At 36.7% G+C, this 57,671-nt stretch carries 60 protein-coding genes (1 of these 60 cut by a window edge); 25 read left to right on the forward strand and 35 right to left on the reverse strand.

Annotation, left to right across the window (positions count from 1 at the left end):
• The 6 genes in view from terL to OK18_RS15275 are tightly spaced (at most 57 nt apart) and all read left to right on the forward strand, a layout consistent with a single transcriptional unit that may run on beyond the window.
• Positions 1-1,087: the 3' portion of a phage terminase large subunit gene (gene terL, locus OK18_RS15250; RefSeq protein WP_053328546.1), read on the forward strand. 509 nt of this gene lie to the left of the window's left edge; 1,087 of the gene's 1,596 nt are visible here — the last part of the coding sequence; the start codon falls outside the window, past its left edge; the stop codon is at positions 1,085-1,087.
• 3 nt (positions 1,088-1,090) lie between these two features.
• Positions 1,091-1,510 (forward strand): phage protein Gp36 family protein, encoded by a 420-nt coding sequence (locus tag OK18_RS15255; RefSeq protein ID WP_053328547.1) that lies wholly within the window; start codon positions 1,091-1,093, stop codon positions 1,508-1,510.
• Positions 1,511-1,567: 57 nt separating this feature from the next.
• Positions 1,568-4,084, forward strand: a complete 2,517-nt coding sequence (locus OK18_RS15260) for a phage portal protein family protein (RefSeq protein ID WP_053328548.1) — start codon at positions 1,568-1,570, stop codon at positions 4,082-4,084.
• Positions 4,085-4,088: 4 nt separating this feature from the next.
• Positions 4,089-6,083 (forward strand): phage tail tape measure protein, encoded by a 1,995-nt coding sequence (locus OK18_RS15265; RefSeq protein WP_082129206.1) that lies wholly within the window; start codon positions 4,089-4,091, stop codon positions 6,081-6,083.
• A 2-nt stretch (positions 6,084-6,085) separates the two neighbouring features.
• Complete coding sequence (locus OK18_RS15270; protein ID WP_053328550.1) at positions 6,086-6,610, forward strand: phage virion morphogenesis protein; 525 nt, start codon at positions 6,086-6,088, stop codon at positions 6,608-6,610.
• Positions 6,607-7,113, forward strand: a complete 507-nt coding sequence (locus OK18_RS15275; protein WP_053328551.1) for a hypothetical protein — start codon at positions 6,607-6,609, stop codon at positions 7,111-7,113. The genes OK18_RS15270 and OK18_RS15275 overlap by 4 nt, the downstream gene beginning before the upstream one ends.
• On the opposite strand, the gene OK18_RS15280 is transcribed toward OK18_RS15275, so the two are convergent.
• The 17 genes from OK18_RS15280 to OK18_RS21725 form a co-directional block, all read right to left on the reverse strand.
• Positions 7,110-7,409, reverse strand: a complete 300-nt coding sequence (locus tag OK18_RS15280) for a hypothetical protein (protein WP_167336367.1) — start codon at positions 7,407-7,409, stop codon at positions 7,110-7,112. The genes OK18_RS15275 and OK18_RS15280 overlap by 4 nt on opposite strands.
• Before the next feature lie 16 nt (positions 7,410-7,425).
• Complete coding sequence (locus tag OK18_RS15285; RefSeq protein ID WP_053328553.1) at positions 7,426-7,866, reverse strand: hypothetical protein; 441 nt, start codon at positions 7,864-7,866, stop codon at positions 7,426-7,428.
• A 69-nt stretch (positions 7,867-7,935) separates the two neighbouring features.
• Positions 7,936-8,265, reverse strand: coding sequence for a hypothetical protein (locus tag OK18_RS15290; protein WP_053328554.1), 330 nt, complete (start codon positions 8,263-8,265; stop codon positions 7,936-7,938).
• Entirely contained in the window at positions 8,262-8,735 is a 474-nt protein-coding gene (locus tag OK18_RS15295) for a M15 family metallopeptidase (protein WP_053328555.1), read from the reverse strand. Before OK18_RS15295 ends, OK18_RS15290 begins: the two co-directional genes overlap by 4 nt.
• A gap of 310 nt (positions 8,736-9,045) precedes the next feature.
• Positions 9,046-9,513, reverse strand: a complete 468-nt coding sequence (locus OK18_RS15305) for a hypothetical protein (protein ID WP_053328557.1) — start codon at positions 9,511-9,513, stop codon at positions 9,046-9,048.
• Positions 9,514-9,690: 177 nt separating this feature from the next.
• On the reverse strand, positions 9,691-10,143 hold the full coding sequence (locus OK18_RS15310; protein ID WP_156173303.1) for a hypothetical protein: 453 nt from the start codon (positions 10,141-10,143) through the stop codon (positions 9,691-9,693).
• Positions 10,144-10,200: 57 nt separating this feature from the next.
• A complete protein-coding gene (locus OK18_RS21305; protein ID WP_156173304.1) occupies positions 10,201-10,362 on the reverse strand; it encodes a hypothetical protein in 162 nt (53 codons plus the stop codon).
• A 23-nt stretch (positions 10,363-10,385) separates the two neighbouring features.
• Positions 10,386-10,601: a hypothetical protein gene (locus OK18_RS15315; RefSeq protein ID WP_053328559.1), complete on the reverse strand. Its 216-nt coding sequence runs from the start codon at positions 10,599-10,601 to the stop codon at positions 10,386-10,388.
• Positions 10,602-10,611: 10 nt separating this feature from the next.
• Positions 10,612-10,860 carry a hypothetical protein gene (locus tag OK18_RS15320; RefSeq protein ID WP_053328560.1) on the reverse strand — a complete coding sequence of 83 codons (249 nt, stop codon included), beginning with the start codon at positions 10,858-10,860 and terminating at the stop codon, positions 10,612-10,614.
• Positions 10,861-10,917: 57 nt separating this feature from the next.
• A complete protein-coding gene (locus OK18_RS15325) occupies positions 10,918-11,298 on the reverse strand; it encodes a hypothetical protein (protein ID WP_174441963.1) in 381 nt (126 codons plus the stop codon).
• Between the two features lie 175 nt (positions 11,299-11,473).
• Positions 11,474-12,190: a DUF3164 family protein gene (locus tag OK18_RS15330; protein WP_053328561.1), complete on the reverse strand. Its 717-nt coding sequence runs from the start codon at positions 12,188-12,190 to the stop codon at positions 11,474-11,476.
• A 15-nt stretch (positions 12,191-12,205) separates the two neighbouring features.
• Positions 12,206-12,364, reverse strand: a complete 159-nt coding sequence (locus tag OK18_RS21310; RefSeq protein WP_156173305.1) for a hypothetical protein — start codon at positions 12,362-12,364, stop codon at positions 12,206-12,208.
• Entirely contained in the window at positions 12,361-12,540 is a 180-nt protein-coding gene (locus OK18_RS15335; protein WP_053328562.1) for a hypothetical protein, read from the reverse strand. The genes OK18_RS21310 and OK18_RS15335 overlap by 4 nt, the downstream gene beginning before the upstream one ends.
• Positions 12,515-12,886, reverse strand: a complete 372-nt coding sequence (locus tag OK18_RS15340) for a hypothetical protein (RefSeq protein WP_053328563.1) — start codon at positions 12,884-12,886, stop codon at positions 12,515-12,517. The genes OK18_RS15335 and OK18_RS15340 overlap by 26 nt, the downstream gene beginning before the upstream one ends.
• Positions 12,883-13,812 carry an AAA family ATPase gene (locus tag OK18_RS15345; RefSeq protein WP_053328564.1) on the reverse strand — a complete coding sequence of 310 codons (930 nt, stop codon included), beginning with the start codon at positions 13,810-13,812 and terminating at the stop codon, positions 12,883-12,885. Before OK18_RS15345 ends, OK18_RS15340 begins: the two co-directional genes overlap by 4 nt.
• A gap of 3 nt (positions 13,813-13,815) precedes the next feature.
• Positions 13,816-15,945 (reverse strand): DDE-type integrase/transposase/recombinase, encoded by a 2,130-nt coding sequence (locus OK18_RS15350; RefSeq protein WP_156173306.1) that lies wholly within the window; start codon positions 15,943-15,945, stop codon positions 13,816-13,818.
• 388 nt (positions 15,946-16,333) lie between these two features.
• Complete coding sequence (locus OK18_RS21725) at positions 16,334-16,618, reverse strand: hypothetical protein (protein WP_228377623.1); 285 nt, start codon at positions 16,616-16,618, stop codon at positions 16,334-16,336.
• A 14-nt stretch (positions 16,619-16,632) separates the two neighbouring features.
• Between OK18_RS21725 and OK18_RS15360 the strand changes: the two genes are divergently transcribed.
• The 7 genes from OK18_RS15360 to guaA all read left to right on the forward strand — a co-directional run bounded on the left by OK18_RS15360 (position 16,633) and on the right by guaA (position 24,790).
• Complete coding sequence (locus tag OK18_RS15360; RefSeq protein ID WP_053328566.1) at positions 16,633-17,385, forward strand: XRE family transcriptional regulator; 753 nt, start codon at positions 16,633-16,635, stop codon at positions 17,383-17,385.
• A gap of 218 nt (positions 17,386-17,603) precedes the next feature.
• Entirely contained in the window at positions 17,604-18,155 is a 552-nt protein-coding gene (locus OK18_RS15365) for an NADPH-dependent FMN reductase (protein WP_050021361.1), read from the forward strand.
• Positions 18,156-18,437: 282 nt separating this feature from the next.
• Positions 18,438-19,430, forward strand: a complete 993-nt coding sequence (purM, locus tag OK18_RS15375; RefSeq protein ID WP_050021359.1) for a phosphoribosylformylglycinamidine cyclo-ligase — start codon at positions 18,438-18,440, stop codon at positions 19,428-19,430.
• A gap of 75 nt (positions 19,431-19,505) precedes the next feature.
• Positions 19,506-20,069 carry a phosphoribosylglycinamide formyltransferase gene (gene purN / locus OK18_RS15380; RefSeq protein WP_050021358.1) on the forward strand — a complete coding sequence of 188 codons (564 nt, stop codon included), beginning with the start codon at positions 19,506-19,508 and terminating at the stop codon, positions 20,067-20,069.
• Positions 20,070-20,242: 173 nt separating this feature from the next.
• Positions 20,243-21,760, forward strand: a complete 1,518-nt coding sequence (gene purH, locus OK18_RS15385; RefSeq protein ID WP_053328568.1) for a bifunctional phosphoribosylaminoimidazolecarboxamide formyltransferase/IMP cyclohydrolase — start codon at positions 20,243-20,245, stop codon at positions 21,758-21,760.
• 89 nt (positions 21,761-21,849) lie between these two features.
• A complete protein-coding gene (gene purD / locus OK18_RS15390; RefSeq protein ID WP_053328569.1) occupies positions 21,850-23,088 on the forward strand; it encodes a phosphoribosylamine--glycine ligase in 1,239 nt (412 codons plus the stop codon).
• A 172-nt stretch (positions 23,089-23,260) separates the two neighbouring features.
• Positions 23,261-24,790: a glutamine-hydrolyzing GMP synthase gene (gene guaA, locus OK18_RS15395; protein WP_053328570.1), complete on the forward strand. Its 1,530-nt coding sequence runs from the start codon at positions 23,261-23,263 to the stop codon at positions 24,788-24,790.
• A gap of 150 nt (positions 24,791-24,940) precedes the next feature.
• On the opposite strand, the gene OK18_RS15400 is transcribed toward guaA, so the two are convergent.
• Positions 24,941-25,294, reverse strand: a complete 354-nt coding sequence (locus tag OK18_RS15400; RefSeq protein WP_050021355.1) for a nuclear transport factor 2 family protein — start codon at positions 25,292-25,294, stop codon at positions 24,941-24,943.
• A gap of 255 nt (positions 25,295-25,549) precedes the next feature.
• Between OK18_RS15400 and OK18_RS15405 the strand changes: the two genes are divergently transcribed.
• Positions 25,550-27,052 carry a carbon-nitrogen hydrolase family protein gene (locus tag OK18_RS15405; protein WP_050021354.1) on the forward strand — a complete coding sequence of 501 codons (1,503 nt, stop codon included), beginning with the start codon at positions 25,550-25,552 and terminating at the stop codon, positions 27,050-27,052.
• 41 nt (positions 27,053-27,093) lie between these two features.
• Here the strand turns inward: OK18_RS15405 and OK18_RS21495 are convergent, their stop codons facing one another.
• Positions 27,094-27,249 (reverse strand): hypothetical protein, encoded by a 156-nt coding sequence (locus OK18_RS21495; protein WP_167336368.1) that lies wholly within the window; start codon positions 27,247-27,249, stop codon positions 27,094-27,096.
• Between the two features lie 212 nt (positions 27,250-27,461).
• Positions 27,462-27,629, reverse strand: a complete 168-nt coding sequence (locus tag OK18_RS21500; protein WP_167336369.1) for a hypothetical protein — start codon at positions 27,627-27,629, stop codon at positions 27,462-27,464.
• Between the two features lie 231 nt (positions 27,630-27,860).
• On the opposite strand from OK18_RS21500, the gene OK18_RS15415 reads away from it, so the two are divergent.
• Complete coding sequence (locus OK18_RS15415) at positions 27,861-29,510, forward strand: ABC1 kinase family protein (protein WP_053328572.1); 1,650 nt, start codon at positions 27,861-27,863, stop codon at positions 29,508-29,510.
• 158 nt (positions 29,511-29,668) lie between these two features.
• On the forward strand, positions 29,669-31,021 hold the full coding sequence (locus OK18_RS15420) for a DEAD/DEAH box helicase (RefSeq protein WP_050021352.1): 1,353 nt from the start codon (positions 29,669-29,671) through the stop codon (positions 31,019-31,021).
• A 45-nt stretch (positions 31,022-31,066) separates the two neighbouring features.
• On the opposite strand, the gene OK18_RS15425 is transcribed toward OK18_RS15420, so the two are convergent.
• The 8 genes from OK18_RS15425 to OK18_RS15460 all read right to left on the reverse strand — a co-directional run bounded on the left by OK18_RS15425 (position 31,067) and on the right by OK18_RS15460 (position 36,576).
• Positions 31,067-31,723: a GDSL-type esterase/lipase family protein gene (locus tag OK18_RS15425; RefSeq protein ID WP_050021351.1), complete on the reverse strand. Its 657-nt coding sequence runs from the start codon at positions 31,721-31,723 to the stop codon at positions 31,067-31,069.
• A 62-nt stretch (positions 31,724-31,785) separates the two neighbouring features.
• Positions 31,786-32,247, reverse strand: coding sequence for a lipocalin-like domain-containing protein (locus tag OK18_RS15430; RefSeq protein WP_053328573.1), 462 nt, complete (start codon positions 32,245-32,247; stop codon positions 31,786-31,788).
• A gap of 214 nt (positions 32,248-32,461) precedes the next feature.
• A complete protein-coding gene (locus OK18_RS15435) occupies positions 32,462-33,625 on the reverse strand; it encodes an iron-containing alcohol dehydrogenase (RefSeq protein WP_053328574.1) in 1,164 nt (387 codons plus the stop codon).
• A gap of 176 nt (positions 33,626-33,801) precedes the next feature.
• Complete coding sequence (locus tag OK18_RS15440; protein ID WP_053328575.1) at positions 33,802-34,407, reverse strand: hypothetical protein; 606 nt, start codon at positions 34,405-34,407, stop codon at positions 33,802-33,804.
• 37 nt (positions 34,408-34,444) lie between these two features.
• On the reverse strand, positions 34,445-34,849 hold the full coding sequence (locus OK18_RS15445; RefSeq protein WP_053328576.1) for a hypothetical protein: 405 nt from the start codon (positions 34,847-34,849) through the stop codon (positions 34,445-34,447).
• A gap of 53 nt (positions 34,850-34,902) precedes the next feature.
• Positions 34,903-35,259, reverse strand: a complete 357-nt coding sequence (locus tag OK18_RS15450; RefSeq protein ID WP_053328577.1) for a hypothetical protein — start codon at positions 35,257-35,259, stop codon at positions 34,903-34,905.
• A gap of 116 nt (positions 35,260-35,375) precedes the next feature.
• Positions 35,376-35,954 carry a peptide deformylase gene (gene def, locus OK18_RS15455; RefSeq protein WP_053328578.1) on the reverse strand — a complete coding sequence of 193 codons (579 nt, stop codon included), beginning with the start codon at positions 35,952-35,954 and terminating at the stop codon, positions 35,376-35,378.
• Between the two features lie 55 nt (positions 35,955-36,009).
• Positions 36,010-36,576 carry a Crp/Fnr family transcriptional regulator gene (locus OK18_RS15460; RefSeq protein WP_053328579.1) on the reverse strand — a complete coding sequence of 189 codons (567 nt, stop codon included), beginning with the start codon at positions 36,574-36,576 and terminating at the stop codon, positions 36,010-36,012.
• Positions 36,577-36,748: 172 nt separating this feature from the next.
• Between OK18_RS15460 and OK18_RS15465 the strand changes: the two genes are divergently transcribed.
• Entirely contained in the window at positions 36,749-39,283 is a 2,535-nt protein-coding gene (locus OK18_RS15465; protein ID WP_053328580.1) for a phosphoenolpyruvate carboxylase, read from the forward strand.
• Between the two features lie 101 nt (positions 39,284-39,384).
• On the opposite strand, the gene OK18_RS15470 is transcribed toward OK18_RS15465, so the two are convergent.
• Positions 39,385-40,989: a S8/S53 family peptidase gene (locus OK18_RS15470; protein ID WP_053328581.1), complete on the reverse strand. Its 1,605-nt coding sequence runs from the start codon at positions 40,987-40,989 to the stop codon at positions 39,385-39,387.
• A gap of 88 nt (positions 40,990-41,077) precedes the next feature.
• Between OK18_RS15470 and OK18_RS15475 the strand changes: the two genes are divergently transcribed.
• The 4 genes from OK18_RS15475 to OK18_RS15490 all read left to right on the forward strand — a co-directional run bounded on the left by OK18_RS15475 (position 41,078) and on the right by OK18_RS15490 (position 44,643).
• Complete coding sequence (locus OK18_RS15475) at positions 41,078-42,202, forward strand: DegT/DnrJ/EryC1/StrS family aminotransferase (protein WP_053328582.1); 1,125 nt, start codon at positions 41,078-41,080, stop codon at positions 42,200-42,202.
• Positions 42,203-42,376: 174 nt separating this feature from the next.
• Positions 42,377-43,399, forward strand: coding sequence for a UDP-glucose 4-epimerase GalE (gene galE, locus OK18_RS15480; RefSeq protein WP_053328583.1), 1,023 nt, complete (start codon positions 42,377-42,379; stop codon positions 43,397-43,399).
• 12 nt (positions 43,400-43,411) lie between these two features.
• Positions 43,412-44,176 carry a methyltransferase domain-containing protein gene (locus OK18_RS15485; RefSeq protein ID WP_053328584.1) on the forward strand — a complete coding sequence of 255 codons (765 nt, stop codon included), beginning with the start codon at positions 43,412-43,414 and terminating at the stop codon, positions 44,174-44,176.
• Between the two features lie 14 nt (positions 44,177-44,190).
• Complete coding sequence (locus tag OK18_RS15490) at positions 44,191-44,643, forward strand: adenylyltransferase/cytidyltransferase family protein (protein WP_050021340.1); 453 nt, start codon at positions 44,191-44,193, stop codon at positions 44,641-44,643.
• A 41-nt stretch (positions 44,644-44,684) separates the two neighbouring features.
• On the opposite strand, the gene OK18_RS15495 is transcribed toward OK18_RS15490, so the two are convergent.
• The 5 genes from OK18_RS15495 to pnuC all read right to left on the reverse strand — a co-directional run bounded on the left by OK18_RS15495 (position 44,685) and on the right by pnuC (position 50,651).
• Complete coding sequence (locus tag OK18_RS15495) at positions 44,685-47,264, reverse strand: TonB-dependent receptor domain-containing protein (RefSeq protein WP_053328585.1); 2,580 nt, start codon at positions 47,262-47,264, stop codon at positions 44,685-44,687.
• Positions 47,265-47,386: 122 nt separating this feature from the next.
• Positions 47,387-48,412, reverse strand: coding sequence for an endolytic transglycosylase MltG (mltG, locus tag OK18_RS15500; protein WP_050021338.1), 1,026 nt, complete (start codon positions 48,410-48,412; stop codon positions 47,387-47,389).
• Between the two features lie 30 nt (positions 48,413-48,442).
• Entirely contained in the window at positions 48,443-49,210 is a 768-nt protein-coding gene (gene dapF / locus OK18_RS15505) for a diaminopimelate epimerase (RefSeq protein ID WP_053328586.1), read from the reverse strand.
• A 96-nt stretch (positions 49,211-49,306) separates the two neighbouring features.
• On the reverse strand, positions 49,307-49,984 hold the full coding sequence (locus OK18_RS15510; protein ID WP_053328587.1) for a hypothetical protein: 678 nt from the start codon (positions 49,982-49,984) through the stop codon (positions 49,307-49,309).
• 4 nt (positions 49,985-49,988) lie between these two features.
• Positions 49,989-50,651 carry a nicotinamide riboside transporter PnuC gene (gene pnuC / locus OK18_RS15515; protein WP_053328588.1) on the reverse strand — a complete coding sequence of 221 codons (663 nt, stop codon included), beginning with the start codon at positions 50,649-50,651 and terminating at the stop codon, positions 49,989-49,991.
• Between the two features lie 164 nt (positions 50,652-50,815).
• Here pnuC and OK18_RS15525 point away from each other — a divergent pair, with 164 nt between their 5' ends.
• The 4 genes from OK18_RS15525 to OK18_RS15540 all read left to right on the forward strand — a co-directional run bounded on the left by OK18_RS15525 (position 50,816) and on the right by OK18_RS15540 (position 56,115).
• On the forward strand, positions 50,816-52,333 hold the full coding sequence (locus OK18_RS15525; protein WP_050021335.1) for an amino acid permease: 1,518 nt from the start codon (positions 50,816-50,818) through the stop codon (positions 52,331-52,333).
• Between the two features lie 52 nt (positions 52,334-52,385).
• Complete coding sequence (locus OK18_RS15530) at positions 52,386-53,399, forward strand: WD40/YVTN/BNR-like repeat-containing protein (RefSeq protein ID WP_053328589.1); 1,014 nt, start codon at positions 52,386-52,388, stop codon at positions 53,397-53,399.
• A gap of 172 nt (positions 53,400-53,571) precedes the next feature.
• Positions 53,572-54,930, forward strand: coding sequence for an oxygen-independent coproporphyrinogen III oxidase (gene hemN / locus OK18_RS15535; protein WP_053328590.1), 1,359 nt, complete (start codon positions 53,572-53,574; stop codon positions 54,928-54,930).
• A 6-nt stretch (positions 54,931-54,936) separates the two neighbouring features.
• Positions 54,937-56,115: a hypothetical protein gene (locus OK18_RS15540; protein ID WP_053328591.1), complete on the forward strand. Its 1,179-nt coding sequence runs from the start codon at positions 54,937-54,939 to the stop codon at positions 56,113-56,115.
• A 38-nt stretch (positions 56,116-56,153) separates the two neighbouring features.
• Here OK18_RS15540 and OK18_RS15545 read toward each other — a convergent pair whose 3' ends face one another.
• Complete coding sequence (locus OK18_RS15545; protein WP_053328592.1) at positions 56,154-57,524, reverse strand: PQQ-dependent sugar dehydrogenase; 1,371 nt, start codon at positions 57,522-57,524, stop codon at positions 56,154-56,156.
• Positions 57,525-57,671 lie beyond the last annotated feature (147 nt).

Here is a 57,671-nt window from a genome sequence, read left to right on the forward strand (position 1 = left end):
GGCGAAGTTTATGACCTCAACGCCGGGTCAGTCTCCCAGAGGATTACGTGAAGGAACCTCCCGTCCGGACTATATTGTTTTTGATGACGTTGATACCAGACAGAGGGTGAACAATGATGATCTTTCCAAAAAATTATTTGATTTTGCCTGGGAAGATGCAAGAGGTACGTTTGATGAGGGATCTCAATACCGCCGTTTTGTAGTAGCTAATAATAACTTTCATAAAAATACGCTGATCAATCAGCTTAAAGAGGAGTTTAAATTGATCACCCTAAGATTAAAACAGGCTGGAATAAAATCTACTTTCTTTCATCTACATGTCCCTGCTGTTAAAGATCTTACAACCTTTGAGCCCAATTGGCCGGAAAAAACAACGGCTGCATACTGGAAAGAAAAATATCTGTCCACGCCGTACAGGTCATTTATGCGTGAGTATATGCATGTACATATTGTTGAGGGTACAATCTTTAAGAATGAATGGATTCAATACAAACCACGATTACAGTTTCGATCTTATGATGCCCTGGTATTCTATGGAGATTTATCATACAAAGATGCCGGAGATTATAAAGCAATGATTTTTGCCGGAAAGACCGGACGCGAATTTCATGTGCTAAATTCCTTTGTGCGACAAACCTCAAAATATAATGTAGCAAGATGGTTATATGAATATGTTCAGGATAACAATCTTTTGAACTACAATATTTCTTACTTCATTGAGGGGCTTTTTGCGCAAGATGAATTCGTAAGTGATTTTGATGCTGTAGGTGATGAAATGGGCTGGCATATTCCGGTTGTTGCCGATGAAAAAACAAAATCCGGTAAGTTTGACCGTATTGAAAGTATGCAGGGATATTTCCAACGTGGGAATATCTGGTTTAATGAAAAAAACAAAGATTCAACAGACAATCAGGAGCTTATTAATCAACTACTAGCCTTCTCAAAAGGCAGCGGAGCTCATGACGACGGTCCCGATGCCTTACAAAGCGCCATAAGCAAATTAAATGTTGCAGCGACTCACAATAAAATACCTCCCCGGACAACAAGTCGGAAGGAACTCCAAAATCGTAACCCTAACAGATTTTAAATTATGTTTATAACAGATGACGATTACAGCGTACTGGTACGCAGAGAAATAAAAGATATACTCCTGGAAAATTATTCTGAAACCAAAATAAGGGCCGCCGAACAGATGGCCATACACCAGGTTAAAAATTATCTTTCCGGCAAATATGATGTTGGAAAGATCTTTTCTAAAACAGGAGTCGAAAGAAACAGCCACATTGTAATGATTACACTTGACTGTGCACTTTACCACCTTTATACCCCATTCCCCCGAAAGATGCCGGAAATAAGGGCTCAAAGATATCAAGATGCTATTGATTGGCTCAAATTGGCGGCAAAAGGTGAAAATACTGCCGATTTGCCACCTATTACAGATGATAACGGAAATAATCTGGTAGGAATAAAAATCAGTTCAAAATACACTCCCGAAAACAATCGCTGGTAAAAACAATGTTTAAACGCCCTTTAAGCTCTCTTTAAATCCATTTTTAAATTAATTCTAATGAGAATATTAGGTTTTGATATAACACGTAAAAAAAGCCCCGTTTCTGCCGTTCCTGAAAAAAAGACTCAGGCAAGAAAAAACCCTAAAATAACACAGGTTGTTGAAAGCTTCAAAGACAACAGCCGGAAAGATATCCAAAAATGGCGGCAGGCGTTAACTGCTGCCACCAACCTGGAAGATCCAAAATTTAGCCTTTATTATGATTTGATTGATGACCTGATGAATGACGGGCATCTCCAGTCACAAATTGAGATGAGAAAGTCATCAACACTAAATACAGATCACCAGGTTATCAACAGGAAAACAAAAAAAGTAAATGAAGAAATTACTTTTATTTTACAGCAACAATGGTTTTATAAATTTCTGGATGGGACAATTGATGAGACAATAAAGGGAACAAATTTAGCTGAGTTCCTTTCTTTTCAGGCTGAAAAAATAGAACTTAATTTTATCCCCCGCCGGAATGTGGTTCCTACCAGAAAGAAAATTTTCCCAGACATTACAAAGCCGCAGTTTATTGACTACAGTAATCCGGCGTTTGATCCGTGGCTGCTTCAGATTGGGGATGATTTCAATCTGGGTATCATTAATAATATCATTCCTAACCTAATCTGGAAAAGAAACGTAATGCAGGCGTGGGCTGAATTCTGCGAGAAATTTGGAATGCCTTTAATTACAGCTACAACCAATACAACAGATTCAAAAGTGGTTGACGCTGTACACGAAATGCTGTTGAATCTAGGCCAAGCATCTGTTGGTACTTTTCCATTAGGTACAGACATTAAGTTCCAGGAAGCCAACCGACAAGATGCGTATCGGGTGTACATGGAGTTTATGCAGGCGAATTCAAACGAAATATCAAAAGTACTTGTAGGATCTACCATGTTGAGTGATCAGGGAACCAATAGATCTCAAACTGAAGTACACGAAAGGTCATTAGACAACAGAATTGCTCAGGCTGATAAAAGAAAGATACAGTTTATAGTTAATGATCAGTTATTTCCACTTTTGAGATTACAAGGTTACAATATAGGTGAAGATGATATTTTTGAATGGAAGACAGCTGAGCAGGAAACTTCTTTAACTGAGCTATGGACTATTACCAACGGCTTAATTACTAACGGCTATGAAGTAAAGCAGGAATGGATCTCACAAACTTTCAATATTCCAATTGAAGGAAAAAAAACACAGCCAGGACAGCAGGTAAATATTGCAGCTCGCTACTTTCCGTCAGGTCCTGTAAATAGCATCGCTGCGAACAGATATGATTTTCATTGTACTTGTGGCAATCATCTTGAGCCCATTGATGCAGTTTCAGGCGATACCATAAAAAAGCTCGTTAAAAAGCTAATTCGTGCAGTATACGACAAAAAGGAAATTTTGGGAGCTAAAGGACAATTGATTGCTTCTGAAGCCTTACTCATGATCAAAGGACTGAGAGACAATTTCAAAACTTACAATCCGTACACCGGACCGGATCAACTTGTTTTACAAATGATGGAATACAATGTCTTTGAATTTTCAGCAAGCAAAACAGAGGCCCGGTATGCAGCAATGATGGATCTTATCACTGATGGTGAGGCAGGGATCAGATCATATAATGATTTTGAAAAATTATGTCTTGAAAAAACGAATGATCTTGATACCAGGTATTTAGAAACTGAATATAATTTAGCAGTAGCAGTAGGCCAGAATTCTGCGGCTTATGTCCGTTTTATGGCTGAAAAAGACACCGTCACAAATTTAGTACAATATCAAACCGGAGGAGATGAAAACGTAAGAGAAGCACATCAGATCTTAGACGGTAAAATATTTTCCCTGGAGGACAAAGAAGCAATGAAACTTTGGCCACCTAACGGGTACGGATGCAGGTGTGAAATGCTTCAGTACATCGGCCCAGGGAAACCGATATCAGGAAGAGCCGGAACAGAGCTGATTTATTCGCGTGATGTAAAATATAAAAACTCCCAGTTTGAAATCAACCGCGGAGATCTCAAACAAGTATTTACACAAAAACAGTTCTACAGTGACAATAAGGGGCTGCCTGCTCAGCTCAATAAAATGACTTATGATAAGTACGGACTAAATAAATGGGCTGATTTTAAAGATGATTTAAAGCCCATTAGCCTGGATAACAGTATTACATCTGATAATGTCAAAGAGTTATTCAAAAAAGAGAAAAAAACCAACTATATGGGCTTTTCTGATTACATGGGTAGAAAAATGGTCCTTCCTGAAAAAACCTTTAACATCAATACATCAGGAAATGCACTCAAAGATGATAAACACAAGGTATTTACTCATGTACAGGACATATTAAAAAATCCTGATGAGGTTTGGCTCAATGAATATGACAAAAATAAGTTTGGATCTCACTATGTGAAATTCTACGGCGACAGGTCCGTAATTGTCAAAGTTCATCTTAACAACAAAATGGAAGGGCTTGAGATCCTTGACTGGTATAACCTAAATAATGATGATGCCAAGCAAAGAACCGGCATCAGGATAAAATAAGTATATGGCAACTTCAAAATTACAAATGCTTGTCTCGTTATCAACGAGATTGTTTAATAATGGTTTGCAGAGGTTACAAAATCGATGGAATCAGGGCGTTGATAAGATGAAACAAAAATATCAATCTTTGATTGATATGGTTCCGGGGCTTGATGGGGCCCTGGATAAATTAAAAAATCCCTCTTTGATTTTTGGAGCTGCTTTTATGGCTGCCGTTGGATTCCTCGGAAAAGCTACCAAAATGGCGAATGATTGGGAGGTCAAAATGGCAGAAATCAATGTCACCGCCGGTCTCTCCAAAAAGGAGCTCCGGGGATTGTCAGATCAGCTCCTGGATATCGGGGCCCGGAACTCTTCCAATCTTGACGAAGTTCCTAAAGCTTTCACCCGGATCATTAGTGCCGGGTTAGATGTGGACCAATCCCTGAAAGCGTTGGAGCCAACCATGCGAGCAGCAAAAGCAGGATTCACAGATGTTGAAACGGTAGCGGGTGCGGGAATTGCTACAATGATGTCATCAGGAAAAGACATCAATAAGGTTTATGATGTGCTCTTTGAAACTGTAAAAGAAGGTAATGCAGAATTCAAAGATATTGCGCGTTACTTGCCAAAAGTAATACCATTGGCCCGCAGTATCGGTTATGAGCTGGAATCAACCGCCGGGGCCTACGCTTCGTTAACAACAAAATTAAGCGCCGAGCAGTCTACAACTGCCTTGGAAGGTATTATGAGAACGCTTTCAAATGCAGATGTGGCATTCGGTAAGGTTGACAGCAAAACAGGAAAATATATCAGTGGTTTCCGAGCCTTGGGAATTAATATTTTTACCTCTGCCGGCAAAATCAGACCTCTTATTGATATCGTTCAGGAAATCAATAAGCAGATGGATGGGCTTACTGACGCCCAGAAAATTAGAAAATTAAGTGCTCTTGGATTTGATCAATCTACTGCATTAGGATTCCAAACACTTGCTCAGGATGTCGAAGGATTAAAAAAAGCCACTATTGCTACTTCTAACGCTCAGGGGTCATTAAACCAGGCTTACATTGACTCAATGACGCCAACTGAAAAATATGAGATGATTCAGAATAATATCAAAGCATCAATGATTAAGCTGGGGCAGGAAGCACTTCCTTATGTTACTGCTGCACTTGAAAAAATAGCACCTTTATTTCAATGGATGTATAGAAATGTAGATACTTTAATTCCTCTTTTTGGAACCTTTACAGCAGTATTAGGTATTCTTACTGTAGCGACATGGGCCTGGAATTCCGCTTTACTGGCAAATCCGGTGACATGGATCGTTATAGGGATTTCAGCGCTGATCGCCATTATTGTGCTGGCTATCGCAAAATATAACGAATGGGGCGCAACCTTGTTGTTATTCCTGGGACCTATTGGACGTGTAATTTCTGCTTTTAAATTAATTTATGACCATTGGGATAGTATTAAGGCAGCTTTTAAAGATGAGGGCATTATTGGGGGGCTTAAAAGAATAGGAATCGTTTTACTGGATGTTATTATACAGCCTATTGAACAACTTCTGAAATTGTTAAGCTATCTGCCAGGTTCTCTGGGAGCGGCCGCCAAAGAAATGCAGGGATCAGTCAGAAAGTTCCGGGAAGATTTGAACCTTGTTGATACTCCCGAAGAAGCATTAGTAAAAAAGAGACCGGAATACATGGAGGCTATGAAAGCCCACAGCGAAAAGCTTATAAAGAAACCATTTGATCCCAGCTCACTCTATGGAACTAAACCCGGAGATTTTAATACTCAGCCGGGTGAAGATAAAGAGAAAAAGAAAAAGCTTAAAGATGGTGTAAACAAAGTAACCGGCGAGGCTAAACAGGTTAGAAACATTACAATCAATATTGGATCGTTAAACAATGGCGGTATTAATGCTAAAGCGGATGAGTTCAAAGGTATGACAAAACAGGATATTGAAGACTGGTTTAATGAAGCAATGATGAGAATTATGAGAAACGTAGAAACATCGTAATTATGAGCATAGAATTTAATACAGACTTCTTTGAAAGGCTTGAAAAGGTTAATAAATCAGCCTTTCTCAATAGATGTATAGGCCGGGTCGGAGTTATTGCCGTTAATTTTTCAAAAGAGAGGTTTGTTCAAAAAAATTGGATAGATCAAAGCCGGGAAGCCTGGAAGCCCCGCAAACGTCCTGCCCGCGGTTCCATATTGGTGAGATCCGCTAGGCTAAAGCGTAGCATTAGAAAACTATCCCAGGGAAGCTATTATGTTTATATAGGGACTGACGTTCCTTACGCCAGAATCCATAATGAAGGAGGGCAGATCAATAAAACTGCCAATGTCAAAGCTCATACCAGGAGAGCAAGAGCAGGTCGAAGAGGCGGAGTGACACAAAATGTAAAAGCCCATACCAGGCGAATGAATGTGCGAATCCCAAAACGACAGTTTTTAGGTGAATCAGCATTATTAAATCGTAGAATCGAAAGATTTTTATCACGTGAATTAGATAATGAAATAAGCAGAAACGGAAACTCATGAAAGCATTTTACAGTGAACTTATTAAAACATTTCAAAAAGAGGAGATAAAGAACGAATACACATCAAAAGGCGTGTTATATCCCCAATTCATTGATTTATACGGAGGTCAGGATCTTGAGCCGGAAAGCTTCGATATTTATCCGCAACCTGCAATTTTTGTGAGTTGGAGTATTGACCACAGGCAAAAACCTGCTTTAGTGACAATTACTTTTCGCCTTTGCTTTGAGCAGTATCGCGATACCAGTAATCTGGGTAGAAATACCGAAGAAGCATTAAAATTTATTGATTATAAAGAGATCACAGATAATATCCTGCGAAAATTTGAAAGTCCTGATACTGGAAAATTAACCCCGGCAACTGAAGAATTAAATATTGAACCTGTTATAACAGATCAGTATATATTAGTGTACAACTGTAGCTATAAAAACAATATTACCCCCGAATCCAGGGGGGAATATAATGAGATCAATATTAAAAGTGATTTATTCACAAAAATGTTTTAAATTTCGGTATTATCAACGTACCATTTACCGTGTTTTCTATAAACCTTTAATTGGTACGTTTTTAAATCGGTATAACCATTTAAACGGTGTTTAAAGAACTTTTCAACACGGGTTTTTACTTCCGATGAAAGCTGTTTGTCTGCAAATACTAATCCATACATTGTTTTTTTAACAATAATCATCCCTGAATAATCGAGATTTTCTGTAGGTTTCTCAGGACGATGCTTGAAAACTTCGCCTTTACTTCGTGCCGGATTGACCTGAGCAAAAATAAAGCAACTAAAGAGTAACATCATCAATGAAATTCTTTTTTTAAAATCCAAGTCTCCAAAAACCTTCATCGTTAAATCGATCAAAATATCCTTTTTTTAGTATTACAAACCCTTTTTTATTTACAGCTTCAATATTAGCCGCTGGATCAACATATTTTTTATAAATTGGAAATAAGGCAAGATATTTACCATATATGGTGGAAATCGCCCATTTCTTAATCCCCTTAACTTCAAAATCTTTATTTTCTCCATCCATATAAGTGCCATATTTTATTAAAAGTATGTCCGATTTATCATCTACATTAACAAACTTGATATTATCCTTATCATCATCCTGGCGGTTAATAACTAACTGATAATTTCTTCCTGTATCCTTCACTAATTGGTCAACAGTTTGTTTGAATTGTAAGGAATCCAGTGTTTTAAAATCAGTCTGGGAAAAGGCTATTATTGGGAATAACAGGAATAATAATTTTTTCATATTAAATATTTAGATTTCACAAAGGTAGAAATTAATCATAAAAAAAATTGCGGTTTCCCGCAATTCTTATTATTGTAATTGTTGATGTAACTGATTTTTGACTATCATCAACGTATTTCCTTCATAACTTCCTGCTGCTGCATCAAAAAAAATATCAAATTCAATCAGGTAATTTAACAGAGCTTCAGCCATATAAAATTTTAGCTTCAATTTAAACTCCTTTTTATTGGTCCTTGTGGATATCGCTTTTTTGAGAAGCTTTTCCCGTAATTCAATACAGATAGATACAATTGTCTTTAAATTCCTTTTTAAGCCCGAAAATTCAATTGTATCGAGTGCAGACATTACATTATTGATAACACATAAACCGGCATAGTCAATATTTACAGTTACATTCATAGTATTACATAGTTGTTTTTGTCCCGTTTTTTAGAGAGTAAAGTCCGCCATTTGTAGCCTTTTTTCTCAAAGTGCGGCAAATCCTTGAAGGTTTTCCAGTTTCCGCCCCAATCCCATCCATGACGGGCAAAAATTTTCACGCACTCATACCAGTCTGCAACGCCGTCATTGTCCCAATCCTTTGCTGTATCCCAGCTTGCTGTTTTTCCGTCTATGATCAGTACAATATCAACCGCAAAGCCGTAATTATGGATGCTTTGCCCGGCTTTGGCATTGGTTACTTTTTTACCGGCTATTGTCCTTCCTTGTGCATAGAGCTGGTTTTGCTCCTCAAAAGTTCTCAGGCCCTGGGAAATCCTGACTTGAGCACGGCCGGTTAAACTTGCGTTACACTCGTTAATGATTTTTGTTACTTCTTCTCTTACACTTGGGTGTAGTTTTGAGATTCTTTCCTGTGTTACTTTGTCCATTGTATTTAAAAATTAAAGGTTAATTGATTTCCATTGCTTGTCTCTTTTTCCTGTAATTTTTTCAGTTCCCTTTTTGCCGGAATACCTAAGTATGTGCCGTATGTACGTATTGAAATGTGAAACTGTGGCTCTATGAACTTGTGGAAAATCTCTTTATAAGTCAATCGCCCGCCAGACTTATGCTCTTGCGTGATTTCCTGAATTTTTACAATTTTCTTGTAGTAATTAGTTTTATTATAAGCCATACAGAATTATGAGTATATTTGCAGTGTTCAGATGCAAGCTCGTGGTCTATATGGCTATGAGCTTTTTAATTCTTAGAAGGAAACGGCAGTTTATTTTTGTGATGCCATTCTTTTGTTCCTGGTATTTTTGCTGATTTGTTGTATTTTGATCTGAGGCTTTTAAACTGTTTGATAAGCGGCTCAAATTCTTCAGCGGTATAATCTTTCAAAGCTTTTTTTAAAGGGCTCAATTCAAGCATAAAGCGATTAAATGGAGTCCAGTCACCCGGATCATACAATCCGATATACTGAGCATCTTTTAAAACAATGGATCTAAGGCTTTTTAAATGCTTTTCAGCGTACTGATTGTTTAATTCTTCATACACAGTCAAATGCTTTGGAAAGAAGGCATAATACAGACTTTCCAGTTCTTCCGGTGTAAGCTCATCAAGATTCCCGGTTCTTGAGTTGGTGTGCAGCCAGATGGCCGGTTCCAGTTCAGATCTTGAAAACTTCTTTTCAAGGTGGGTCCTCATTACGGCATTTGTGATCATTTTGGTTCAATTTTTTGTGTTTAAATATTCTTTAGTTTTTAACCTTGTTTTTCTTTCCGCATTCTGAGCATTCATAATCCAGACTTCCTCGCAGATCAAAAAAGCATCCGCAAAAGCTGCATTTTCGCCATATTTCGTGGTTGAAAAATTTAATTATTGTGTATGTTTTCATAATTTTTAAAATTCTAAAGAACTTTGATAAGGGACCTCTAAATCATAATATTTTCTGAAGGCATGCCCCAATTTTTCTTTTATTATTAACCTTTCTTTCTCACTGATATGATTGGCATCTGCTAAATAGTTGTTATGTAAAACAGCCTTCCAATTTCCTTTCCAAGGTTTTTCATCAATAAAGCTCTGATAGATAGTAAACATTTTATGCCTATATATAGCATCCTCTTTTTCTTCAAGCGTCTGATACCTGGTGTAAACTATAAACATCCATCTTGATGCTTTTCTCTCATTGTCTTCAGGTAATCCGCAGGTATCATTTTCAAACATCACTGTTAAGGCTCTTTTTTTTAATATCTTATTAATCTTAGAAACCCCATAAAAAACACGAAGAGGCTTTTTTTTTAAATAATTCCACCGTTCTTCAATTTCTTCGGGTGTTAATGGATCATTTAACATTACTTTAATTTTGTTCCCAGGAGTGGAATCGAACCACTCCATAAAACCGTTTGGGATCTAATCTTGCATTTCTAATACAAAATCTTCAGCCATATGGAAAGGATCTTGACCATCTTCCCAATCCTGCCTAAATGATTCTTTATCAACAGTTCCTTTATATCCTAAACCTCTGACAAATTCTAGAAATGAATCAATCCACTCTTCAAATGTTTTTTCCATTGTTACTTTTTAATGATTAATTTTTAGATTTTTGATACTAGTTTTGTTAGTGCTTTTTTATATGCTTTATTGAATTCTATTTCTGTTGTTTCCTGCATTTTTTCTTCTATTTTATATTGTTTATATTTATACCATATTTCAATATTTGTATAGAAAGTATATGTTTTTACATAAGTGATATTCTTTTCTTTATCTACTCTTACGAAGCTGTTATCATCTTTTTTGTAATACTTATTCATAATCTTGATTTTAAAATAATTCCGTTTGATTGAAGGATAGTAAAAGTTCTAATGAGCTTTTGGTGCAGCTTTTTTCCTTTAATTTTTGATGTATCTTTAATCTTTCAAGCTTACATACTTCTTCAAATGCTTTATCGTGGTATTGAGATACCCAACCACCATCACCAGCAAACACCATAGAAGCAATTCTACCATTTTCAAACTCTGATATATCTATTGATGTAGAGTCATTAAATTCTTTTTTTAAAAGGGTTTTCATACAATAAATTTTGTTCCCAGGAACGGAATCGAACCACTCCAAAAAAACCGTTTGGGATTATTCCAGATCATCATAGACAACTATATCAGGTCTATTTCTGAAATCTCTTGGACTTATGCACTTTTGATGATTTAATTCTTCACTTTCATTATTTTGAAGATTTTCAACTTCAACATTTTCATTGAAAATTTTATTGATGTATCTGATTTCTTCCTCAAAGACAAAAGGAGACCGAAGTTTTATAAATCGATGCCATTTTTTATCTACAAATGCATATCTATGCAGGTCTAAATACATGAAATCCTTTTGTCTACTATGAAATTGCTCCATAGCTTTGTAAGACGTAAATTCTTTTTCTTTTAAATCTTTTCCATCCAAATACTCAAGCTTAAAAGCAGTTGCATTTTCAAAAATTATTCTCTTTTTAAACTTTTTCATAAATTTTGTTTTGTTCCCAGGAGTGGAATCGAACCACTCCAAAAAACCGTTTGGGATTAGAATTTTTTATTTCCGTAGCATTCTATAACTGCGTAGATTAGCATTCCTAGTAAAAAACCTACCATAAAGCAGACAGAACCTACATAAGCTATTAAAAGTTCACTATCTGTCATTATTATGCGTTTTCAATTGGGAATATTTCTTCTATGATAGTGCCTTCAGGAAAGTCTACGGAGGTAATTGATAGCGGAATAGATTCCTTTTTCCCCTGAGCATTCGTTGTATAAGCTTCAATAAAGAAGGCTGAACGTACAGGCTTATAGGATGCCTGTATAATATCAACTGCATCAGAGAACTTAGCATCATTGAATTCATCTGCGAGTTGCCTAAGTTCCAGAACTCTTGAAGATTTTAAATTGCCTTTAGCATCCTTTTTTAACAGTTTATTGATGGTACTAACAAGCTTTGCGCTATTCTCATCCTTCGCCATACTGTCAATAACTTCTTTGATCTTATCAATTCCGGCGTTTACAGTATCATCCCAACCGTCAACAACCCGAAAGCCATAAGTGATACCATTTCCCTTGTCATCGCTGAAAGAGTGCCCCTGTTGGCCCTGTTTTATATCAAAAACCTCAGATTTCATTTCCAAAAGAATGTTTAAGCCCTGGAAGAGATCAAGTTTAGCTTTTGACAGCATTCCAGAAATGTTTAACAGAGTATTGATAAAGCCCGGAACTGCATCTTTTACAGTTTCTTTATAGGCTGCTCTTGCTTCAATTTTGCTGGCTTCTGCCGCTTTTGCAGCAGCTTTTAACTCTTCCGGAGAAACACTCTGTAATAGAGCAAGTCTTTCCTCTGGTGATAATGTATTAATGTCTATTGTGCTCATTTTAAATTAATTTTATTAATATTTTTTGTTGTTTGCGATTTCTAAATGATGTAGTACAAAGAATACTATAAGAAAGCCCATTATAAGCTGATTAAAGGACCAATATCCAGTTTTTCCATATTGAGCAAACATTACTACAATGGATACAACTGCTGATAAAATATATTTTTTCATACTTTAATATTTTGTAATTCTTTTATTTGATGTTCTAATTCTTTTATTCTATTCTGTTTTTTTTGAATGATATCCTTATCTATTGCGATACTCAGCTGCCACATAGCCATTTCTTTCCTTCTTTCCCACTCCTTTAATGCTGTAGTTACATCAGGAAACTTTTCTAAAGGCTTCATGTTTTGGCTTTTTAAAATGTTTTTTGAATGAATTTCCGTTAATTTCCCAGACTGTACCATTTTCATTACTCATTACCTTTGTGAAATACTCATCCTTTAAGATTCTAAACTCCTTAATTTCAGCTAGGTTGAGAGTATAAGAAATGATCCCTTTTGGATTTTTTTGATTTTCCGGAATATAAGCTCCTGCATTGGTTGTAAATCTGCGTTTCAAATTCTTGCTATCCTTATGTGAGGCTATGATTTCCCATTCCTGGTTAAGCATAATTTTATGTTTGGTCAAATAACAATAGCTCTGGACCACTGCAAAGCAGATTTTGTCGTTTAATAATTCTTCTATAATCATATGTATATATTTTGAAGTTTGATTTTTTCTCTGATAACCATTCGTTTTAATCTTCGCAGATCTTCAACGACTTTGACGTTCTGAACCTGTTGTTTATCAATTGGGATTTCTTTAAAAATTGGTTTTAATTCGTCAAAAATCATTTTTTGTGTAGCAGGATCGTTGACACCATTAGCAGCACATATTTTTTTCACGCAATTGAATGTTGCTCCTATCAGATTGATGTATGCGCGGCCAAAACGGCTGTCTAATTCATCAAAGCCTAATTTTTTAAGCCTTACACCTCTTTTGATTCTTTCTTCCAGGTGTGGAGTTCCGGCCATGATAAGTGCCATTTCGTCCTCACTCTCATTATAAAGGTGAATGAACCATCTTAAGGCTGAATCTTTCAATTTATCAGCTTCATCCACTATCAAAAGAGGTTTTACAGAGCCTCTTTTTCGGAAAAAATCACAGACTTTCATTCCTAATTTATCAATGTGCATATAAGATTTTCCAGTGTCTATACCTAACATTGCAGCTAATTCAGTTAAAAATTCTCTTTTTGCCCATTCACGGCACCTGATATAGAACACCCCGGATTCTGCATTGCTTTGAGAGTATGATTTTAGTGGAGCACTTTTTCCAATTCCGGCCTTATCACTGACAACCATAAATAAAGAGTATGATTTTGCATCGTTACAGATAGTAGAAACTTTTCTATAGTTAATTGTTTCAGCAATCTGCCATTCCGAATCATCCCAGCCACAAGCTTTACCAACTTTTAGCCATAATTCATCTTTTATCAGCTCCCATTTACCGTTTACCATCTGGGAAATTGTAGCTGTTGAAACATCGGCTTTTGTAGCTACTTGGCCGTAGCTACCAAGCCGCTCTTTTTCTGTATTAATTGCAATAACTATTGCGGATTTTTGTAAGTTTGTCATATCTTAATAATTTAGAGACGTATTTTTTAAAATTGCGTCCTCGATATCTTCAGGAGAGTAGTCATCTCCTGAAGCTTTTTTAAGAGGAATTGTGTAACCTTCATTCAGGTAGTTATCCTCAAACGCATTTGAAATTTGCTTTTCAGTGTACTGGCCCATCAGTTGAGAATCTTCACCAATCATAGACGCTAATTCCTGATCTCTCAATTCAGCAATCTGTTGAGCTCTTGCTTTTGCTTTTCCAACTGCTGAAAGGTCTTTGTTCGGTCCTTTTGTAATCGGTTTTTCAAATAATTCGGCTTCACACAGTGATACTAATAGGTTATTAGTTTCGGCCCATAAGAAAACAATTGAAAGATCATTAATATCATAAGTCATTACGATCCTTTTACCATGGTAATTCTTAATAATATCATAATATGCAGGGCTGATCATATAGGTAAATTCAACTCCCACAATTTCAGTGGTGATCTGCCCATTGTTGCCTAATGTTATTTTTTTACGAGCATCGAATAATTTTGATATAGTAGCACCTGAAAGGAATGTAACATGTGGTTTTTCACTATGATCATGCAGTTCAGAAGGTGACTGATGTACTTTTGAGTGTTTTCTTGAATACTGAGAATAAGGTGTAACCCTGTATTTTTCTATATGTACAGAGGCTTCTTCAATGCTTTTTTCTAAATTCCACCCTTGTTTTTTAGCCTCTTTTTTAATTCTTTTAAGATACTCAGCAGATCTGTGAGCATATTTTGCTCTTGATTGGATTCCTTCACCATAGAAGTATTTAGAATCCATAAAGAATACAGATTGCAGGGTTCTGAACCATCTTTCCATTTTTGCTTTATCATTCGCTTTTGAGGTAAATGATATTTTTACTCCCTGTCCCTTCATTCTTTCAAAAAGATCTGTCATTTGTGGAGTGTTATGTCCTGGAAAACGGTCAGTTATCCATTCAAAAGGTAGATAACCTGCATTTTGAACAGCCATTTTCATAGCTTCAGTATATACAAAATGATTTTCTTCGTAATCAAAGGAGTATCCCAGGATATCGCCTGAATGTACATCCCGGACAGCAACAACTATAATGTACTTTTCAACTTTTTTAGTTTTTGAGTTCCCGTTTTTGTCAATCACGGTGATCTCACCTTCATGAGAAATCATATTTACTCTTGTAGCATCCATTTCCCAACAATCCCCAGCATATAGAGCGTTTTGAGTAGGGATGTATGAGCGGTGTATGTATGATTTTCTGCTGCTTGCTCCGAACCTTTTTAAACCTGTTAAAAACTGTGTTTTGGACTGTTCAAATATTGTTTGTCCATACCAACGACGTGAAGGAGCTTTTTTAAGCGTTAATTCACACATTTGAGTAACTTTTCTGATGATATGTTCCTGTGAGAACGTACTATCATCAGCATACATCTGCATAACCCAGCTGAATACTTCAGGATCATTGTAAATTTCAGCATTATTATTACCTGCACGAGGTAAGCGAATAATATCTACAATGGCCTGATCTGTTGTTTCAAGAATGGTTATTTTTTCCTTTAACTTTAAATAGTTATGTGGAATATATTGAAGGTCCATTTCCGACAGAACCGGGCTTAAATCCTTATATAATTTGTTAGCAGTTCCCGGATAGTCATCTTTTTCGTCCAGAATGAAATCTAAAACAGCACATGCCTTTGATAAAGCAGCTCTCTGAATATCATTAACATCTTTGTAAAACTCAGAATATTGGGGAGAAACAAGCTTTAAATGCTTTTTAAACCTTCGTTCTAAGGTTGTTTCCTCTTTTGACTGACAAACTGTTTTATAGGCATCAAGTAATGCCTCACCGTCACCAAACATATTTCTGTAATGTTTGGGGGCTTTGTTTGGAATATTATTAAGACAGTAATAGAAATGCCCGGAAACCTTTGCCCAACGCCATGACTTGCCAGAATCCGGCATGAAGTCTTTAGCTTTAGCAAGGTCACAAGGCCGAACCGTTTTTTTATAGCGGATTCTTGCAACTTTCAAATAACTGTCCTCCAACCCGCAAATTTCAGCAATCAAGCGTTCTGAAAGCCAAATGCTTTCATTACTGCCTGATTGTCGTATTAATATGTCTGTAGGTTGAAGGTTCATTTTTTTATTAAAGTGTCCGACTCTCCGGATCTGTTTTGTTCCCGCCGTGGTGTCGAAACCACGCAAGGCCGTGGCGGGATTTTAAAAAATTTCTGAAATGTCAATTTTTACGATGACTCTATACAATGAAAGCATCTCATCATAAAAATTTTCTTGTACAGCAATTTTAGACTCTCCTGAACGGAAATATACTTGCTTGCCATATCCAACTAATTCACAAATAATTTTATAGGATCTCATATTGTTTTAAATGTTTTGCGAATCCTATATTTACCAAATAGTAACCACTCGTAACCGATTACCTTTCTGCAAAAATTGTCGTTACTGATACTTGACGACATTTAATAATCGATTGTACTAACTTTTTAAATGTTTTCATATTCTATTATTATTTATTGTTAGTTAATTTCTTTAATTCGTTCAAAATCTTAAGTCCCTTTCCTCTGGTTGGAATTCGCTCAGCTCTTGCGATTTTCCCCACATATTCAGCATTAGTATTATGTTTTTTTGCAATAGACTGATATGGGGTTTCACTTCTAAGTTTAATTTTTTTGGCTAACGTCTCCATTTTTTCTTTAGATTTGTACCGTTTATTGAGTACAAATATATAACAAAGTTGCGAATTACCGCAATAAAAAATGCAAAAAATTGCAATTTTATTACGGTTTCCCATTTTTATTAATTATCATGCTGAAAATCAAAGAGATACGAGAGAGCAAAAATATTACACAAGACGAAATGGTTTTACGGACAGGAATTCCAAAGCGTTCTTATGTAGATTATGAGAATGGGAAAAGTGATATCCAACTCAGTAAGTTGCAAAAAATCGCAACAGCATTAAACGTAACTGTAGGTTATTTAATAGGAGAAACTAAAAGTGAAAATTTAGTTATCATTGAAAACGATAACAATAATGATAACCTTTTTGATAATAAACCAAAAGTAAAAAGTAAGTTATCAATCGATGGAGAAGTTATCGGAATTAATGAATACAATAGCGAATATATTGAGGTGATGCGAAAGCTCAAATTTGCAGACAGTATTAGTATTACAGATCACGGAGCTCCATTCTATGAACTTCCTGTAAGTGCGGGCCGTGTACATGAACTTATCGACATGCAGGAACGACCTACAGGGTATATAAATTTACCTGGAATTAATTGTGATGCATTTTTCCCAATTACAGGAGCTTCTTTTGAACCATTTATAAGGGCTGGAGATATAATTGGAATAAACTTTATAGATAAATGGGAGAATTTAGATCCTGATTGTATCTATCTAATTATTACATATGATCAAAGAATGATCAAAAGATTAATGAATCACCCTACAGATAGTACATTATTGATATGCGTATCACCAAACTATAAAGAATTCAATATAGATAAGTTTACAATACGATACATCCATAAGGTCACATTCTGTGGACGTTCTATTTAATTTAGTTAATAAAATAATATTAAAAAGCGTTTGAAATTAACATGCAAAGTATTTACCCACTTCTAAAATGAACATTTAATTAATATGAAACTATTGCAAATTAAACTGTTTCAGCTGTTGAGGCCTTTACTTTTGGTTTTACCGTCTAAGCTTAAAATAGTATGAAATAGCTATCAACCACCGGTAGCTATTCATATAACTTTAAAAAAAAATTATATATGAAAATCTTAGCAATAGCAGGAAGTAACTCAGAAGTTTCCATGAACAAACAATTGGTAACCTATGCATCAACATTGTTTGAAAATGCAGAAGTGGAAGTAATCGATCTAAATCCTTTCGAAATGCCAATCTATAAGCATGAAAGAGAATTGGCAAACGGTGTTCCGCAGGAAGCTTATAATTTTGCAGCAAAAATCGATGGAGCAGAGGTGTTATTGGTAGCTTTAGGAGAGCATAACGGAACCTATTCCACGGCGTTTAAAAATGTGTTCGACTGGGTGTCAAGAATCAAAGACAGAACCGTATGGAACGAAGTGCCAATGCTACTGATGTCTACATCTCCCGGAGGAAGAGGTGGAGCAGGAGTTTTGGAAGCTGCATCGAAGCGTTTCCCTTTCCATGGAGGAAATGTGGTGGAAACTTTCTCCCTTCCATTCTTCAATGATAACTTTGATAAAGCAGCTCAAAAGATTTCTAACGAAGAGAAAGACAATGAGTTAAAGGAGAAAATAAAAAAGATTGCAGCCATTGAATCTATTCTTGAAAAATAGAATTTGAATATTCATTTAAAATTACTATTTTTGCAAAAAGAAAAAGAGATGAAAATTCAGACCTCCTATAAACAATGTTTTTCTCATAAAGGGAAAATTGTGGGCTCTGAAATTCTGAGATAAAATAACGGCCGATAATCTGAAAAGATTGTCGGCTTTTTTGTTTTCTAAATTTGAATATAAAAGTAATTGAAATATTAAAGATACAAGACTCCAGAAGCCAGATACCAATAGTCTGAAATCTGAAATCTGAAATCTGAAAATCTAAAAATCTAAGCAGACATGAGCAACACTTACAAATCAGCAGGAGTAGACAAAGAAGAAGGATACAAAACGGTTGACAAGATCAAAAAAGCGGTCGGTGAAACCCACAATTCCAATGTATTGAATCATTTGGGAAGTTTTGGTGCTTTCTATGAAATCGGAGGATACAGGAATCCGGTTCTTGTTTCAGGAACAGATGGAGTAGGGACCAAGCTGAAAGTGGCTTTAGATACTAAGAAATACGATTCTATCGGAGTAGATTGCTTCGCAATGTGTGCCAATGATATTCTGTGCCACGGTGCAAAACCTTTATTCTTTTTAGATTATCTGGCTTGTGGGAAGCTGGATTCTGAAATTGCAGCAGAAATCGTTTTAGGAATGGTGGAAGCCTGTAAGGATAACAACTGTGCATTAATCGGTGGAGAAACTGCTGAAATGCCGGGAATGTACCAGCCGGGAGATTACGATGTGGCAGGATTTTGTGTAGGAATCGTAGAAAAAGACCAGATCATTGACGGTTCCAAAATTAAAGCAGGTAATAAAATTATTGCATTGCCAAGCTCAGGGTTCCACTCAAATGGATTCTCTTTAGTAAGAAAAGTATTCCCGGATTTTGAAGAAGAATTTGAAGGAAAACCTTTATACGAAACCCTTTTAGTGCCTACAAGATTATACTATAAAGATATTCATAAAGTATTGGAAGAAATCGAAGTAAGCGGGATTGCTCACATTACAGGCGGAGGCCTTTATGAAAACGTTCCGAGAATTATTCCTGAAGGACTTTGTGCATCTATTGACGGTTCAAAAATCAGAATACCAAGTGTAATGCTTGAACTGGAAAAAAGAGGTGGAGTAGCCCGCGAAGAAATGTTCGGAACATTCAATATGGGTGTAGGGATGGTGATCGTAGTAGATGCGGAACATGCAGAAAAAATATTACACCTTTTAGATGATGCTTACGAAATCGGGGAAATCACTGAAGGAGCAGAAAAAATCAATTTGAAATTTTAAATGACATCAGATTTCAGACACCAGACATCAGACTTTAAGTCTGTAATCTGATATCTGATATCTAGCATCTGAATAATGAAGAACATTGTAGTACTCGTATCCGGTTCAGGAACCAATCTGCAGAGAATCATTGATACTATTGACTCGGGAGAGATCCAGAATGCAAAAGTGGCTTTAGTGGTAGCAGACAGAGAATGTTTCGGATTGGAAAGAGCAAAGAATCATAATATAGAAAACATACTGATTCCAAGAGGAAAGAATTTCAGCAGCGAATTGGCTAAAGTAATTCCACAAGATACAGACCTTATTGTACTGGCAGGATTTTTATCCATTTTGAAACCTGAATTCTGTGAAAACTGGAACGGTAAAATAATTAATATTCATCCGGCATTGCTTCCGAAATTCGGAGGAAAAGGAATGTGGGGAATGAATGTACACAACGCCGTTATTGAAGCCAGGGAAGCAGAAAGTGGGGCAACGGTACATTTTGTGACTCCGGGTATTGATGAGGGAGAAGCTATTCTTCAGAAATCTTTTGAAGTAACTGCTGACGATACTCCTGAAACATTAGCCCAGAAAGTTCATCAGATCGAATATGAAATATTTCCCTTAGCGATCAATAAGGTACTGGGAAACTAATAAATATAACAATGTACCAGTGTACCAATTTACCAATGTTGAAGGTATTGTTACATTGCTAGACTGATACATTGCTACATTATCAAAAAAATCTAAGTAAAATAAAAAGTAATCCGGAGGTGAAAGAACCGGGTACAGTTTGAAATAACTGTGAAAAGTAAAAATTGAAAGTAATGAGTAAAAAGAGAGTTTTAATCAGTGTTTCTGACAAAAGTGGCTTAATAGAATTCGCACAGTTTTTGGAAGCTCAGAATTATGAGTTGATTTCTACAGGAGGAACGTTCAAACATTTGAAAGACGCTGGTTTAAATCCTGTTCAGATCGATGAAATTACCAATTTCCCTGAAATGTTGGACGGAAGAGTGAAAACCTTGCATCCAAAAGTTCATGGCGGACTTTTAGCAGTCCGTACCAACGAAGAGCACATGAAAACCGTTCAGGAACACGGAATTGGTCTGATTGACATGGTTATCGTAAACCTTTACCCTTTCTTTGAAAATGTGAACAAAGACATTTCTTTACACGAAAAAGTAGAGTTTATTGATATCGGAGGGCCATCAATGCTTCGTTCTGCAGCAAAAAACTTTGATTCTGTAACCGTAATTACTGATGTGGAAGACTATACAACAGTAAAGCTGGAAATGGAGCAAAATGGAGACACTTACATTGAAACCCGTAAAAAGCTTGCAGGAAAAGTATTCAACCTTACTTCTGCTTATGATGCTGCTATTTCAAGAATGCTTTTAGGTGAAGAATATCCAACGTATTTAAATGCTTCATACAAAAAAGTATCTGATCTGAGATACGGTGAAAATCCTCATCAGACTGCAGCTTACTATGTTTCTACTTTCGAGAACGGAGCTATGAAAGACTTTGAACAGCTTGGAGGTAAAGAACTTTCTTTCAACAACCTTCGTGATATGGACCTTTGCTGGAAAGTAGTCAACGAGTTCAAAGAAGAAATGGCCTGTTGCGCTGTAAAACACTCTACACCTTGTGGTGTGGCGATCGGAACTTCCGCATTGGAAACATACCAGAAAACTTTCGAATGCGATCCGGTTTCTATTTTTGGCGGAATTGTTGCTATGAACTATAAGATTGATGCGGCAACAGCTGAAGAACTGAACAAAACTTTCCTTGAAATCGTAATGGCCCCTGAGTTTGATGAAGAGGCCCTGGAAATCTTAAGAAAAAAGAAAAACCTTAGAATTATCAAAATCGTAAACCCTGTTTCAGATAAACAAACCTGGGTAAAGGTTGATGGCGGTATTTTAGTTCAGGACAATGATCTTCATTTCTCTGATGACATTAAGGTAGTTACTGAAGTACAGCCTACAGAAGCACAGAAAAAAGCATTGCTTTTCTCTCAGAGAGTGGTAAAATATGTAAAGTCAAACGCTATTGTTGTTTCCAACGGAATCCAGGCATTCGGAATCGGAGGAGGACAGGTTAACAGAATCTGGGCAACACAACAGGCTATCGAAAGAGCAAAGGAAAAATTCTCCGGAGATCTGGTATTGGCTTCAGATGCGTTTTTCCCTTTCCGTGATGTAGTGGACTTCTGCGCCCAGGAAGGTATCAAGGCAATTATTCAGCCGGGTGGAAGTGTAAAAGATCAGGATAGCATAGAAGCTGCTAATGAGCATGGTATCCCGATGATGTTTACAGGTGTCAGACACTTTTTCCACTAATTAAAATAGAATTAAAAAATAATCAGGGATTGTATTTATAGCATTCAAAATTATATATTTGTAAATTAAGACTAGATAATAAATAAAGTATGAGAATATTAATCATAGGTGAAGGCGGTAGAGAATCTGCTTTAGCGGCAAAGCTTCAGAATGACCCGAGAATTTCTAAAATGTTTTTTGCCAACGGGAATGCTACTACCGATGTAATAGGGAAAAATGTTCATTTATCAGAAATCAAAGAACTTAGAGATTTCGCTATTAAAGAAAAGATTGATCTTACGATTGTAGGTCCTGAAGCTCCATTGGTAGCTGGTTTAAAGGATGAGTTTAAAAAACACGATCTTAAAGTTTTTGGTCCTACCCAGAAGGTGGCAAGCCTGGAAGGAAGTAAAGCATTCTCTAAGAAATTTATGCAGACCTATGATATCAAAACAGCCAGGGCTGTAGTATTTGATTCATATAATGAAGCGGTAGAATATGTAAAAACACAGGAGTATCCTTTAGTAATCAAGGCAAGTGGTTTAGCAGGCGGAAAAGGAGTTGTTATCTGTGACAACCTTGAAGAAGCTGAAGCAACGATCCATGATTTCATGATCAGAAGAATCTATGGTGATGCCGGAATCCGTTTAGTTATCGAAGAATATTTACAAGGTTTTGAAGCTTCTATCATCGCTTTCTCTAATGGTGAAAAACTTTTCCCTTGTGTAGCTGCAAAAGATTATAAAAAAGCCGGAAACGGAGATACAGGACCTAATACAGGAGGTATGGGTTCCGTAGCACCAAGCCCGGAATTTACTCAGGAGCACTATGCAGATTTCGAGAAAAACATCCTGGAACCTACCATTAAAGGTCTTAAGGCTGAAGGTTTCGGATTTAAAGGAATCATCTTCTTCGGATTGATGGTAACGAAAAACGGTGCTTACCTTCTTGAATATAACATGAGATTCGGAGATCCTGAAACTCAGGTATTGATGGCACTGATGGAAAACAACCTTCTGGATGTGATCCAGGATTGTATGGAAGGAAAGGATATCGAACTTAAGTTCAAAGACGAAAAAGCAGTGTGCCTGGTAATGTGCTCAGGAGGTTATCCGAGAAACATTGAAACAGGTTTCGAAATTACAGGAGAAGACAAATTAAAGCACAGTAAATTATTATATGCCGGTGCGATCAGAAAAGGAGATAAAGTAGTTTCCAATGGCGGTAGAGTACTGAACATTGTGGCTACAGGAGCTACCTATGAAGATGCCCGCAAAAAGGTTTACGAAGACGCAGGGCACGTACATTTCGATTACGGCTTCTACAGAGAAGACATCGGAAAGTTTTAATAAAAATCACGAAAAAGATTTGGAACCATTCCAAGTCTTTTTTTGTAAAACAGTTAAGTAAGCAATAGGCTTTAGGCTGCAGGCAGTAAGCTTATTGTATTATAAAAAAGCTTACTGCCTAAAGCTTATTGCTTGAAGCTTTTAAATTAATATTATTTATCAATTATCAAAAATGAACAACGGTATTATTATTTTAGATTTCGGATCCCAGTACAACCAGCTTATCGGAAGAAGAATCCGTGAGATGGGCGTATACTCTGAAATCTTGCCTTACAATACACCATTACAAGATATTTTAGCAAAACAACCCAAAGGAATCATCCTTTCCGGTGGACCAAGTTCTGTAAATGCAGAAAATGCCCACCTGGTTGAAAAAGAATTATATGAGCAGGAAGTTCCTGTGTTGGGAATCTGCTATGGAATGCAGATGACGGCTCATCTTTTAGGAGGAAAAGTAAATAAAGGAGAAAAAGGAGAATACGGTAAAGCCAATCTTGAAATTGTTAAAGAAAGCTCTTTGTTAAAAGGAGTAACTCAGAACTCCGTCGTTTGGATGAGCCATTTTGACGAAGTAGGAGCGTTGCCTGCAGGTTTTGAATTAAATGCAAAATCAGGTGTAATAGCTTCCATCTCTAACGAAGACAAAAAAATCTTCTGTGTTCAGTTCCATCCGGAAGTTTCTCATACAGAAGAAGGAGGGAAAATGCTTGAAAATTTCGTTTTCGGAATCTGTAATGCAGAGAAAAACTGGAAACTGACCAACTATATTGACAGAACGGTTGAAGAGATCCGTGAGAAAGTAGGGAATAATAAAGTAATCCTTGGACTTTCCGGAGGTGTGGATTCTTCTGTAGCGGCTGTTTTGATCCATAAAGCTATCGGTGATCAGTTGACTTGTATCTTCGTAGATACGGGATTATTAAGAAAAGATGAAGGCAAGAAAGTAATGGATCAATATGGAGAACATTTCCACATGAACATTAAAATGGTAGACGCCAAAGAAAGGTTCCTTTCCAAATTAGCCGGAGTAGATGATCCTGAAGCGAAAAGAAAAATCATCGGAAACGAGTTTATCCATGTGTTTGATGAAGAATCCCACAAAATTGAAGGCGCTAAATTCTTAGCTCAGGGAACCATTTATCCTGACGTGATTGAAAGTCAGTCTGTAAACGGACCATCTGCAGTGATCAAGTCCCATCACAACGTTGGAGGGCTTCCTGAAGATATGGAATTCGAATTACTGGAGCCATTAAGAGAGCTTTTCAAGGATGAAGTAAGAAAAGTAGGAGAAGAATTGGGAATCCCTCATCACCTGGTATACAGACACCCTTTCCCTGGCCCTGGATTAGGAATCAGAGTATTGGGTGCTGTAGATGCGGAAAAAGTGAGAATCCTGCAGGAAGCTGATGATATCTTCATCGAAGAGTTATACAAAAACGATCTTTATGAGAAAGTATCACAGGCATTCGTAGTATTACTTCCGGTAAAATCTGTAGGAGTAATGGGAGATGAAAGAACTTACGAGTATACAGCTGTAGTGCGTTCTGCTAATACAATCGACTTTATGACGGCAACGTGGAGCAGACTTCCTTACGAGTTCTTAGATACTGTTTCCAGCAGAATCATCAACGAAGTAAGAGGAATCAACAGAGTAGCTTACGATATTTCAAGCAAACCGCCTGCAACCATTGAGTGGGAATAGTTTTTTGACCTGAATTTAAAATATAAATCCTGCCCGTTTTCTGGGCAGGATTTTTTTTGTTAAATGTTTTATCTTCCAATATCCTATTTTCCATATTCCCTTATATTCAACATCTTTCAAAAGTATTTTTTGTAAATGGTAATTTCTTTATTATTCAATAGGGAGATTATGTAGCTTTAAAAATGAGAGTTTATCCCAGTATCCTCTCTGGAATATGATTTTATCGTTTTTTACATGAAAAAATCCACATCCGCGAAGTCCAAGAGGGTCCTTCCATTCCATTATAGCCCATTCCCCATCTTCAAAAATATTTTCTACGATGCAAACCATTTTAGCTGTTGCAAATTCATTTGCAAACATTTCGTAAATAGCAGTTTTACCCACTACTGGCTCATTTGAAACTTGATGGTTTACTGCATCTTCTGCATATAATTCTGCAATACAAGCCGCGTCAGCCGCATTAAAGCTATCTATCCATTTTTTCAAAACTTCTTTAGGTGTCATAGTCATTTGAGAACAAAATATTAATTTAACATAAAGGTAGGTAAAAATGTTGTTTTAATACTGATAATTAGAAACTTTTATTTATTTACTGACCGGGATAAAAAATAAAACGAATACAGGGCTTACTTGCATCAATGCATATTGTTTCATATAGAAATGGAAACATGTAATAAGTTGATAGAATCACAACCCCGTTTAATACGGAAGTTTATTAGTTGCAGAATTTTCACTAAATTTAAGTAAAAATTACATCAAATGCAAATAGAAACAAGACCCCTGAGCGTTCAGGATTATGATGAATTGGCACAAACAATGAAAAGGGCTTATCCGCAAATGTCGGAATCAATATGGTCTAAGAAAAGCATAGAAAAGCTCACCAGAATATTTCCGGATGGCCAAATTTGTATTACAGTAGATGGAAAACTGGCTGCAGTGGCGCTGTCTATTATTGTGAATTATGACGAATTCGGGGATGATCATACCTATAGTGATATTACAGGTAATTATACCTTCAATACACACACTTCAAAAGGAAATGTTTTATATGGGATAGAAGTTTTTGTTGATCCCGAATTCAGAGAATTGCGTCTCGGAAGAAGATTGTATGATGCCAGAAAAGAATTATGCGAATTATTAAATTTAAAATCAATAATTCTGGGCGGCAGAATCCCGAATTACCACAAGCACAGCCATGAGCTTTCTCCAAGAGAATATATACGAAGGGTGAGAGATAAAGAAATTTATGATCCCGTGTTATCTTTTCAGCTTTCAAATAATTTCCTGCCGATCAGGGTATTGAAAAAATACCTTCCCGAAGATGAAGCGTCCAGAGAAAATGCCGTTCTCTTGCAGTGGAATAATATCTACTACAGCAAAAACCCGAATACGATGCAGGACAGCATCATCCGCCTGGGATTGGTACAATGGCAGATGAGGCATTTCAAAGATATAGACGCTTTTTATGAGCAGGTGGAGTTTTTTGTAAATGTAATGGGAGATTACAAATCAGACTTTGTACTCTTCCCTGAACTTTTCAATACTCCTTTACTGGCCCCCTTCAATAATCTTTCGGAAAGAGACAGTATGATAGAACTGGCAAAACTTACCGAAGAGATTAAAGAAAGAATTTCAGAGCTGGCCATCAGTTATAATGTGAATATTATTTCCGGAAGCATGCCTGTTTTTGAAAACAATGAACTCTACAATGTAAGCTATCTTCTTCATCGTGATGGGCGTATGGATGAATACAGAAAGATTCACATTACCCCAAATGAAAAAAGATATTACGGAATGAAAGGTGGCAATGAAATCAAAGTTTTCGATACCGATTGTGGTAAAGTAGGCCTTGTCATCTGTTATGATGTGGAATTCCCGGAATTGCCCAGAATTCTGGCAGATCAGGGAATGAAAATACTATTTGTCCCATACCTTACAGATACCCAGAATGCTTATATGAGAGTTCGGCACTGTGCGGCAGCAAGAGCCATAGAGAATGAATGCTATGTCGCAATTGCCGGTTGCGTAGGAAATCTTCCAAAGGTTAATAATATGGATATCCAGTTCGGACAGGCTGCTGTATTTACACCTTCAGACTTTGCCTTTCCGTCTAATGCTGTAAAAGGAGAAGCCACTCCGAATACCGAGATGACCCTGATTGTGGATGTAGATCTGAATTTATTGAAAGACCTGCACCATAATGGCTCCGTCCAGGTGATGAAAGACCGTAGAAAAGACCTTTATGACACTTATCTTAAATAACAAAAAAAGAATGCAGCTGCATTCTTTTTTGTTACTGTCAGTTAATTTGGACATATGACATCCGGGCAATAAAATCCCGGACATAATGGTCTTCCGTCTTCAGGACAGCATTTATAGGTGCAGTTGAAAACAGGACCGTTTCCGGAAATACTTTTTAATTGTTCCCTTGAAAGTTTTTTGTTACGTAAATTTTTCATGTTGAATATTTTTTGATAAGTTTTAATAGTACAATATAAAAACGTTTTTTTATTCTTTTTATTGCTATATGTACGGAATAATATATTGATATACTGTGTGTTGTGTTCCTTGCTGGATAAGAGAACAAGCATAGTGCTATTGAGCCGCTTATATAACAAAACAGAAGGCCATTGGCCTTCTGTTTTTATTTACCTAAAATTTTTTGAAAGAATTACATATACTGAGGGCAAACGACCGCAGGACAAATTAATTTCGGACATCTCGGTCTTCCGTCAGTAGGGCAGCATTCATTTGAACAGGTACCACCGATGATGATACCATTCCCTGAAATACCTTTCAATTGCTCTCTTGATAGTTTGTTGTTGTGTAATTTTTTCATGTTCTAATACTTTTATTGGTTTGTTTTAATGTTTGTACGATGTAAATATAGAAAAATATATTATACGTCCGTGTTTTTGTTGAAATTTTATAGTATGAACTTTTAACTCTTTCAAATACCACCCGGTTCAGCTTTCTAAATATAAAAAATTAATGAAGAAGGAGTGCAGGCAGAATAAAAATACTATTGGGAACAGTTTTTGGAGTAAATTGCAATTACTATTGATAAATTATGTTCGATAAACAGCAAAGAAAACTGAAAAGATCTGCCAAACTGATTTCCGTGTTAAGTAAATACGGATTTAAAGACCTGCTGGCAAGAATGAACGGGGGTAATAAACAAGATGATGCCTCAGTAAATTCTGATGAAATTATTTCAAAGGGAACCGTTTATGAGAGAATAAGACTGGCTCTGGAAGAGCTGGGACCCACTTTTGTAAAGCTTGGGCAGACATTCAGTAACAGGGAAGATTTGCTGCCGCCGGAACTGATTCAGGAGCTTCAGAAATTGCAGGACAAGGTAGATACGGTAGACATGGATGTTGAAGAAGCCCTTGAAAATGAATTCAATATTTCCGTAAAAGATTACTTTCTGGAAATTCAGAAAGAACCTTTAGCCACTGCTTCCATTGCGCAAGTGTATAAAGGCGTTCTGAAAGATGGAAGTCCGGTAATTCTGAAACTGAGAAAACCTGATGTGCAGTCTGTCATTGAAGACGATTTGCTCTTGATTAAAGATATTGAAAAACTGATATCCACCTATTCAGAAATAGGAGAAAAACTGAATATGAAACAGGCTATTTCCACTTTTGAAAAATCATTACTGGAAGAAGTTTCCTTGATTAACGAAAAAAATAATATTCAGCAATTCCGCCTTAATTTTAAAAATAATAAAGAAACCTATATTCCAAAGGTATATGAAGAATTCTCCAATAACAATATTCTTTGTATGGAATTTATTGACGGAATCAAAGTGACGGACAAATCCATTCTCCTGGCCAATGGTATTGATCCGGTAAAGGTCTCCGAAGTAGGATTAAGGCTGTTTGTTTCTCAGATCCTGGATTATGGATTCTTTCATGCCGATCCACATGCCGGGAATATCCTGGTCAAAAGGGATGGAAAGATTGTATTTATTGATTTTGGAGCCGTAGGGAAAATCCAGCCTAATGATAAGGAAATTCTCGAAAACCTTATTGTAAGCTTTGTTGCCAAAAACCCTCATAAAATAGTCCGTTATCTTAAAAAAATGGCAATAAGCTATGAAATTCCGGATGAAAGAAGATTTGAAGGTGATGTAGAAGACATTCTGAATTTTGTCCATAGCTCATCCCTCCAGCAAATCAATGTTCAGGTCATTATCAATAAGATGAAAGATATTCTGAAAGACAACAGGCTCTATATGCCGGATTATTTTTATCTGCTGTTTAAAGGAATTAGCCTGATAGAAGGTGTAGGAAGAAATATTAACCCTGAACTGGATATTGTTAAAAGCCTTCATCCTTACACTAAGAAAATATTCACCAAAAAGATCAACCCGAAAAATCTTTTAAAAACCGGTATGGACCGGATGATGAACTTCACGGATAATGTAGATGAAATACCGAAAGAACTTCGCTCTGTTCTTCAAAAATTGGATGAGAACAAATTTACGGTTTCCAGCGAGATTAAAAATATAGAAAAGACCAATCAGTTGATCAAGTCCAGTGTGGTTAACCTGATTTTAGCTATGGTTCTGGGAGCAAATATTATTGCAACAGCTATAGTCTTTGTTTCAGAATCAGGGCCGAGGATAGGTGAATTGTCTTTAGTAGCTGTCTTAGGATTTGTTTTCTCAGTTATTTTGGTTTTAATACTTTTGCTGAGAGTATCGAGGAAATAATTAAAATTTTAAAGTTGCTAATAGGAACAGCAATGTCTCGCATCAACGTATTGTAACCAATGGGAAGACGGATCAGTTTCCTATCAGAAAAAAGCTGGGGAAAGGATATGTTTATGAAGCTAATTTTTAACTTGTAATTAAATACCTATCTTTGCAAAATGGAAAAACTCACTTTTGCAGATTTTGACCTTCCGGTTAAAATTCTTGATGTTTTAGCAGACCTGGAATTATTCGAGCCTACACCAATTCAGGAAAAAAGCTTAAAACCTATTCTTTCCGGAAGAGATGTAATGGGAATTGCACAAACGGGAACCGGGAAAACACTGGCTTATCTTTTACCTGTATTGAAAACATGGAAATATAGCAAAACAGGGAATCCAACTGTTTTGGTACTAGTTCCTACAAGAGAACTGGTAGTGCAGGTGACTGAAATTCTTGAAAAGCTGACAGAAAATATTACTGCAAGAGTAATTGGAATATATGGAGGAAAAAACATCAATACCCAGAAACTCTTATTCAATGATGGCTGTGACATTTTAGTAGGAACACCGGGAAGAGTAATGGATCTTGCTATTGATAATGCGATCTCCCTGAAGGAAATTCAGAAATTGATTATCGATGAATTTGATGAAATGCTTAATCTGGGTTTCAGGCCTCAGCTCACCCATATTTTTGAAATGATGAAAGAGAAAAGACAAAATATCCTTTTCTCTGCAACCATGACAGAAGCAGTGGATGAAATGCTGGATGAATATTTTGCCAATCCGGTTGAAATCTCATTAGCCAGGTCCGGAACTCCTCTTGAAAAAATTGAACAAACAGCATATAAAGTTGAAAATTTTAATACCAAGATCAACTTACTTGAGTATTTGTTGAAAAAAGACACGGATATGTCTAAAGTGTTAATTTTCAATAACAATAAGAAACATGCTGATCTGCTGTTTACTAAAATTGACGAGCTTTTCCCTGAACAATTCGATGTGATTCATTCCAATAAATCTCAAAATTACAGGCTTAAAGCGATGAAAAGGTTTGAAAATGAAGAGATAAGAGGATTGATCACTACCGATGTAATGGCAAGAGGTCTGGATATTTCAAATATTACCCACGTAATCAATTTTGAAACTCCGGATATCCCTGAACAATACATTCACAGAATCGGTAGGACCGGTAGGGCGGACAAAGAAGGAAAAGCAGTGACTTTTGTTACCAAAAAAGAGGAACCTCTTGTATTGGACATCGAATTATTGATGGATAAAGAATTAAAGTTTAATGATTTCCCTGCAGAAGTAAAGATCAACCCTAATAAAATTGCTTCCGAAAAAGATGAAGTGGTCATGAAAAACCCTGTACAGGTAAAACTGAATGAAGGAGGGGGAGCTTTCCACGAGAAAAAAGCTAAGAACACGAAAGAAAACTGGGGCGGGCCATCCAAGAGAAAAGCACCTAAGAAATTCGGTGCCAACAGGGCCCAGCAGAAAGCTAAGTCTAAATCGAAAAGAAAGAAATAAGAAAACGGATAAAAAAATAGCGGCCCTGTTAAGCCGCTATTTTTTTTATTTCATATAAGGTTTCATTACCTTCGTCCAAATCTGGTAGCCTTCCGGTTTAAAGTGCAGCATATCTTCTACAAAAATATCCTTTCTTACATTCCCGTTTTCATCTTCCATAGCTTTGGTAACATCAATGAACTCAGCATTGGGTTCTTTTTCCATGAAAGCAGCAATCTTTTTATTAGCTTCCCTGATCTGTGGCCAGATCACTTCTCTGCTCGGAGAATATTTGATAGAAATGTAGTCTACTTCAATATGAGGGAATCTTTTTCGTATTTTCTTATAAAAAGATTTATACCTCTTAACTACTTCCTTTGCTTTCAACTGGTGATTGTCTGCAAAATCATTTTCACCACAGTAAATTATAATCTGTTTGGGTTGATAAGGAGCCAGCAGGTCATCTGCAAAATCATTAAGATCGGTAAGCCTGGAGCCGCCAAAACCTCTGTTGATAATTGTTTTATCCGGGAAATAGTCGGCTACATCGGTCCATTTTGTAAAAGAAGAACTTCCCAGAAAAAGAATGGCATTCTTGGGAGGCGGGTTCTGCTGGTCCTCTTTTTTGAAATTCTGAATGTCCTGCCAGAACATCGGCTTTTTTTCCTGCGAAAAGAAAAGGGCGAAAGACAGCAATAGAAATGCTGATAAAATCTTCTTCATTATATCAAATTTTAATTTCAGATAAAAATAATAAAAAACTCCCGATCAACGGGAGTTATGGTTTATCTTTTGTAAGTAATATAGACAATATCCGGAATTTTATCTCCGTCCTGGTCAAAGCTTCCAAATTTCTGAGCAACTCTCAGATCTTTGCTGGTTAATATATCAACCCGGTAATCTTTGTTTTCATCATTGTCAAACTTAATCCCCAAAATTTTGGATTCTTCATCATAGGTATATTTCCCTTCACTTTTTGCATTAGGCTGACAATCTGCTCCGGTTCCTGTGTAAGCAGTATAACTTACATAAAAATCGGTTCTGAAGAACAGGGTATTTTTGATACTGCATCCTTGTGGAGTAGTGGTAGAAAGTACTGTTTTATTATCTTTTCCTGAGATGACTTCCGTTTTAACCTCCTTCCAATCTCCTTTCATCATCTCCATTTCATAAGCTTGAAGATCATCATCTTTACAAGAGGTAAGCGCTACAGCAGAAAAGGCAAATAAAAGTAGTTGTTTTTTCATTTTTACAAATTTAAGAATATGCTAAAATATAAATAAATTTGAAATATCTGTAATGAAATTCTTGTTTTTTTAAACAAATGTTTATAAAAAAGATAATTCTTCAAAAGATAGAATGGTATGTTGTAAGAACAAAATATTGCTGTTAAATATTAACAAAGCGGGCTTTCAGCCCGCTTCCCATATTTTATCTGCAGAGACGAAACAAAAATAATATTTAATAGCTCATCTCAACAATCTTAAAAGCATCCTGAGGCGTTAATTTTCTGTATTCTCCAAGACCTGCCCAGTTTCTGTCTGTAAATGCTTTTTCCACTCTTTCAGCAGTTCCCTTATAATCTTCCGTATATTCCGAAAGTCTGGTCTTGATATGAAGACTGTGGAAAAACTCTTCCAGTTTTTTTATACCCATCTCTGCTTTTTCTTCTACTGTTCCATCTTTAATTCCCCATACTCTTTCAGCGTATTGTGCAAGCTTTCCTTTTTTGCTGTCAAAATTATAACGGTAATGTGATGGAGCAATAATCGCTAATGTTCTGGCATGGTCGATACCAAAATAAGCGGTAAGCTCATGTCCCATTGCATGTACAGCCCAGTCTGTAATTACTCCTTTCTGGATAAGCCCGTTTAAAGCCATTGTACAGCACCACATAAAATTTCCGGCAGCATCATAGTTGAAATCTTCAGCCAATACTTTAGGAGCTGTTTCCTGAAGACTGATCAGAATACTTTCCGCAATTCTTTCCTGCAGATCTGCAGAAGAAGGGGCAGTCATATATTGTTCCAATACATGGGTATAGGCGTCGGTAATGCCGTTTACAATCTGGTTTTTAGGAATAGATCTAACGACTTCAGGATCCAAAACAGAAAATTGGGGAAAAAGTCCTGGCCCTCCTGAAGAAAGCTTTTCGTTAGTTTCCCTTCTTGAGATAACGTATCCTGAATTCATTTCAGAACCGGTAGCAGGAAGCGTAAGAATACTTCCAAACGGCATTCCTTCCCCTTCGAATGTTCTTACCTGTTTTCTCAGGATATCCCAAGGCTCGCCGTTATATCTGGCCGCTGCAGAGATAAACTTTGTTCCGTCAATAACTGAGCCTCCTCCTACAGCAAGAAGATAGGTGACATTGTTTTCTTTAATAAAATCTATGGCTTTCGTCAGCACTTCATATTCAGGATTGGCAGGAACTCCGCCAAATTCATAGACCTCATGATCCTTAAGTGCTTCTTTTACCTGATCATATACCCCATTGTTTTTGATGCTTCCACCACCGTAGATCATTAATATTCTGGCTTCCTTAGGGATTTCATTGGAAATCTTGGCAATTTCACCTTTCCCGAAAAGTATTTTAGTCGGATTTTTAAACTCAAAATTAAGCATGTTCTAAATTTATTTTACCCAAATTTACGGAATGAAAAAAGAAAATTGAGTTAATGGAATTTTAAAATTACTATGGTTGATTTTCATGAAAGCTATTGCAGATCTTTCTGTCATCTGGATGAGACTTTTTTTATTGTTTTCTGAAGTTGGCCTTGTTCTTACAAAAATGAACCAAGCTATGAAGAAATACAATTTTCATCCTTTGCATACACTCCATTAGTTTTTGCCTCCAGTTTTCCGGTTTTCCTGTTGATTTTAACCCTAAAAGATTCTTTTACAGCAGGACAGCCCTTAGATTGTTTAAGGTATAAAGAAATATAGCGGTCTTCAATTTTGTAGGCTCCGGTAAAAAGGTTGGTGGTGTCTACCGTATACCCATATGTTTTTGCCAGTAAAAGAGCTTCAGGCAGATTGTCTACCGTTCCGATAAAATCTCTCAACTGCTGCTCGCTGGAAAAATAAACCGGTCTTTCATTTTTGCATGCAAGGATGTATGAAAAACAATTGTTACCTATACATTTTTGAAAAAATCCTTTTTCCGGAACAGGTTCATTAATCGTCATAAATTCAGGAGCCTGGCTTTCATAGATAACCGCTTTTTCATAATCGGTGTCGTTGCTGAGTACCCGCCAATAGGCATAATCTTTATCCGGTATGATGAATGGATAGAGTAGATCGATATTATCTAGAATTTCCGGGATTTTTTTGAAATCGGATGGAACAGCTTTCTGGCCGAAAACCATGCTGAATAATAACAATAAAGCCGGAAATAATACTCTCATTCAGTTATTTTTACAAATTTAACAAAGTTAAGAAGATTTATTGCAAGACAATTTTGTAATAGCCTTTTTCGTCTGTTACGTCAATTCCAATGCCCGTGAACGTTAATTTATTGATTTGAAAGCCATCACAACCTCCTTTAAATTCAGATGATTGGATGGAAAAATCCAGATTTTTAATATTAGAATAAAATTTATATTTTTTTGTTCCATTATAGGCCCCTACATTTTCTAAAATAACTTTATTGTCGGATGTTTTGGTCAATTGTATGTTGGCATTATTCTCGTCTTGAACTGAGTAGGTGGTCAATGTACCGTTGGTAATAAGATTTTCATGATTGGAGTTTACGAACTCAAAAACGATGGGTTGTGGCGCATTGTAACAATCTTTTTCACAAGAGATGAACAGCATTATTAAGAGTAGGAAAATGAATGTTTTTTTCATGTAGCGTGGGAATGGTGTGAAAAGTAAAATTAATGAATGTTTTGTAATCAGAATTATATTATACCTGAATTATTAAAACGAGCTCTAAATATTTTCAAAACTTGGGAAAGCTGATAATCTGTAATATCTAAATCATCGATGTTTATTTCTATCTTTTCGTCGTTGTGAAAGAAGTATAAATAATTTATTTCAGGTGAATATTTGACTATAACTTCATCAGGAATTGAATTTTCATCATATTTAATTTTATCATTTTTATGAAGGGAATATTCTTTATGAATGAAAACGACATTGATAAATGCACCAATGAAAAAAATAATAGAAAGAAGAATAAAATATTGCAGTAGATAAATACCTATGAATAAAGCTAAAATTCCTAAAATTGCATAAAAAATAATTCCGAATTTCATTTTTGGTTAAGTTTTTTACGAAGATACATTTAAAACTCAATATTGATGGGCCTCAAATGCATTAATACATCTCTAGCTTGATCTCGCCAACTTGCCCAAACGACTCAAAAAGTTGATCAAAACTTCATAGGATACCCTGTCACAATATTCCCACTGGCAATTTTCTTAAGTTTAGATTCCATCAGTTTCTTTGTTAATGTCTTCAGTCGGTTGATGTATAAAACTCCCTGAGTATGATCATACTCATGTTGAATAATTCTTGCCGTCATTCCTTTAAAAGTTTTGGTATGCTTTATAAAATTCCGGTCCAGATATTCAATCGTAATTTCCCAGGGCCTTTTTACCTTTTGAGAAAGTCCGGGAATGCTCAGGCACCCTTCATAATCTTCCCAGGCTTCTTCTGAACTATGGATTATTTTCGCATTGATAAAAGTTTCTTTTATTCCCTTATCACCTTTTTCGAAATACAGTATCTGATCTTCCGTATCCAGGTTTTGATAAGTGATCTGACTGTCAACAACGAAGAGTTGTAAAGGTTTCCCGATCTGGGGTGAAGCAAGTCCGCAACCATTGGCATTCTCCATTGTATCCCACATGTCATTTACCAATTGATGAATTTCCGGAGTAATTTCATTGATCTGGAGACATTTCTGTTTTAAAATATTATTTCCGTAAGCAAGGATAGGTAGATTCATTGTTGTATTTTCTGCAAAGTTCAGCAGAGCAGGAGAGATATACAATGAACCTATGTTAATTAATTTGCCTGCGGATCCTGCTTAAAGCCTGTGGAGTAACTCCAATATAGGAAGCAATATATTTGAGGGGAACACGCTGCAGAAGCTCAGGCTGCTCGGTAAATAATTGTAAATAACGCTGCTTAGCTGTAAACTTCAGTAAAGAAAGCTCTCTTTTGCTTTTGGATAAAAATAATTTTTCAGAGGCAAAACGGCCTAAATGATTACCAACGTTGGTTTCTTTGTAAACTTTCTGCAGGTCATCATAAGAAATCTGCCATGCCACGGTTTCTGTCAGTGCCTGCATTTCATATTCAGAAGGCGTTCGGGTAAGAAAAGAGTCATACGCACAGATAAACTCCTTTTCAAATCCAAAACCGAAAGTATAGCCATATTCATCATCAGGAATATAAGACCTTACCAGACCGGATTCTATAAAAGAAAGAAAATTTTCCGTACTGCCCTGCAATGTAATAATCTCATTCTTAGGAAATACTTTTCTGTGAAAGTGTTTTGCTATAAATGACCATTCGGATTCCTGCAGTTTTATAATCTGTTCATAATATTCTCTGATGTAGCCCATATTGGAAACTTTTCGGATGACTTTTGACCAATCTCTATACCCTAAGATGATCCAGGTTACAAATTTACAAAATGTTTGATTGGGAATCTGAGGAATAATTACTGTAATTTTATACCAACTTTTTTGTCAATTGTCAATTCAACTCATTGCAAAATCACTTACATTTGTTATTATGATACACGACCAACGCGCAGAAAAATTCAGGCAGATTGTGGAAAATAAGTTCCAGATCTACAATTCATTATTTATGAGCCTGCCATATGATAAAATGACCAATATCGGGATGTTGCTTCCCTTCCTTTATGAGGAAAGCAGAACCGGCTATGAAGCAGGAAAAACTCCCGAGATTATTGTAGAAGAATTTTTTAAAAATCATACAGACCTTGAGACTGAGGAGCAAAAGCTCGAACTGCTTTTTAAGATCATTCAATATATAGAAAGACAGGTGGTCTTGTTTGACAGTATTGAGGATGCAGCATTTCCCAACCTTCACTCCGAAAGCGATAACGGAACAGTCACCAATCTTTTTGAACGTTCTTTTCAGGACCATAAGCTTGAAAAAGTGCGCGAAAAGCTGAAGGACTTTAGTGTAAAAGTTGTATTCACAGCTCACCCTACACAATTTTATCCGAGTTCAGTACAACGTATTATCCAGGACCTGAGGGGAGCCATTACCAGTGATTCCGTTACCCAGATCGATATGCTTTTACAACAGTTGGGAAAAACACCTTTTGTGAACAAAGAGAAACCCACACCGATTGACGAAGCACTGAGCATTATTTCGTATTTGAGATACGTGTACTATGATACCATCGGAGAATTATTTACAAAAATTAAAAAAACGTTTGGAAACGGACATTTTCATTTACACGAAGACATCATCCAGCTTGGTTTCTGGCCGGGTGGTGACAGGGATGGAAACCCTTTCGTAACAGCAGATGTTACCAAAAGAGTGGCAGAAGAACTTCGTTCTGCCATTCTGAAGTCCTATTACAGTCATTTAAAGTTTATCAGGAGAAGGCTGAGTTTCAGGGGAGTTTCAGAGATCCTGACTCAATTGAGTGAAGAATTGTATGCTGCTATTTTCAATGGAAAAAGCATTACTGCAGAAGATATTTTAGCAAAAGCAGATGAAGCTGAAAATATATTAATTCATGAACACAATTCTTTGTTTCTTGATCTTTTGACCAATTTCAGGGACCGGGTGAGAATTTTCGGGACTCATTTTGCAACGCTGGATATCCGGCAGGACAGCCGGATTCATCAGAAAGCAATTGATGAAGTATTTGCCAGACTTTACGGAAATGAGGAAGCTGACCCGCAACAGAAATTTACCCGACTGATTCAGGTTTCTGAAAAAATAAATCCCGATGATTTTGAGGATATTGTAAAAGATACACTGCTGACAGTTTCCCAGGTTTCTGAAATTCAGAATGTAAATGGTCTCAGAGGAATGAACCGTTATATCATTTCCAATTCTGATGCTGTAAAAGATGTTATGAATGTATATGCATTCTTCAAAGTTTGCGGATATAAAGACGAAGAGATCAATATGGATATCGTTCCCCTTTTTGAAACCATGGAAGGCCTTGCCAATGCCGAAAATGTAATGAATGAACTATATCAGAATCCTGTATATAAAAAACATATTGAAAGAAGAGGGAATCAGCAGACTATTATGCTTGGTTTTTCTGATGGAACCAAAGATGGAGGATATTTAAAAGCTAACTGGGAAATTTATAAGGCAAAAGAACTTTTAACAAAACTTTCTGAACAGCATCATATCAAAGTCATTTTCTTTGACGGAAGAGGAGGTCCTCCTGCAAGGGGTGGAGGAAAAACCCACGATTTTTACGCATCACAAGGTAAAACCATTGCCAATAATAAAATTGAATTAACAATTCAGGGGCAGACTATTACCAGTATTTTCGGAAATAAAGAACAGGCTAAGTATAATTTTGAACAGCTTTTAACAGCAGGAGTTGAAAATGATGTCTTTAAAAATGCTAAAAAAGAACTTACGGAAAAAGAAAGAAAACTGATTGCTGAACTGGCGGAAATCAGCTACAAAAAATACGCAGATCTGAAAGCCCACCCTATGTTTGTTCCCTATCTTCAGGAAATGAGTACACTGGAATACTATGGAAAAACAAATATCGGAAGCCGTCCTTCCAAAAGAGGAAACGGAAGTGAACTGAAGTTTGAAGATTTGAGAGCCATTCCATTTGTGGGATCATGGTCCCAGCTGAAGCAAAATGTGCCGGGATTCTTCGGCTTTGGATATGCCATGCAGCAAATGAAAGAGCAGGGAAGATTTGAAGAAGTAAGAGAATTATACAAAGGTTCGGACTTTTTTAAAACATTGGTTCTAAACTCCATGATGAGTATGAACAAATCTTATTTTCCCTTGACATATTATATCAAAAACAATCCGAAATTCGGCACATTCTGGAATATCCTTTTTGATGAATACGAACTTTCAAAAGATATTATGCTTGAGCTGACCGGATTTAAAATGCTTCAGGAAGAAGATCCGCTATCCAGAAAATCAGTAAAAATCCGTGAAAAAATTGTTCTTCCGTTATTGAGTATTCAACAATACGCCTTGATGAAGATTCAAAAAGGAGAAGGAGATAAAGGCGCCTATGAAAAGCTGGTGACGCGTTCTTTATTCGGAAATATTAATGCCAGCAGAAACTCAGCGTAATGATTAAATACGGCAATATTATCAATTGGAACGGGCTTCAGCCCGTTCTATTATTATTAACCAATCCATCGGCTTTAGCCGGAAACTTATAGAGAGTAACTTTATTCTTTAATAAATTTTTCATAATAGATCTTATCCTTTGCCTGAATCTTCAGATAATACGTTCCTTTTGAAAAATCTGCCACATTCATGGATTTTTGATTACTATTTTTTCTGATGAGCCTTCCCAGATTATCATAAACTTCCAATGTTTTAATCTCATTTTTTGAGGTAATATTCAAAACATTTTTAACAGGATTAGGGAAAATACTGAATTTTTCTTTTTTCAAAGCCTCAGAAGTATCCAAAACAGAACTGTAAAGACTACCGAAATTCAGGATACCATATCCTATCTGGTCTGTATGATTAGGATATAGGGAAGCTGTTTGCCGTAGTTTCAATCTGATCTGATCCCTGTTCATCGAAGGAAAGGCCTGAATGAAACAAGCTACGCCTCCTGCTGCAATAGGAGTAGCAATAGAGGTCCCGTTTACAGTGAGGGTAGATCCGTCATATACAGTGGTGGTAGCAGTACCTTGTGTGCTTCCGTCAGGTTTTATCACTCCAAGGGAATTAGGACCATATGAAGAAAAATCTGATGAGATTCCGGCAGTATCTACCGATCCGATACTAAATACTTTTTCATGATCTGAAGGGGTCAGCAGATAATGCCAGGGTTGCTGCCCGGAATTTCCGGATGCTGCAAGAACGAATATTCCTTTTTCTGCTGCAATTCCGGCTGCCCGTGCAATAAAAGAGGTGCTTCCGTTCATATCAGCATAAGTGTAATTGTATTGAGGGTCGTCAAAAACATTGTAGCCCAGTGATGTAGTAATAATTTCTACCCCTTTTCTGTCAGCTTCTTCAGCAGCTTCAATCCAGTACATTTCCTCTTCAGGAACTTCTACTGCCGCGTTTTCACTCCGGTAAAGATAAAAATCAGCATCGGGGGCGGAACCTACAAATATATTTTCCAGATATCCTCCTATAGTTCCCAATACCACAGTACCATGTGAACTTAAAGATGGGTTATAGATATCATTGGTTTTGGTGACAAAATCATAACCGGCTTTAATCTGGTTATTAGTCCACAATCTGGAAAATGCACTGCCAGTATTTACCGTTGGAAAACCTGCATCAATAACAGCAATGGAAACTCCGGTTCCGGTATATCCTGCCACATGAAGGGGACGTATATTCACCTGGTCAATCTGGGCTGTACCAGATCCGTAATTGAAGGTTGTGAGTGTTTTCTGAGTGGTTGAATGATCTTTCCATTTATCAACCGGCTTAATTGTGCCTCCTGTTGATCCGTTTCTGGCAAAACTTTCGACAGATTGCACGAAAGGCTGGGCCTGCAGAAGAGAAACCTGTGCAGGAGTTGCCTGTACAGCCGCACCATTAAGCCACTTTGAATAATCTGTGACAGTAAAGCCAAGATTCTGAAGGTTTTGCAGATATGATTGTTCAATGGGAGCATCCTGATCATTGAGCGGAATTCCCAATGTGGTGCGTCTGTTGAGAGACTTTTGTGTCAGTTCTGAAAGTGGATTGGCATAAAATGCCGACTTATTGGGCTTATCCGTAAAGTATACAAAAACAAGCCTTGTTTGAGCCGGAATATGAAGATAACCGGTTAAGAAACAAAAAAGTAAAAATTTTTTCATAGGAATATTTTGTATAAAGATAAAAACAAAACCAATAAAATTTTTGATAGGATTTTAAATTCCTTATTTTTACACAAATATTTATTTTATGAAAAAAATTCAGATGGTTGACTTGCAAAGTCAGTATTACAAAATAAAGAATGATGTAGACAATGCAGTTTTAAATGTAATGGATTCGGCAGCTTTTATTAACGGCCCTGAAGTAAAGTCTTTCCAGAATGAATTGGAGTCTTATTTAGACGTAAAGCATGTAATTCCATGTGCCAATGGAACCGATGCATTACAGATCGCTTTAATGGCTTTAGACCTGAAAGAAGGAGATGAAGTAATTACTGCTGATTTTACTTTTGCAGCAACAGTGGAGGTTATTCATCTGCTTAAACTAAAATCTGTTTTAGTAGATGTTGACTATGATACATTTACCATTTCAACAGATCAGATCAGAAAAGCAATTACCCCGAAAACAAAAGCAATTATCCCTGTACATATATTCGGGCAATGTGCCAATATGGAAGAAATATTGAAAATTGCTGAAGAACACAACCTATACGTTATAGAAGATAATGCACAGGCAATAGGAGCAGAATACACGTTCTCCGATGGAACAGTAAAATATGCAGGGACAATGTCTACGGTAGGTACCACTTCTTTCTTTCCTTCAAAAAATTTAGGATGCTATGGTGATGGCGGAGCTATCTTTACCAATAATGACGAATTGGCCCACCGCCTGAGAGGAATTGTAAATCATGGAATGTATGAAAGATATTATCATGATGAGGTAGGAGTGAACTCTCGTTTGGATAGTATCCAGGCTGCTGTTTTAAGAAAAAAACTCCCACACCTGGATTCTTATAACGAAGCAAGAAGGAAAGCCGCAGATTATTATGATGAAGCATTTGCCAATCATCCTCATATTCTTACCCCTGTAAGATCTGAAAGCTCCACCCATGTATTCCACCAGTATACCTTAAGAATTCTTAACGGTAAACGAAATGAACTGCAAAAATTCCTTGCTGAAAAAGAAATTCCGGCAATGATTTATTACCCTGTAGCATTAAGAAAACAAAAAGCATATTTTCAGGAAAGTAATGATGCCGATTTTGTGAATACAGATAAGCTCCTGGATCAGGTTATCTCTTTACCAATGCATACTGAGCTGGATGAAGAGCAGTTGAAATATATTACAGACGCGGTACTTGAGTTTATGAAGTAGAAAGTATTTATATATAAGCTAGTTGATCATTTAATAGAGATTGCCGGTTTAAAATTTTACTTTATAAAATCAGTATTAATTCGGATTATTTAGTAATTTCGACATATTATTTATAATGAAAAATAAGTGGAATTAATAAATGATATAGAAAAACACAAAGATTAAAAAATAAAAATGGCAATACTTGTTACAGGAGGACTTGGATATATTGGTTCCCACACGGTAGTGGAACTTATCAATAATGGTTTTGAGGTCATTATCGTAGATGATTTATCCAATTCAGAAAGATTTATTTTAAATAATATAGAGGAAATTACAGGCAAAAAGCCTGTTTTTTATCCTTTTGACTTAAAAAGAAAAGAACTTCTTACCCAGGTTTTTGATGCCCACCATATTGATGGTTGTATCAATTTTGCAGCTTCCAAAGCAGTGGGGGAGAGCCAGGTGATCCCTGTAGATTATTATGAGAATAACTTATTTTCATTAATAAATATTCTTCAGGAATTTAAAATAAGAGGAATTTCAAACTTTATTTTCAGCTCATCCTGTACTGTGTACGGGCAGGCTGATAAGATGCCAATCGATGAGAATACCCCTTTGAAAATGCCCGAAAGTGTTTATGGTAAAACAAAACAAATGGGAGAGGAAATCCTTATTGATTTTGCAAAAGCATATAACCGGAAAATAACGTTGCTAAGGTATTTTAATCCTATTGGGGCCCATCCGTCTGCAAAACTCGGAGAATTACCCATCGGGGTTCCGAATAATCTGGTGCCTTACGTTACGCAAACGGCAGCCGGAGTTCGTGAAAAACTAAGTATCTGGGGAGATGATTATCCAACAGAAGATGGAACGGCTGTTCGTGATTATATTTATGTTGTTGATCTTGCAAAAGCGCATGTGGCAGCGTTAAAAAAGTTAATGGAAGATCAATCAGCGGAAACAGTAATAGATATTTATAACCTTGGAACAGGAAAAGGATCATCAGTTTTAGAAGTTGTAAAAGCTTTTGAAAGCGCCAATGGGGTAAATGTTCCTTATCAGATCTGTGATAGAAGGGAAGGCGATATTACCATTGCATATGCCAATCCAGCCAAGGCAGAACAGGAACTGGGATGGAAGTCTGAAACGTCTTTGGAAGAAGCTTTAAGGACAACCTGGGAATGGCAGAAATACCTGAACACCAGAAACTCATAAAATTATTTTATCATGGCCTGGAATCCTGAAATATACGACCAGTTCAAGGAAGAACGATCAGCCCCGTTTTTTGACTTGCTTAAGCTTGTAGAATCAAAAACCAATCTGTCGGTTATTGATCTGGGTTGTGGGACAGGAGAACTGACTTCCAAACTTTTGGATTACCTGGAGGATTCTAAAGTTTTGGGAATAGACTCCTCTGAGGAAATGCTGGAAAAAGCAGCTCATTTTGCAACAAACAGGTTGCATTTTGAAAAAAGAAGCATCGAGGAACAGCTTCACCTTGCTGATACTTATGATTTGGTGATCTCCAATGCGGCTATACAGTGGTGTAGCCACCATAAAGAGCTTTTTCCGAGAATTATCAGTAAAATTAAAGCCGGCGGACAATTGGCCGTACAGATTCCTTCCAATCATGAATATGTAGTGCATCAGCTGCTTAGAAAAGTAGCAGAAGCTGAGCCTTATAAAACAGCTTATAACTCCTGGAAAAGAGAATATACGGTTTTGAAAATAGAGGACTATGCCCAAATTTTATTTGATAATAAAGGGAAAGAAATCATTGTTTTTGAAAAAGTATTTCCTCATGTACTCAGGGATGCAGAAGCCGTCTTTACCTGGGCTTCCGGAACGGCCATGATTCCTTATATTGAAAGGCTTCCGGATGAACTGAAAGAACAATTTAAAAACGATTATAAAAAAGAATTGCAAAACACCTTTCCTGAATCACCGGTCTTTTATCCGTTTAAAAGAACGTTTATTTCAGCGAAATTTTAATTTTAGAAATTAATATGAAGACACAAAGAATAGGTATTACATTTTCCTCATTTGATTTATTACATGCAGGACATATTAAAATGCTTGAAGAAGCTAAAACAGTATGCGATTATTTAATCGTAGGGCTTCAGATTGACCCATCCCATGACCGTCCAGGCAAAAATAAACCCAGCCAGACGATTGTAGAACGATATATCCAGTTAAAAGCTGTGAATGCAGTAGACGAGATCGTTCCTTATTATACTGAGGAAGACCTTTTGGATATTCTGAAATCCTTTGTAATCGATGTAAGAATCATTGGAGACGATTATCTGGATAAAGACTTTACAGGCAAACAATATTGCGAAGAAAAAGGAATTGAAATTTTTTATAACAAAAGAGATCACAGATTCTCAACAAGTGATTTGAGAAGACGGATTTATGAAGCAGAAAAAGAAAAAATTGCCAAAAAAGAACCTGTAAAATAAAATAAAAATCCCGAAAAATTACTTTCGGGATTTTTTATCGATTACATTGGGCCGCCCTGCTCGTCGTCGCCTGTTGTATTTGAATTAATATCTTTCTTTACTTTTGGTTTAATGTCAACCTTCTCACCCTGCTTAAACCTATAGGTAAATGATAAAGCAAACTGTCTTGGCTGCCACTGCATTTCCATTTCCCTGGTAAACTGGGCATTATCTGTGAAGTTTCTCATTTTTCTCGTATTGAAAATATCTCTGATGTTAAATCCAATAATTCCGTTTCCTTTCCAGATCGTCTGGCTCACTCCCAAATCTATACCATACATGGCTTTTCTGTTATTCATTGCGGTTTTCTCAGCAGCCCTGTAAAAACTCTGGATTTGGACACTCAATGTTTTGGTTGGCTTAAAGGTATTGTTGAAACGTATTCTATAAGAGAATCCCGAACCTGAGAAGTCATTTAAAGTCCTCGGATTATCAGGGTATAAGTTATAGCTTCCCGTATTTTTATATCCGTATAAATCTGCTGAAAGCATTATTTTCCACCAGTTGAAAGGATCATAAGTACCATTAAGATCCAAACCATAGTTGGTTTCAGTACCTACGTTGAAAGGAATTGTATTAACAGCTCCTGTTTCATCTATATATTGATATCTGTTTTGCTCGTCTTCAGACTTTTTAAAATATAAGGTCGGATTAAAAGTAATCTTTTTATTAGACAAATTATATCCAAGCTCGAAAGAGTTCTCGTATGTTGGATTCAGATTAGGATTTCCCCTGAAATAGTTTCTGTCATCATCAAAAGACATAAAAGGAATTAAAGAGAATGCTCTTGGCCGGTTAATCCTTCTTGAATAATTTAATAAGATCTGATTGTTCTTCGCAATATCATAGCTTAAAAAGACAGAAGGGAAGAACTTTGTATAATTTTTATTTACTTCAGGGGTATTGGCGGGATTTCCTTCTTTGTCAAAATTCTGGAAGTTGACATCAATTTTGGAATATTCACTTCTCAATCCCAGCTGATAGGCAAATTTTTCTCCTATTTTACTTTTGAACTGAGCATAAATTCCAAGGATGTTCTCGGAATATACGGTGTTACTTGTAAAATCAAATCTTGTAGTTGGAGTCTGTCCGTTTTCACTTTGGTCCACAAAATAATTATAGGAATTTTTGTTATAATCATACCTTGCTCCGGCTTCTAATTTAGATTTTTCACCTATCGGGAGCTCATAATCAAGTTTTCCGATGAAGGTATCCGTCTTAGAATCTGTACTTACATTATTGACGATATTCCCTTTAGGCTGTAGAACATTTTCAATAAAAGTTTTTTGTACAATCTGATTGATCCCGTCGGATTTATTTGTCTGATAGCTGGCAGATGCAGATAAAAGCTGTCCTTTATCCCCGATTTTCTGGTCAAATCCCAAGTCGAACTGAGTCGCTAGGTTTTTATTATTTCCATAGCTGTTCCTTTCTCTAAGTACATTGCTAAGAGAAGAAGGGAGAGGATAGACTTTTTCATTATAAGTATTAAGTCCGGTCTGATCAGTATCAAAGCTTCTCACCATTCCGGAGAAGTTAATAGAGGTCTTATCATTGAAGTCATGGGTAAAACCTGCCGTCACGTTATAGGTGTCACTTTCTCTTTTAGTTTTCCCATTTTGTTGTGAATACTGGGTAAAAGGAAATGAGTCGGAAGGCAAGGCACTAATGTCGTCTTTTCTTGTGGTTGTATTCTTCATTGTGCTTTCATTCTTCTGATAGCCACCACCACCATTCAGGAACCAGGTCCAGTTACCTTTTCTCCAGTTTAAATTGGCATTCAGGTTGGTACGCGGAAGATAACCCAATGTTCCCGTTACCGTTCCGTTAAAGCCCATTTTTTTATCTTTTTTAAGGATGATATTCAGAATACCGGCAGTTCCGCTGGCTTCAAATTTAGAAGAAGGATTGGTAATCACCTCAATTCTTTCAATCTGATCAGCAGGAATACTCTGGAGCGCATTAGCTCCGTCATCGATGCCAAGAAGGGAAGACGGTTTACCGTTGATTAAAAATTTAACATTGGAATTTCCTCTCATAGAAACTGTCCCGTCTGTATCTACCGACACCGAAGGAACATTCGAAAGGACATCCTGAAGGTTTCCTCCCTTGCTGACGATATCCTGTGAAGGATCATAGGTTTTTTTGTCCAATTCAACCTTATAAGCCTTAGGAGCAGCCGCAGTAATTACGATTCCCTGGATTTCCTGTGTTTTTCCGTCCAATGTCGTAGCAGCTTCAGGTTCTATGGATAATGCCCCGATATTTCCGCTTCCGGTAATGTTTTTACTGGTGGTACTTTTTTTATAATCAATAGCTTCTACTGTAATGTCATAATCTCCGGGAGCAAGCTGCAGTTTGTATTGTCCTTTTTCATCAGTCAGAACAGCATCGCTTAAGGATTTGTTCGCTTTATTACTGAATGTTACAGAAGCATAAGGAACAGGCTGGTTTTTCTTGTTGACAATCATCCCTGAAATCCCTGCTTTTTCCTGTGCAAAAGCCATTGCTGCTGCCGAAAGTACTAAGGTAAGCCCTAACGTTTTTTTGGTGAAAATGCTGACAATTTCTGTCTTGTTCATAGGTTATTTTTTTGTATAAAATCGTGAAAAGATAGCCTTGTTATTTTGATACTTCATAAACCACTGACTATCAAAATAATAAGGTTCGTTTTTTATGTTTAAATTCTAATTGTTTGCTAAGCCTATTTTATATTTTTTGAATTAAGCCAATCCTGATAGGCTTTTGCATTTACAGCATGTTCTTCAGCACTTGCCGTAAACTTATGATATCCAAATCTTGCAGGATCAGCACACATAAATATATAATTATTGTTTTCCGCATTTAACACAGCGTCTACTGAATTTTTATCCACTACACAGATAGGTCCCGGAGGAATACCCGCATTAGCATAGGTGTTGTAAGGGGATGGGGTAGACAGGTGCTTATATAATACCCTTTTAATAGGTTCCTTAAAATTAGTCTGTTTATTGATGGCATAGATTACCGTAGGGTCAGACTGAAGCTTCATACCCTTTCTGTAACGGTTTAAGTATAATCCTGCTATCGTTTTCATTTCATCTTTTTTTCCGCCCGACTCTTTATAAACAATAGAAGCAAGGGCATAGATCTGGTCTCTTGTCAGACCGGACTGTTGTTCCTTGTTTTGTCTTTCACTGGTCCAGAAATCATTATACTGATCATCAAACTTTTTGAAAAATTCTCTTGGGCTTACTGTCCAGAAAAAATTATAAGTATCAATGAAAAAATACTTTTTTAAATCCTCTGCGTTTTTATAGCCTTTCTCCTGGGCAATACCGTTTAGATCATTAACAAAATGTAAAGAATCCAATTCTGTTTTTTTGGTAACCTTACCAATCATCTGATACATATCTCCAAAATCACCGATCCTGAAGGAATTGGCCGTTTGGTTACCTGCTTTAATCATATTGACAAGGTCTGTATTTCCGGTTCCGTTTTCAATATGATAACGCCCCGGCTTAAAATTGGCCGCAAGCTTCTTATCTTTGGCTACCGTTTCAAATGATTCCCTGTCTTTGATATACGGGCTGATAGAATCCATAATCTGCCCGAAGCCTGCTTTATGAGGGATCAGTACATAACCTTCCTTTTCTACGTTGTTCCCGTAATATGTATTATAAAATCTCAAACCAAAAAATCCTGCGACTACAAAAGCCAGCAGAATAATAATGAGAATAGTTTTTTTCATTCCTATACTTATTGATTAAAAGTTATGTTTTTAGAGGAGGTCTATCTTACCTCTAAAAACCTGCTTTGCGGGGCCTTCAAGCCATATGTTATGAAAAGAATCTCCATTCCTTTCAGCGTATACCTTAAGGTTGCCTCCCAAAGTTTTAACTTTTACAGAGGTTAGATTGTCTTTTTGCAGAAAAGTTAAAGCGGAAGCTGTAACTCCGGTTCCACAGCTGTAAGTTTCGTCTTCAACGCCTCGTTCATAGGTTCTTACAAAAATCTCATCATCAGATTTTTTTTCTACAAAGTTGACATTGATTCCTTTTTCTTTATAATTTTCTGAATTTCTGATCCCGTATCCTTCAGCAAATACCTTATAATTTTCAAGATTTTCAACATACTTTACATAATGAGGAGAGCCGGTATTAAGAACAAAATCGTTTCCATCATGGGAAATGGTATTTACATCAATCATTTTTAATTTAATGATGCCGTTATGAATTTCAGCTTCATGTTCTCCGTCTATAGCAATGAATTTACATTTATCTTCAAAAATGTCCAGGAAAAAACCGAAGGCTACAAGGCAGCGGCCTCCATTTCCGCACATGGTACTTTCCCCGCCATCAGAGTTGTAGTACACCATTTTAAAATCATAATCAGGATCATTTTCCAATAAGATAAGCCCATCAGCTCCAATCCCGAAGCGTCTGTCACATAATTTTCCGATAATATTCCTGTCCTTGGGAAACTGAAGATCACGGTTATCTATCATTACAAAATCATTCCCGGTTCCCTGATATTTATAAAAATCCATATTTTCTTGTATAATCTAAAATGAAGAAACAAAATTACTATATTTAAAATGAAAAACGAACAGTGTTAGCTGTTCGTTTCCTTATTTATAATCGTTTTATCTAAAACCACCACTATTGGATCTTGTCGTATTATTTGAGTTACCTGATCCGCTGTTTTGAGTACCGGAAGATCCGCCCCTGAACCCGCTGCCACTTGAAGATTCAGATCTGTAGCTGCTGTTGCTTTCCGTATTTCTGAATCCGCCACTATTGGTGTTTGAGTTTCTTTGTGGGGTCTGATAACCACTGCCGTTTCTGAATCCACCGCTGTTCTGGGAATTCTGATTACCCTGGTTTCCCTGGTTTCCGCTATTCTGGTTTCTAAAACCTCCGCTATTATTTCTGTTGCTATTATTATTTCTGTTATAATATCCGTTATTATTGTTGTTATAATAGCCACTACCGCTGCCAGACTGACCTCTGAATCCACTGTTTTGTCTTGAATCAGATCTTCTTTCTACATACACCTTCCTTCTGGAGTTATTGTAATTGTAGTAGTAATAAGGAACGCCGTTATCATAATAATAATTGATATTGTTTCTATAATAATAGCCGTCATTGCCCCAATATCCACCGTTTCCGTAATATCCGGAAGGTGCGTAATAATATCCGTTATTATAATACGGATCTCCATAATAACCACCATTACTTCCGTATCCGTCTGAATAGGCCAGACAAGAGGTAAGGGTGCTGATAGCAAAGATACTTACTGCTATTTTTAAAAAATTTTTCATGACTTTATTGTACTTTTTTTTCTTTTAAACTTTTTTTCCAATTAAGGTATCCTAAGATAGCCATTATAGTGAATACCAAATATTGAACCGAAGTGATTCCAAGGCCCTTAAAAATCATCATAGGAATGCAAATCAGATCTCCGATAATCCAGAAAATCCAGTTCTCAATGCGCTGTTTGGCCATAAACCACATTCCTACTAAAAATATTGAAGTTGTAAAAATATCCATCCAATTGGCCCAGTCGAGATGATATAAACCGAGATAGTTACTCTCCAGATTATCGATATAAGGTTTGCAATAATAAATAAAAGTGACAAATGCCAGGCTCAGTATAAACAGGAGGCCTGCATAGATCCATTCTTTTTTGGTCGCCCATGTCACCTCTACATGAATGTGATCTTTGGAATTTTTAGACCAGAGAATCCATCCGTAAACACTCATGACTGTATAATAAACATTGATGAGGCAGTCACCCAGCAATCCAAAATTGAAAAGAATATATACATAGATCAAAGTAGAAATAATGCCGGTAGGGTATACCCATATATTTTTTTTGATGGAAAAGTAAACGCTCAGGGTTCCAAATAAAGCTCCGGAAGCTTCCAGTATGATCTGCGCGGCAGTGTAGCTTTCATACGGCTTTATAAAAAGATCATATACATTCATGCGGCCAAAAATAAACAAAAATTAATACTTGCTGAAATACTTTAAATGATGTGTTGGTCAGGTTTTTAATTTTTTTTATTAAAATAATTGATGAAAATTTGCCGATAAACGTTAGAGTTCCTAAATTTTTTATATTTTCGTGAATCCTTAATAAATAAAAAAACATGTCTAAAATTTGGGTTAAGAAACCACTAAGTGCCTATGAGGCAGATATGAAGAAAAGTGAGCTGAAAAAGGTCCTTGGAAAATGGAGTTTAACAGCTATCGGAGTAGGGGCTATCATTGGTGGTGGAATCTTTGTGCTTACCGGAACCGGAGCCTATTATCACGCCGGGCCGGCGCTGGCAATCTCTTTCATTATAGCAGGTATTGCCTGTGTTTTTGCTGCTTTGTGTTATGCGGAATTTGCTTCCATTATTCCTGTTGAAGGTTCAGCTTATGCGTATGCATACGGAACAGTAGGAGAGATTTTTGCCTGGGCAATGGGCTGGTGTCTCATTTTAGAGTATGCCATGGCGAGTATGGCGGTTTCCGTGAGCTGGTCAGGATATTTTACCAAATTTTTGAAAATATTCGGGGTTCATTTGCCTGCCTATCTTACTTCCGACCCTGCCAGTTATACAGGAGAAGGATTTTCAATGAACCTGCCGGCATTTATTCTTGTTTTATTGATTACCGCATTATTGGTTAAAGGTACAAAAGAAGCTGCAGGCGCGAATAACCTTATTGTATTATTAAAAACCACAGCGGTTATTTTTGTAATTTTTGCAGGGGTTTATATTATTTTTTCCAATACGGATCTTTATAACGCTGTTGACGGAGTTAAAAACTGGAAACCTTTCATTCCTGATCAGATAAAGATTAAAAACTCCGAAGGAGATATGGTCTCGGCCTACGGTATCCAGGGGATTATTTCCGGTGCTGCTGCTATTTTCTTTGCCTATATTGGCTTTGATGCTGTTTCCACACAGGCGGGAGAAGCGATTAATCCTAAAAAAGATGTCCCTTTTGCCATTATTGCTTCGTTGTTAATCTGTACCGCTTTATATATCTGTGTATCTCTTGTCCTGACAGGGATGATGCATTATACAGACTTTAATCCGGAAGGAAGGTATCCGGATGCGATAAAAGCACCTGTAGCCTATGCTTTTGAAATTGCCGGAAAACACTGGGCAAGTAATATTGTAACAATTGCCGCTACTGTAGGTTTGATCTCTGTAGTAATGGTAATGATGATGGGACAATCCAGAATCTTTATCGGAATGGCAAAAGACGGATTAATTCCCAGATTCTTTGGTGAACTTCACCCGAAAACAAGAACTCCTTACAAAGGAATTATTTTACTTGGAATAGTAGTTGCCCTGATTGCTGCTCTGACGCCAATCTCAACGCTTGCAGATATGACGAGCTTTGGAACCCTGTTCGCGTTTACATTGGTTTGTATTGCCGTTTGGGTAATGAGAAAAAAAGAACCTAATCTTATCAGACCTTTCAAGGTGCCTGCTTATCAAATTGTAGTTGGTTTAGGGGTGATCATCAATTTATACCTGATCTATAACCTGAGTGACCATGCAAAAGAGCTTTCCGCAGGATGGTTATTGCTTGGAGGAATTGTATACTTCCTTTATGGTAGAAAAAACAGTAAACTTAATAATCCTGAAAAATATAAGGATATAGATTAATATTGATATAAACCGCTCCGGCGGTTTTTTTTGTACATAAACATCATATACTATGAAAAAATTTTTTTCCATTGTGTTCCTATCCGTTGGAGTGATCATATTTTCTCAACAGATAGAAGGCTTTGAAAACATTCTGACCGATAAGATCAGCATCAGAGCCCTTGAGGTTGATGAGCATAAAGTCTGGTACAGTGGAACAGGTTCCAAGTTTGGCTTTGTTGATTTGAAAAATCCCGAAAATCAGAAACAGGTAGAATTAGACGCCGGAAAACTTGAATTCAGAACCCTGGGGAAGGATAAAAGTGCTTTTTATGCCATTAATATCGTAAGTCTGGCCCGTTTCTTTAAAATTGACAAGAAGGATTTAAAATCGCAGGTTATTTTTACAGATACAGCAAAAACAGCTTTCTATGACGCCTTACATTTCGTAAATGATAAACTGGCTTATGCTTTCAGCGATGCAGATAAAGACAATGTCCTGAAACTGGCGGTATATAAAAACGGGAAATGGGGTATGTTCAGGAGTAATCTGATGTTACATCCGGGAGAAGCTGCTTTTGCGGCAAGCAATACTAATATTGCTTCCTCCGGAAATTATTTGTGGATAGCAACGGGAGGAAAGGCATCGAGGATTCTGAGAATGAATTTAAAAAATGAGAAGTTTGAAACTTTTACTACTCCGTTTATCCAGGGAGAACCTTCCCAGGGAATGTATTCTATAGACTTCTATGGAGATCATTTTGGTGTTGCTGTAGGAGGGGATTATACCAGGCAGGAGGCTAACATCAACAATATAGCAACCACAACGGATGGTGGTAAAACCTGGCAGATACAGGCGTCAGGTCAAAATGCAGGTTATATGACCTGCGTGAAAATCAGGCCCGGATCCAAAGGTAAAGAAATGGTCGCAGTAGGAGATCAGAATATTAGCTATTCCTCAGATTTTGGTAAAACATGGAAGAAGATTTCTGATGAAAAAGGGTTGTTTGTCTGCCAATGGATAGATGGAAATACCGTCGTTTTTGCCGGAAATGGCAGGATAGTAAAAGCCAGATTAAAATTGTAAATATAAGATATAGAATTTATCATTATTCCCCGAAGATATTGATCATACGTATTTAGACTCATTATAAAATAGAACCTAATATAATTCATAGGTTAAAATTCGTAAGTAATGGTTAATTTTGCAGAATGAATTTTAATTATGTTAAATTCTACCTTATAAATTTTATTTTTCAATGAACTCTTTAATAGATAAATATAATATTCCCGGACCCCGTTACACTTCTTATCCTACCGTTCCATATTGGGATGAGACAACATTCACTCCTGAAAAATGGAAAGAAAGTGTGATCAGGTCATTCCGTGAAACCAATTCAGGGGAGGGAATTTCTATTTATATCCATTTACCTTTCTGCGAGGCATTATGTACGTTTTGTGCATGCCACAAAAGAATTACAAAACAGCATAGCGTAGAAGTTCCTTATCTTGAAAGCGTATTGAAGGAATGGAAGCTTTACCTTGCTTTGTTTAATGAAAGACCCAAACTGAAAGAACTGCATTTAGGGGGTGGAACTCCTACCTTTTTTTCTCCTCAGAATTTAAGAACATTGTTGGAAGGGATTTTTGAAACGGTGGATATTGCTGAACATCCTGAATTTTCTTTTGAAGGTCACCCGAATAATACCACCAAAGAACATCTTCAGACCTTATATGATCTTGGTTTCAGAAGAGTGAGCTTTGGCGTTCAGGATTATGATCCTAAAGTTCAGAAAGCGATCAATAGGATTCAGCCTTTTGAAAATGTAAAAGCGGTAACGGAATGGGCAAAAGAAATAGGATACAGGGGAATCAGCCATGATTTGGTTTTCGGGCTTCCTCATCAGAATTGGGAAGCGATGGAACATACCATCAGAAAGACCATGGAGTTAAAGCCGGACAGGCTGGCATTTTATTCCTATGCGCATGTTCCGTGGGTGAAAGGAGTAGGACAGAGGGGGTTCGATGAAAATGATTTACCGAGTGGAGAAGAAAAACGGAGATTGTATGAAGATGGGAAGAAGCTTCTTCAGGATTTAGGATATATTGAAGTGGGAATGGATCACTTCTCCCTTGAACATGATGATTTATACCAATCTTTGATTCATAAGAAACTTCACAGAAACTTTATGGGATATACTTCCAGCAATACCCAACTGATGGTAGGCCTTGGAATGTCAGCTATTTCAGATTCATGGTATGCATTTGCCCAAAATGTAAAAACAGTAGAGGAGTACCAGAACATTGTTGAGAAAGGAGAAATTCCGGTAGTGAAAGGTCATGTTCTTAACGAAGAAGATTTAATTGTAAGAAGGCATATTCTGAATCTGATGTGTCAGCTGGAAACTACTTTTACCCATACTAATTCTTTCCCGGAATTGGAAAATGCACTTGATATGCTTGCCGAAATGGAAAACGACGGATTGGTTGAAATCAATGGTAATGAAATTAAGATTACGGAAGCAGGAAGGGCATTTACAAGGAATGTAGCCATGGTTTTTGATCTTAGAATGATGAGAAATAAACCTGAAACAAGGATATTCTCTATGACCATATAGGAAGCTATGAAGCATAGGGCTCCAGTCATATTTTTATACACGTATGCTCTTTCTTTCAGCTTTTTAAAGACAGTAAGACTGCCTAATGAATGGGCAAAAGCCCACTGGCTTGTAGATTACAGGTCCGGATTCATCAAAAGAGGCCTTGCAGGGGAAATTTTCGGATTCTTTTTTGAAAAAAGTGAATGTCAGATAGAAATAGTATCAGCGGTAATATTATTTCTTTTATACCTGGCAATAATGATTATTGCTGTGAAGCATACCTTTCAAAATTACCACATCCGTAAAGTTTTGTTGTACACGGTCTTTTTTCTGTCCCAGTATATCGTATTGTCGGCTCATTTTATAGGGTACCTGGATCAGGTGATTTTCCTGCTTACATTTTTGGCTGTGTACCTTATCAGACAGCGGTACATCACATTGGCTTCCCTATTGTGTGGGGTAAGTGTGCTTATTCATGAAATTTCATTTTTTCTGATGCTTCCCATTTGTCTTTTTGCGCTATCACTGAATGAAATTAATAATAAACCCGCTATAACATCAGACCTTATAAGGAAAGCAATATTTTTCTCGGGGGTTTCTGTAGCCATGATAATTTCGGTTTCCCTGTATCAGGAGTTTTCGGGGAAAGATAATCGTGAAATTATTTTTAATTATCTGGAAAGTTCAGGATTTATCAGCAGGCGTTTCGGTTATATTGTTTCGGATGCTTATACAGAGAGTTTCGTAACCTATTTGAAACAGGAAGGGCCGAATTTTCTGAAAAGAGTTTTTTTCTCTGCATTTACCATTAAATTCTGGATTCCCATTGCTTTTATGATGCTGATGATTTATAAATTGTTCAGAAATGTGAATGGATATATTCTGCTTTTCCTGGGAATAATAGCTTTATTTCCTCTGATATTGCACGCAATTGCTTGGGATACGTTCAGAATATGGTCGTTCCCCTTTATGATTCTTTTTCTTGGATTCTGGATTTTAGATAGTCACTTTAAAAGTGTACAGCTTCCAGGAAAACCAAGTAGCTTTGAAATTATTTTTTTCGTGTCGGCCGTAATGCTTACTGCGGTATTACTGAACGGCCTTTTTGATAATGAAACAGAAGGGTTTTCAAAACCCGAAAGATTATTGCTTCTGGTTCCTGTCTTTTCGATGGTAACATATTTAATAAAAAAGCCCGGGTAATCAATACCAGGGCTGCGGATTCTATGTAATGTATCAGCTTATTTAATAATTAACTTCTGACTGTAGGATTTCAGATCTCCTGATTTAAGATTGATAAAATACACTCCTGCCGGTATTCCGGAAATATCAATACTTTTTCCGTTTATAATTTGTTGGGTTTCTAAAACCTTCCTCCCTTCTGCATTGATGATCTCTGCTGTTATTTTAGGATCTCTGATTCCATTAATGAAGATCTCTTTGGAAGCCGGGTTAGGATATATCTTTACCGTTTCCAGGGTATTATTTTCCTGGGTCCCTAGAGTTCCTGTGGTAATTCTGAATATTTTTCCGGTATTGACAGCTGCCACATACAGCTCTTTTTGCGAGTCTTGTCCGAAGGTGGAGAAATTGCTTCCATTATAGGGAGAAGTCCATGTAATAATATTGTTGCTGTCTAATATTCCGATTTGACCGGAACAATAATCTGCAAAAAAGTATTTTCCCTGAAGAGAAGGATATTGTGTTCCTCTGTAAACGTATCCTCCGGTAACGGAGCATTTTCCACCCGAATGATCATAAACGGCAACAGGAAAGGTCATAGATGATTGTGCCGGACATCCTGTTGTATTGTAGGGAGTATTTCCTTCATAGCAACGCCAGCCGTAATTGATGCCGGATTGGTTAAGAGGCATTCTGTTAATCTCCTCAATAGCTCCCTGGCCTACATCTGCTATGATAACGTTTCCTGAAGTCAGGTCAAAAGAAAATTTCCATCCGTTTCTAAGTCCGTATGCCCAGACTTCATCAGCGCCATCAACACCTGCTCCGGCAAAAGGGTTATCCCCCGGAATATTATACGGGCCGGTAGCATCTACATCTATTCTCAGCAGTTTTCCTAAAAGTGCATTTTTATTTTGGGCATTATTATTCGGGTCTCCACTGCTTCCTCCGTCCCCTGTGATCATCCATAATTTTCCATCGGGAGCAAAATGCAGGCTTCCTCCGTTGTGATTATCAAAAGGTTTAGGAATATTGAGCAGGATTTTCTCCGAATTGGGGTCTGCTGTATCAGGATTTGATGAACTGACGGTATATCTCGCCACAACAATATTTCCTGCTGTATTGTTATAGTATACAAAAAAATATCCGTTGGTAGCATATTGCGGATGAAATGCCAATCCCAAAAGGCCTCTTTCACCTCCGTAGAGTACTTTTGAAGTAATGTTTAAAAAATCAGTGGAATTAATATTCCCATTGGGTTGAATAATTTTGATAATTCCGGTTTGCTGTACCACAAACAAACGGCTGTCATTGGCATTGGTAATCTCAACAGGACGGGTGAGCCCGGTAGCAAATTCTTCCAGATTAATGCTTTGGGCATTAAGGATTAAGGAAGAAAAAATACAGATGGTAAAAAGTAAATTTTTCATAATATTTTGATAGTTAGTGTGTTGAATGATGAATGAAAATTTTATACCAATCAAAATTTGAAAATTTCATGATCATACTATGAAAAAATTGTTAAATCTTAAATAGAAATCATACTACCAATATATCTGAAAATAAACCATTTCTGT

The sequence above is a fragment of the Chryseobacterium gallinarum genome (assembly GCF_001021975.1).
In the GTDB taxonomy this organism is placed as follows: domain Bacteria; phylum Bacteroidota; class Bacteroidia; order Flavobacteriales; family Weeksellaceae; genus Chryseobacterium; species Chryseobacterium gallinarum.

Excerpts from the sequence above, each read along its gene's own strand:
- OK18_RS15255 (WP_053328547.1), top strand. The coding sequence starts at position 1,091 with ATGTTTATAACAGATGACGATTACAGCGTACTGGTACGCAGAGAAATA.
- OK18_RS15260 (WP_053328548.1), top strand. The coding sequence starts at position 1,568 with ATGAGAATATTAGGTTTTGATATAACACGTAAAAAAAGCCCCGTTTCT.
- OK18_RS15265 (WP_082129206.1), top strand. The coding sequence starts at position 4,089 with ATGGCAACTTCAAAATTACAAATGCTTGTCTCGTTATCAACGAGATTG.
- OK18_RS15270 (WP_053328550.1), top strand. The coding sequence starts at position 6,086 with ATGAGCATAGAATTTAATACAGACTTCTTTGAAAGGCTTGAAAAGGTT.
- OK18_RS15275 (WP_053328551.1), top strand. The coding sequence starts at position 6,607 with ATGAAAGCATTTTACAGTGAACTTATTAAAACATTTCAAAAAGAGGAG.
- OK18_RS15280 (WP_167336367.1), bottom strand. The coding sequence starts at position 7,409 with ATGATGTTACTCTTTAGTTGCTTTATTTTTGCTCAGGTCAATCCGGCA.
- OK18_RS15285 (WP_053328553.1), bottom strand. The coding sequence starts at position 7,866 with ATGAAAAAATTATTATTCCTGTTATTCCCAATAATAGCCTTTTCCCAG.
- OK18_RS15290 (WP_053328554.1), bottom strand. The coding sequence starts at position 8,265 with ATGAATGTAACTGTAAATATTGACTATGCCGGTTTATGTGTTATCAAT.
- OK18_RS15295 (WP_053328555.1), bottom strand. The coding sequence starts at position 8,735 with ATGGACAAAGTAACACAGGAAAGAATCTCAAAACTACACCCAAGTGTA.
- OK18_RS15305 (WP_053328557.1), bottom strand. The coding sequence starts at position 9,513 with ATGATCACAAATGCCGTAATGAGGACCCACCTTGAAAAGAAGTTTTCA.
- OK18_RS15310 (WP_156173303.1), bottom strand. The coding sequence starts at position 10,143 with ATGTTAAATGATCCATTAACACCCGAAGAAATTGAAGAACGGTGGAAT.
- OK18_RS21305 (WP_156173304.1), bottom strand. The coding sequence starts at position 10,362 with ATGGAAAAAACATTTGAAGAGTGGATTGATTCATTTCTAGAATTTGTC.
- OK18_RS15315 (WP_053328559.1), bottom strand. The coding sequence starts at position 10,601 with ATGAATAAGTATTACAAAAAAGATGATAACAGCTTCGTAAGAGTAGAT.
- OK18_RS15320 (WP_053328560.1), bottom strand. The coding sequence starts at position 10,860 with ATGAAAACCCTTTTAAAAAAAGAATTTAATGACTCTACATCAATAGAT.
- OK18_RS15325 (WP_174441963.1), bottom strand. The coding sequence starts at position 11,298 with ATGAAAAAGTTTAAAAAGAGAATAATTTTTGAAAATGCAACTGCTTTT.
- OK18_RS15330 (WP_053328561.1), bottom strand. The coding sequence starts at position 12,190 with ATGAGCACAATAGACATTAATACATTATCACCAGAGGAAAGACTTGCT.
- OK18_RS21310 (WP_156173305.1), bottom strand. The coding sequence starts at position 12,364 with ATGAAAAAATATATTTTATCAGCAGTTGTATCCATTGTAGTAATGTTT.
- OK18_RS15335 (WP_053328562.1), bottom strand. The coding sequence starts at position 12,540 with ATGAAGCCTTTAGAAAAGTTTCCTGATGTAACTACAGCATTAAAGGAG.
- OK18_RS15340 (WP_053328563.1), bottom strand. The coding sequence starts at position 12,886 with ATGATTATAGAAGAATTATTAAACGACAAAATCTGCTTTGCAGTGGTC.
- OK18_RS15345 (WP_053328564.1), bottom strand. The coding sequence starts at position 13,812 with ATGACAAACTTACAAAAATCCGCAATAGTTATTGCAATTAATACAGAA.
- OK18_RS15350 (WP_156173306.1), bottom strand. The coding sequence starts at position 15,945 with ATGAACCTTCAACCTACAGACATATTAATACGACAATCAGGCAGTAAT.
- OK18_RS21725 (WP_228377623.1), bottom strand. The coding sequence starts at position 16,618 with ATGGGAAACCGTAATAAAATTGCAATTTTTTGCATTTTTTATTGCGGT.
- OK18_RS15360 (WP_053328566.1), top strand. The coding sequence starts at position 16,633 with ATGCTGAAAATCAAAGAGATACGAGAGAGCAAAAATATTACACAAGAC.
- OK18_RS15365 (WP_050021361.1), top strand. The coding sequence starts at position 17,604 with ATGAAAATCTTAGCAATAGCAGGAAGTAACTCAGAAGTTTCCATGAAC.
- purM (WP_050021359.1), top strand. The coding sequence starts at position 18,438 with ATGAGCAACACTTACAAATCAGCAGGAGTAGACAAAGAAGAAGGATAC.
- purN (WP_050021358.1), top strand. The coding sequence starts at position 19,506 with ATGAAGAACATTGTAGTACTCGTATCCGGTTCAGGAACCAATCTGCAG.
- purH (WP_053328568.1), top strand. The coding sequence starts at position 20,243 with ATGAGTAAAAAGAGAGTTTTAATCAGTGTTTCTGACAAAAGTGGCTTA.
- purD (WP_053328569.1), top strand. The coding sequence starts at position 21,850 with ATGAGAATATTAATCATAGGTGAAGGCGGTAGAGAATCTGCTTTAGCG.
- guaA (WP_053328570.1), top strand. The coding sequence starts at position 23,261 with ATGAACAACGGTATTATTATTTTAGATTTCGGATCCCAGTACAACCAG.
- OK18_RS15400 (WP_050021355.1), bottom strand. The coding sequence starts at position 25,294 with ATGACACCTAAAGAAGTTTTGAAAAAATGGATAGATAGCTTTAATGCG.
- OK18_RS15405 (WP_050021354.1), top strand. The coding sequence starts at position 25,550 with ATGCAAATAGAAACAAGACCCCTGAGCGTTCAGGATTATGATGAATTG.
- OK18_RS21495 (WP_167336368.1), bottom strand. The coding sequence starts at position 27,249 with ATGAAAAATTTACGTAACAAAAAACTTTCAAGGGAACAATTAAAAAGT.
- OK18_RS21500 (WP_167336369.1), bottom strand. The coding sequence starts at position 27,629 with ATGAAAAAATTACACAACAACAAACTATCAAGAGAGCAATTGAAAGGT.
- OK18_RS15415 (WP_053328572.1), top strand. The coding sequence starts at position 27,861 with ATGTTCGATAAACAGCAAAGAAAACTGAAAAGATCTGCCAAACTGATT.
- OK18_RS15420 (WP_050021352.1), top strand. The coding sequence starts at position 29,669 with ATGGAAAAACTCACTTTTGCAGATTTTGACCTTCCGGTTAAAATTCTT.
- OK18_RS15425 (WP_050021351.1), bottom strand. The coding sequence starts at position 31,723 with ATGAAGAAGATTTTATCAGCATTTCTATTGCTGTCTTTCGCCCTTTTC.
- OK18_RS15430 (WP_053328573.1), bottom strand. The coding sequence starts at position 32,247 with ATGAAAAAACAACTACTTTTATTTGCCTTTTCTGCTGTAGCGCTTACC.
- OK18_RS15435 (WP_053328574.1), bottom strand. The coding sequence starts at position 33,625 with ATGCTTAATTTTGAGTTTAAAAATCCGACTAAAATACTTTTCGGGAAA.
- OK18_RS15440 (WP_053328575.1), bottom strand. The coding sequence starts at position 34,407 with ATGAGAGTATTATTTCCGGCTTTATTGTTATTATTCAGCATGGTTTTC.
- OK18_RS15445 (WP_053328576.1), bottom strand. The coding sequence starts at position 34,849 with ATGAAAAAAACATTCATTTTCCTACTCTTAATAATGCTGTTCATCTCT.
- OK18_RS15450 (WP_053328577.1), bottom strand. The coding sequence starts at position 35,259 with ATGAAATTCGGAATTATTTTTTATGCAATTTTAGGAATTTTAGCTTTA.
- def (WP_053328578.1), bottom strand. The coding sequence starts at position 35,954 with ATGAATCTACCTATCCTTGCTTACGGAAATAATATTTTAAAACAGAAA.
- OK18_RS15460 (WP_053328579.1), bottom strand. The coding sequence starts at position 36,576 with ATGGGCTACATCAGAGAATATTATGAACAGATTATAAAACTGCAGGAA.
- OK18_RS15465 (WP_053328580.1), top strand. The coding sequence starts at position 36,749 with ATGATACACGACCAACGCGCAGAAAAATTCAGGCAGATTGTGGAAAAT.
- OK18_RS15470 (WP_053328581.1), bottom strand. The coding sequence starts at position 40,989 with ATGAAAAAATTTTTACTTTTTTGTTTCTTAACCGGTTATCTTCATATT.
- OK18_RS15475 (WP_053328582.1), top strand. The coding sequence starts at position 41,078 with ATGAAAAAAATTCAGATGGTTGACTTGCAAAGTCAGTATTACAAAATA.
- galE (WP_053328583.1), top strand. The coding sequence starts at position 42,377 with ATGGCAATACTTGTTACAGGAGGACTTGGATATATTGGTTCCCACACG.
- OK18_RS15485 (WP_053328584.1), top strand. The coding sequence starts at position 43,412 with ATGGCCTGGAATCCTGAAATATACGACCAGTTCAAGGAAGAACGATCA.
- OK18_RS15490 (WP_050021340.1), top strand. The coding sequence starts at position 44,191 with ATGAAGACACAAAGAATAGGTATTACATTTTCCTCATTTGATTTATTA.
- OK18_RS15495 (WP_053328585.1), bottom strand. The coding sequence starts at position 47,264 with ATGAACAAGACAGAAATTGTCAGCATTTTCACCAAAAAAACGTTAGGG.
- mltG (WP_050021338.1), bottom strand. The coding sequence starts at position 48,412 with ATGAAAAAAACTATTCTCATTATTATTCTGCTGGCTTTTGTAGTCGCA.
- dapF (WP_053328586.1), bottom strand. The coding sequence starts at position 49,210 with ATGGATTTTTATAAATATCAGGGAACCGGGAATGATTTTGTAATGATA.
- OK18_RS15510 (WP_053328587.1), bottom strand. The coding sequence starts at position 49,984 with ATGAAAAATTTTTTAAAAATAGCAGTAAGTATCTTTGCTATCAGCACC.
- pnuC (WP_053328588.1), bottom strand. The coding sequence starts at position 50,651 with ATGAATGTATATGATCTTTTTATAAAGCCGTATGAAAGCTACACTGCC.
- OK18_RS15525 (WP_050021335.1), top strand. The coding sequence starts at position 50,816 with ATGTCTAAAATTTGGGTTAAGAAACCACTAAGTGCCTATGAGGCAGAT.
- OK18_RS15530 (WP_053328589.1), top strand. The coding sequence starts at position 52,386 with ATGAAAAAATTTTTTTCCATTGTGTTCCTATCCGTTGGAGTGATCATA.
- hemN (WP_053328590.1), top strand. The coding sequence starts at position 53,572 with ATGAACTCTTTAATAGATAAATATAATATTCCCGGACCCCGTTACACT.
- OK18_RS15540 (WP_053328591.1), top strand. The coding sequence starts at position 54,937 with ATGAAGCATAGGGCTCCAGTCATATTTTTATACACGTATGCTCTTTCT.
- OK18_RS15545 (WP_053328592.1), bottom strand. The coding sequence starts at position 57,524 with ATGAAAAATTTACTTTTTACCATCTGTATTTTTTCTTCCTTAATCCTT.